Annotated in this window: 57 protein-coding genes and 1 tRNA gene (1 of these 58 only partly in view); 30 read left to right on the top strand and 28 right to left on the bottom strand. The window is 65.0% G+C overall.

What is annotated here, in order from left to right; translation table 11 throughout:
• From hflK to IEV62_RS15555, 4 genes are all read left to right on the top strand, one after another.
• A protein-coding gene (gene hflK, locus IEV62_RS15570) for a protease modulator HflK (RefSeq protein ID WP_188449099.1) crosses the window boundary here: on the top strand, window positions 1-779 show its 3' portion. The gene continues 376 nt to the left of window position 1, outside the view; 779 of the gene's 1,155 nt are visible here — the last part of the coding sequence; the start codon falls outside the window, past its left edge; the stop codon is at window positions 777-779.
• Window positions 780-787: 8 nt separating this feature from the next.
• Window positions 788-1,639, top strand: coding sequence for a protease modulator HflC (gene hflC / locus IEV62_RS15565; RefSeq protein WP_373868603.1), 852 nt, complete (start codon window positions 788-790; stop codon window positions 1,637-1,639).
• A 111-nt stretch (window positions 1,640-1,750) separates the two neighbouring features.
• The gene (locus IEV62_RS15560) at window positions 1,751-3,301 is read left to right on the top strand and encodes a Do family serine endopeptidase (protein ID WP_188449097.1); all 1,551 of its coding nucleotides are present in this window, start codon (window positions 1,751-1,753) and stop codon (window positions 3,299-3,301) included.
• A gap of 101 nt (window positions 3,302-3,402) precedes the next feature.
• On the top strand, window positions 3,403-5,070 hold the full coding sequence (locus IEV62_RS15555; protein WP_188449096.1) for a helicase HerA-like domain-containing protein: 1,668 nt from the start codon (window positions 3,403-3,405) through the stop codon (window positions 5,068-5,070).
• Window positions 5,071-5,232: 162 nt separating this feature from the next.
• Here the strand turns inward: IEV62_RS15555 and IEV62_RS15550 are convergent, their stop codons facing one another.
• The 7 genes from IEV62_RS15550 to IEV62_RS15520 all read right to left on the bottom strand — a co-directional run bounded on the left by IEV62_RS15550 (window position 5,233) and on the right by IEV62_RS15520 (window position 12,918).
• Window positions 5,233-6,435 (bottom strand): CaiB/BaiF CoA transferase family protein, encoded by a 1,203-nt coding sequence (locus IEV62_RS15550; RefSeq protein WP_188449095.1) that lies wholly within the window; start codon window positions 6,433-6,435, stop codon window positions 5,233-5,235.
• A 1-nt stretch (window position 6,436) separates the two neighbouring features.
• The gene (locus IEV62_RS15545) at window positions 6,437-8,353 is read right to left on the bottom strand and encodes an acetyl/propionyl/methylcrotonyl-CoA carboxylase subunit alpha (RefSeq protein WP_188449094.1); all 1,917 of its coding nucleotides are present in this window, start codon (window positions 8,351-8,353) and stop codon (window positions 6,437-6,439) included.
• A 41-nt stretch (window positions 8,354-8,394) separates the two neighbouring features.
• Window positions 8,395-8,976: a lysophospholipid acyltransferase family protein gene (locus tag IEV62_RS15540; RefSeq protein ID WP_229733257.1), complete on the bottom strand. Its 582-nt coding sequence runs from the start codon at window positions 8,974-8,976 to the stop codon at window positions 8,395-8,397.
• Between the two features lie 68 nt (window positions 8,977-9,044).
• Window positions 9,045-9,515: a nuclear transport factor 2 family protein gene (locus tag IEV62_RS15535; RefSeq protein ID WP_188449092.1), complete on the bottom strand. Its 471-nt coding sequence runs from the start codon at window positions 9,513-9,515 to the stop codon at window positions 9,045-9,047.
• A complete protein-coding gene (locus IEV62_RS15530) occupies window positions 9,506-9,940 on the bottom strand; it encodes an endonuclease domain-containing protein (RefSeq protein ID WP_188449090.1) in 435 nt (144 codons plus the stop codon). Before IEV62_RS15530 ends, IEV62_RS15535 begins: the two co-directional genes overlap by 10 nt.
• Window positions 9,941-10,109: 169 nt before the next feature.
• On the bottom strand, window positions 10,110-11,711 hold the full coding sequence (locus tag IEV62_RS15525) for a carboxyl transferase domain-containing protein (RefSeq protein WP_188449088.1): 1,602 nt from the start codon (window positions 11,709-11,711) through the stop codon (window positions 10,110-10,112).
• Between the two features lie 40 nt (window positions 11,712-11,751).
• Entirely contained in the window at window positions 11,752-12,918 is a 1,167-nt protein-coding gene (locus tag IEV62_RS15520) for an acyl-CoA dehydrogenase family protein (RefSeq protein ID WP_188449086.1), read from the bottom strand.
• A gap of 124 nt (window positions 12,919-13,042) precedes the next feature.
• Here IEV62_RS15520 and IEV62_RS15515 point away from each other — a divergent pair.
• Window positions 13,043-13,116: transfer RNA gene (locus IEV62_RS15515), tRNA-Gly, on the top strand.
• 111 nt (window positions 13,117-13,227) lie between these two features.
• On the opposite strand, the gene IEV62_RS15510 is transcribed toward IEV62_RS15515, so the two are convergent.
• Window positions 13,228-13,572: a putative periplasmic lipoprotein gene (locus IEV62_RS15510; RefSeq protein WP_188449084.1), complete on the bottom strand. Its 345-nt coding sequence runs from the start codon at window positions 13,570-13,572 to the stop codon at window positions 13,228-13,230.
• A gap of 17 nt (window positions 13,573-13,589) precedes the next feature.
• Window positions 13,590-14,345 carry a competence/damage-inducible protein A gene (locus IEV62_RS15505; RefSeq protein WP_188449081.1) on the bottom strand — a complete coding sequence of 252 codons (756 nt, stop codon included), beginning with the start codon at window positions 14,343-14,345 and terminating at the stop codon, window positions 13,590-13,592.
• Window positions 14,346-14,408: 63 nt separating this feature from the next.
• On the opposite strand from IEV62_RS15505, the gene map reads away from it, so the two are divergent.
• The 6 genes from map to IEV62_RS15475 all read left to right on the top strand — a co-directional run bounded on the left by map (window position 14,409) and on the right by IEV62_RS15475 (window position 21,159).
• Window positions 14,409-15,233: a type I methionyl aminopeptidase gene (map, locus tag IEV62_RS15500; RefSeq protein WP_188449079.1), complete on the top strand. Its 825-nt coding sequence runs from the start codon at window positions 14,409-14,411 to the stop codon at window positions 15,231-15,233.
• A gap of 286 nt (window positions 15,234-15,519) precedes the next feature.
• Window positions 15,520-15,858, top strand: coding sequence for a P-II family nitrogen regulator (locus tag IEV62_RS15495; RefSeq protein ID WP_188449077.1), 339 nt, complete (start codon window positions 15,520-15,522; stop codon window positions 15,856-15,858).
• A gap of 109 nt (window positions 15,859-15,967) precedes the next feature.
• Window positions 15,968-17,389: a type I glutamate--ammonia ligase gene (glnA, locus tag IEV62_RS15490; RefSeq protein ID WP_188449075.1), complete on the top strand. Its 1,422-nt coding sequence runs from the start codon at window positions 15,968-15,970 to the stop codon at window positions 17,387-17,389.
• A 260-nt stretch (window positions 17,390-17,649) separates the two neighbouring features.
• Entirely contained in the window at window positions 17,650-18,762 is a 1,113-nt protein-coding gene (locus IEV62_RS15485) for a helix-turn-helix domain-containing protein (protein WP_229733255.1), read from the top strand.
• Window positions 18,763-18,821: 59 nt separating this feature from the next.
• Entirely contained in the window at window positions 18,822-20,285 is a 1,464-nt protein-coding gene (locus IEV62_RS15480; RefSeq protein WP_188449073.1) for a S41 family peptidase, read from the top strand.
• A gap of 103 nt (window positions 20,286-20,388) precedes the next feature.
• Window positions 20,389-21,159: an SPFH domain-containing protein gene (locus tag IEV62_RS15475; RefSeq protein ID WP_188449071.1), complete on the top strand. Its 771-nt coding sequence runs from the start codon at window positions 20,389-20,391 to the stop codon at window positions 21,157-21,159.
• 114 nt (window positions 21,160-21,273) lie between these two features.
• Here IEV62_RS15475 and IEV62_RS15470 read toward each other — a convergent pair whose 3' ends face one another.
• Window positions 21,274-22,155, bottom strand: coding sequence for a DMT family transporter (locus IEV62_RS15470; protein ID WP_188449069.1), 882 nt, complete (start codon window positions 22,153-22,155; stop codon window positions 21,274-21,276).
• A gap of 218 nt (window positions 22,156-22,373) precedes the next feature.
• Window positions 22,374-23,348 carry a quinone oxidoreductase family protein gene (locus tag IEV62_RS15465; protein WP_188449067.1) on the bottom strand — a complete coding sequence of 325 codons (975 nt, stop codon included), beginning with the start codon at window positions 23,346-23,348 and terminating at the stop codon, window positions 22,374-22,376.
• A 120-nt stretch (window positions 23,349-23,468) separates the two neighbouring features.
• Between IEV62_RS15465 and IEV62_RS15460 the strand changes: the two genes are divergently transcribed.
• From IEV62_RS15460 to IEV62_RS15445, 4 genes are read left to right on the top strand one after another with little or no spacing between them, the layout of a single operon-like run.
• On the top strand, window positions 23,469-24,893 hold the full coding sequence (locus IEV62_RS15460) for an aldehyde dehydrogenase family protein (protein WP_188449065.1): 1,425 nt from the start codon (window positions 23,469-23,471) through the stop codon (window positions 24,891-24,893).
• A 2-nt stretch (window positions 24,894-24,895) separates the two neighbouring features.
• Complete coding sequence (locus IEV62_RS15455; protein ID WP_188449063.1) at window positions 24,896-25,735, top strand: ATP-grasp domain-containing protein; 840 nt, start codon at window positions 24,896-24,898, stop codon at window positions 25,733-25,735.
• A gap of 29 nt (window positions 25,736-25,764) precedes the next feature.
• Complete coding sequence (locus tag IEV62_RS15450) at window positions 25,765-26,040, top strand: hypothetical protein (RefSeq protein ID WP_188449062.1); 276 nt, start codon at window positions 25,765-25,767, stop codon at window positions 26,038-26,040.
• Window positions 26,040-26,441, top strand: a complete 402-nt coding sequence (locus tag IEV62_RS15445) for a PIN domain-containing protein (RefSeq protein ID WP_229733259.1) — start codon at window positions 26,040-26,042, stop codon at window positions 26,439-26,441. Before IEV62_RS15450 ends, IEV62_RS15445 begins: the two co-directional genes overlap by 1 nt.
• On the opposite strand, the gene IEV62_RS15440 is transcribed toward IEV62_RS15445, so the two are convergent.
• Genes IEV62_RS15440 through IEV62_RS15430 form a run of 3 tightly spaced genes read right to left on the bottom strand, consistent with a single transcriptional unit; the run spans window position 26,435 to window position 32,824 of the window.
• Window positions 26,435-30,583, bottom strand: a complete 4,149-nt coding sequence (locus tag IEV62_RS15440; protein ID WP_188449058.1) for a translocation/assembly module TamB domain-containing protein — start codon at window positions 30,581-30,583, stop codon at window positions 26,435-26,437. The genes IEV62_RS15445 and IEV62_RS15440 overlap by 7 nt on opposite strands.
• On the bottom strand, window positions 30,580-32,568 hold the full coding sequence (locus IEV62_RS15435; RefSeq protein ID WP_188449056.1) for an autotransporter assembly complex protein TamA: 1,989 nt from the start codon (window positions 32,566-32,568) through the stop codon (window positions 30,580-30,582). The genes IEV62_RS15440 and IEV62_RS15435 overlap by 4 nt, the downstream gene beginning before the upstream one ends.
• 43 nt (window positions 32,569-32,611) lie before the next feature.
• On the bottom strand, window positions 32,612-32,824 hold the full coding sequence (locus IEV62_RS15430) for a hypothetical protein (RefSeq protein ID WP_188449054.1): 213 nt from the start codon (window positions 32,822-32,824) through the stop codon (window positions 32,612-32,614).
• Between the two features lie 185 nt (window positions 32,825-33,009).
• Here IEV62_RS15430 and IEV62_RS15425 point away from each other — a divergent pair, with 185 nt between their 5' ends.
• Complete coding sequence (locus tag IEV62_RS15425) at window positions 33,010-33,192, top strand: hypothetical protein (RefSeq protein ID WP_188449052.1); 183 nt, start codon at window positions 33,010-33,012, stop codon at window positions 33,190-33,192.
• A 63-nt stretch (window positions 33,193-33,255) separates the two neighbouring features.
• Here IEV62_RS15425 and IEV62_RS15420 read toward each other — a convergent pair whose 3' ends face one another.
• Window positions 33,256-35,016: a methyl-accepting chemotaxis protein gene (locus tag IEV62_RS15420; protein WP_229733253.1), complete on the bottom strand. Its 1,761-nt coding sequence runs from the start codon at window positions 35,014-35,016 to the stop codon at window positions 33,256-33,258.
• A gap of 203 nt (window positions 35,017-35,219) precedes the next feature.
• The gene (locus IEV62_RS15415; RefSeq protein WP_308511229.1) at window positions 35,220-35,855 is read right to left on the bottom strand and encodes a S24 family peptidase; all 636 of its coding nucleotides are present in this window, start codon (window positions 35,853-35,855) and stop codon (window positions 35,220-35,222) included.
• 73 nt (window positions 35,856-35,928) lie between these two features.
• Here IEV62_RS15415 and IEV62_RS15410 point away from each other — a divergent pair, with 73 nt between their 5' ends.
• The 5 genes from IEV62_RS15410 (at window position 35,929) to IEV62_RS15390 (ending at window position 38,161) form a co-directional block, all read left to right on the top strand.
• Entirely contained in the window at window positions 35,929-36,126 is a 198-nt protein-coding gene (locus IEV62_RS15410) for a hypothetical protein (RefSeq protein WP_188449050.1), read from the top strand.
• The gene (locus IEV62_RS15405; RefSeq protein WP_188449048.1) at window positions 36,123-36,434 is read left to right on the top strand and encodes a hypothetical protein; all 312 of its coding nucleotides are present in this window, start codon (window positions 36,123-36,125) and stop codon (window positions 36,432-36,434) included. Before IEV62_RS15410 ends, IEV62_RS15405 begins: the two co-directional genes overlap by 4 nt.
• A 77-nt stretch (window positions 36,435-36,511) precedes the next feature.
• Window positions 36,512-36,994: a UPF0262 family protein gene (locus tag IEV62_RS15400; RefSeq protein ID WP_188449046.1), complete on the top strand. Its 483-nt coding sequence runs from the start codon at window positions 36,512-36,514 to the stop codon at window positions 36,992-36,994.
• A 16-nt stretch (window positions 36,995-37,010) separates the two neighbouring features.
• Window positions 37,011-37,700, top strand: coding sequence for a GH25 family lysozyme (locus IEV62_RS15395; RefSeq protein WP_188449044.1), 690 nt, complete (start codon window positions 37,011-37,013; stop codon window positions 37,698-37,700).
• Entirely contained in the window at window positions 37,697-38,161 is a 465-nt protein-coding gene (locus IEV62_RS15390) for a cytidine deaminase (protein ID WP_188449042.1), read from the top strand. The genes IEV62_RS15395 and IEV62_RS15390 overlap by 4 nt, the downstream gene beginning before the upstream one ends.
• A 12-nt stretch (window positions 38,162-38,173) precedes the next feature.
• Here the strand turns inward: IEV62_RS15390 and IEV62_RS15385 are convergent, their stop codons facing one another.
• Window positions 38,174-38,827: a hypothetical protein gene (locus IEV62_RS15385; RefSeq protein WP_188449040.1), complete on the bottom strand. Its 654-nt coding sequence runs from the start codon at window positions 38,825-38,827 to the stop codon at window positions 38,174-38,176.
• A 116-nt stretch (window positions 38,828-38,943) separates the two neighbouring features.
• Here IEV62_RS15385 and dcd point away from each other — a divergent pair, with 116 nt between their 5' ends.
• Window positions 38,944-39,498, top strand: a complete 555-nt coding sequence (gene dcd, locus IEV62_RS15380; protein WP_188449038.1) for a dCTP deaminase — start codon at window positions 38,944-38,946, stop codon at window positions 39,496-39,498.
• A 42-nt stretch (window positions 39,499-39,540) separates the two neighbouring features.
• On the opposite strand, the gene IEV62_RS15375 is transcribed toward dcd, so the two are convergent.
• From IEV62_RS15375 to IEV62_RS15355, 5 genes are all read right to left on the bottom strand, one after another.
• A complete protein-coding gene (locus tag IEV62_RS15375) occupies window positions 39,541-39,903 on the bottom strand; it encodes a tetratricopeptide repeat protein (protein ID WP_188449036.1) in 363 nt (120 codons plus the stop codon).
• Between the two features lie 181 nt (window positions 39,904-40,084).
• Window positions 40,085-40,513 carry an ExbD/TolR family protein gene (locus IEV62_RS15370; RefSeq protein WP_188449035.1) on the bottom strand — a complete coding sequence of 143 codons (429 nt, stop codon included), beginning with the start codon at window positions 40,511-40,513 and terminating at the stop codon, window positions 40,085-40,087.
• Between the two features lie 30 nt (window positions 40,514-40,543).
• Entirely contained in the window at window positions 40,544-41,023 is a 480-nt protein-coding gene (locus tag IEV62_RS15365) for an ExbD/TolR family protein (RefSeq protein ID WP_188449034.1), read from the bottom strand.
• 95 nt (window positions 41,024-41,118) lie between these two features.
• Window positions 41,119-41,898, bottom strand: a complete 780-nt coding sequence (locus tag IEV62_RS15360) for a MotA/TolQ/ExbB proton channel family protein (protein WP_188449033.1) — start codon at window positions 41,896-41,898, stop codon at window positions 41,119-41,121.
• A gap of 62 nt (window positions 41,899-41,960) precedes the next feature.
• Window positions 41,961-42,626, bottom strand: coding sequence for a TonB family protein (locus IEV62_RS15355; RefSeq protein WP_188449032.1), 666 nt, complete (start codon window positions 42,624-42,626; stop codon window positions 41,961-41,963).
• Between the two features lie 224 nt (window positions 42,627-42,850).
• Between IEV62_RS15355 and IEV62_RS15350 the strand changes: the two genes are divergently transcribed.
• Window positions 42,851-43,702, top strand: coding sequence for a hypothetical protein (locus IEV62_RS15350; RefSeq protein WP_229733251.1), 852 nt, complete (start codon window positions 42,851-42,853; stop codon window positions 43,700-43,702).
• A 7-nt stretch (window positions 43,703-43,709) separates the two neighbouring features.
• Here IEV62_RS15350 and IEV62_RS15345 read toward each other — a convergent pair whose 3' ends face one another.
• The 3 genes from IEV62_RS15345 to IEV62_RS15335 are packed head-to-tail and all read right to left on the bottom strand — an operon-like array spanning window position 43,710 to window position 45,105.
• Window positions 43,710-44,045, bottom strand: a complete 336-nt coding sequence (locus tag IEV62_RS15345) for a Rossmann fold domain-containing protein (protein WP_188449031.1) — start codon at window positions 44,043-44,045, stop codon at window positions 43,710-43,712.
• Window positions 44,042-44,413 carry a dihydroneopterin aldolase gene (locus IEV62_RS15340; RefSeq protein ID WP_188449030.1) on the bottom strand — a complete coding sequence of 124 codons (372 nt, stop codon included), beginning with the start codon at window positions 44,411-44,413 and terminating at the stop codon, window positions 44,042-44,044. Before IEV62_RS15340 ends, IEV62_RS15345 begins: the two co-directional genes overlap by 4 nt.
• A 59-nt stretch (window positions 44,414-44,472) precedes the next feature.
• Window positions 44,473-45,105 carry a glutathione S-transferase family protein gene (locus IEV62_RS15335; RefSeq protein ID WP_188449029.1) on the bottom strand — a complete coding sequence of 211 codons (633 nt, stop codon included), beginning with the start codon at window positions 45,103-45,105 and terminating at the stop codon, window positions 44,473-44,475.
• A 110-nt stretch (window positions 45,106-45,215) separates the two neighbouring features.
• Here IEV62_RS15335 and IEV62_RS15330 point away from each other — a divergent pair, with 110 nt between their 5' ends.
• Genes IEV62_RS15330 through IEV62_RS15315 form a run of 4 tightly spaced genes read left to right on the top strand, consistent with a single transcriptional unit; the run spans window position 45,216 to window position 48,144 of the window.
• Window positions 45,216-45,728: a GNAT family N-acetyltransferase gene (locus tag IEV62_RS15330; protein ID WP_188449117.1), complete on the top strand. Its 513-nt coding sequence runs from the start codon at window positions 45,216-45,218 to the stop codon at window positions 45,726-45,728.
• Window positions 45,729-45,764: 36 nt separating this feature from the next.
• Window positions 45,765-46,346, top strand: a complete 582-nt coding sequence (locus IEV62_RS15325) for a DUF1285 domain-containing protein (RefSeq protein WP_188449027.1) — start codon at window positions 45,765-45,767, stop codon at window positions 46,344-46,346.
• Window positions 46,343-46,942 carry a CoA pyrophosphatase gene (locus IEV62_RS15320; RefSeq protein ID WP_188449025.1) on the top strand — a complete coding sequence of 200 codons (600 nt, stop codon included), beginning with the start codon at window positions 46,343-46,345 and terminating at the stop codon, window positions 46,940-46,942. Before IEV62_RS15325 ends, IEV62_RS15320 begins: the two co-directional genes overlap by 4 nt.
• On the top strand, window positions 46,930-48,144 hold the full coding sequence (locus IEV62_RS15315) for a CCA tRNA nucleotidyltransferase (protein WP_188449023.1): 1,215 nt from the start codon (window positions 46,930-46,932) through the stop codon (window positions 48,142-48,144). The genes IEV62_RS15320 and IEV62_RS15315 overlap by 13 nt, the downstream gene beginning before the upstream one ends.
• Here IEV62_RS15315 and IEV62_RS15310 read toward each other — a convergent pair.
• The 3 genes from IEV62_RS15310 to gcvA all read right to left on the bottom strand — a co-directional run bounded on the left by IEV62_RS15310 (window position 48,114) and on the right by gcvA (window position 53,147).
• On the bottom strand, window positions 48,114-49,853 hold the full coding sequence (locus IEV62_RS15310; RefSeq protein WP_188449021.1) for a putative bifunctional diguanylate cyclase/phosphodiesterase: 1,740 nt from the start codon (window positions 49,851-49,853) through the stop codon (window positions 48,114-48,116). The genes IEV62_RS15315 and IEV62_RS15310 overlap by 31 nt on opposite strands.
• 96 nt (window positions 49,854-49,949) lie before the next feature.
• A complete protein-coding gene (gene parC / locus IEV62_RS15305) occupies window positions 49,950-52,196 on the bottom strand; it encodes a DNA topoisomerase IV subunit A (RefSeq protein WP_188449019.1) in 2,247 nt (748 codons plus the stop codon).
• 33 nt (window positions 52,197-52,229) lie between these two features.
• Window positions 52,230-53,147 (bottom strand): transcriptional regulator GcvA, encoded by a 918-nt coding sequence (gene gcvA, locus IEV62_RS15300; RefSeq protein WP_229733249.1) that lies wholly within the window; start codon window positions 53,145-53,147, stop codon window positions 52,230-52,232.
• Between the two features lie 115 nt (window positions 53,148-53,262).
• On the opposite strand from gcvA, the gene IEV62_RS15295 reads away from it, so the two are divergent.
• The 3 genes from IEV62_RS15295 (at window position 53,263) to kynU (ending at window position 55,947) form a co-directional block, all read left to right on the top strand.
• Entirely contained in the window at window positions 53,263-53,616 is a 354-nt protein-coding gene (locus tag IEV62_RS15295) for a UrcA family protein (protein ID WP_188449018.1), read from the top strand.
• Window positions 53,617-53,675: 59 nt separating this feature from the next.
• Window positions 53,676-54,602: an alpha/beta hydrolase gene (locus IEV62_RS15290; RefSeq protein ID WP_229733247.1), complete on the top strand. Its 927-nt coding sequence runs from the start codon at window positions 53,676-53,678 to the stop codon at window positions 54,600-54,602.
• Between the two features lie 130 nt (window positions 54,603-54,732).
• Window positions 54,733-55,947, top strand: coding sequence for a kynureninase (gene kynU, locus IEV62_RS15285; RefSeq protein WP_188449016.1), 1,215 nt, complete (start codon window positions 54,733-54,735; stop codon window positions 55,945-55,947).
• Window positions 55,948-56,046: the final 99 nt, after the last annotated feature.

Genomic DNA, 56,046 nt, shown 5'->3' with positions numbered 1-56,046 from the left:
CGACGCTCGGCCGCTATTCGGGCACGCTCGAACCCGGCATTCGTTTCACCTTGCCCGCGCCCTTCGTCGACGTGGCGAAGGTCGATGTCGCGGCGATCAACACCGATAGCTTCCCCGACGAAAACGGCACCGAATCGCCCAACGACAAATTGATGCTGACCAGCGACCAGAATATCGTCGATCTCGATTATTCTGTGCGCTGGCAGATTTCGAACCCGCAGGACTTCGCGTTCCAAATCGACCAGCCGCGGGAGACGCTGCGCGCAACTGCACAAAGCGCGATGCGTGCGGTGGTCGCGACCGCGACGCTCGACGATGCGATCGGGTCCGGCCGGAACGCGATGGAGGCGCAAGTTCAGCAATCGATGCAGGACATTCTCGATCGCTATAATGCCGGCATCCGCATCCAGGGCGTGGCGATCAAGGGGGCGCAGGCGCCGGCGCAAGTCGCCGATGCCTTCAAGGAAGTCTCCGCCGCGCAGCAAAAGGCACAGGGCGATATCAGCAAGGCGCGTGGATATGCCCAGCAGGTTCTGGCCAAGGCCCAGGGCGAGGCAGCGGCGTTCGACGTGATCTACGCGCAATATAAGCTCGCACCCGAGGTGACGCGCCGCCGCATGTATTATGACACGATGGAACAGGTGCTGTCCAAGTCGGACAAGACCATCATCGAATCGCCGGGCGTCGTCCCGTATCTCCCGCTGCCGCGCGTGGCGCGTAGCGGCCCGGATGCGACCCCCGTCGCCCCCGCCATTCAGGCCCAAGGAGCAGCCCAGTGAACGGCACTATGTTCCGCAATCCGATTGCGATTGGCATCGCTGCGCTTCTCCTGCTGATACTTGCTTCGATGACTTTTGCGATCGTGCCAGAAACGCGTCAGGCGGTTGTCCTGCGCTTGCAGACACCCATTCGGACGATCAACGAATATAAGCCCGACGAGGTATTCGGCAGCACCGGCGCCGGTCTCACCTGGCGTATTCCCTTCCTCGATCGCCTGATCTGGGTCGACAAGCGGATCCTCGCCGTTGAGCTCGATAATCAGCAAGTGCTCTCGACCGAGCAGAACCGGCTCGAAGTCGATGCCTATGCGCGCTTCCGCATCGTCGATCCGCTGAAGGCGGTGATCTCGACCGGCAGCACATCGGCCACCGAGGAGCGCGTACGCAATCAGCTCCAGCCGCTGTTCAGCTCGGCGCTGCGCAACGAACTCAGCAAGCGTCCGTTCGCGGCCTTGCTCAGTCCCGAGCGCACGCAAGTCATGGGGAATATCCGCGTTGGTCTGCAGCGGCTCGCCTCGCAATATGGTGTGCAAATCGTCGATGTGCGGATCAAACATGCCGATTTGCCGAGCGGCACGCCGTTCGACAGCGCGCTCACCCGGATGCGCACCGCACGCCAGCAACAGGCGTTGACGATCCAGGCACAGGGCCAGCAGACCGCACAGATCATCGCCGCCCAAGCCGATGCGAAGGCCGCGCAAATCTATGCCGATGCGTTCAACAAGGACGCCGCCTTTTACGATTTCTATCGTGCGATGCAGTCCTACCGCGTCACCTTCGGGGCCGATGCCAAAGGACAAACCTCGCTGGTGCTGTCCCCGGACAATTCGTACCTGAAGGAATTCCAAGGGCGGCGTTGATCCGTCGCCTTTTAAACGCTGACGAACCGTTCATATTCAAACACCGTTCAGCAACCATGCGTATCAACGACCGGGTTGCTGCCAGTTGGTAGACGAGAGGAAACGATCCACGTGCGCTACGCCTACGCCATTACCGCCGCCCTGCTCCTGAGCGGCACTGCCGCTGCCATTGCCCTTCCAACGGTTGGGGGTGCGCAGACCGCGCAGAACGAACCCGCCGTGATGGCCGCGACCGCGCCCAAACCCGGCGCGCCGATGAGCTTTGCCGATCTCGTGGCAAAATTGCAGCCCGCGGTCGTCAATATTTCGACCAACCAGCGCATTACGCAGCAAGCGCAGCCCAATCCGTTCGCCGGAACGCCGTTTGAAGGCATGTTCGGCCAGCAACAGGGCCAGGGCGGCAATGGCGCGCCGATCACGCGCGAGGCGACCTCGCTCGGTTCGGGCTTCATCATCTCGCCCGACGGCTATGTCGTCACCAACAATCACGTCGTCGCGCCAGCGGCCGGGGTGAAGGGCGCGACAGTCGATTCGATCACCGTCACGCTGGTCGACCGCAAGGAATATGTCGCCAAGTTGATCGGGCGCGATCCGACCTCCGACCTTGCCTTGCTCAAGATCGATGCGAAGAATCTGCCGTTCGTGAAGTTCGGCGATTCGGATGCCGCGCGCGTCGGTGATTGGGTGCTGGCGATCGGCAATCCGTTCGGGCTCGGCGGCACCGTGACGGCAGGGATCGTTTCCTCGCTCCACCGCGTCACCGGTGGCGGCGCCTATGACCGCTTCATCCAGACCGATGCGGCGATCAACCAGGGCAATTCGGGCGGCCCGATGTTCGATCTTTCGGGCAACGTCATCGGCATCAATTCGCAAATCCTGGGCAGCCAAGGCGGCGGCAATATCGGGATCGGCTTCGCGATCCCGGCGGTCGATGCAAAGCCGGTGATCGACAAATTGATGAAGGGGACGGCAATCGCGCGCGGCTATCTCGGCGTTGGCCCGCAGCCATTGAGCGACGATCTCGCCGCATCGTTCGGCTTGCCCAAAAACCAGGGTGAACTGGTCCGCAGCATCGAGCCTGGCCAACCCGCCGACAAGGCCGGCTTGAAGGTCGGCGACATCGTGCTGCGCGTCGGTGGCAAGACGGTCAGCCCCGATACCTCGCTCAGCTATCTCGTCGCCAACGTGACGCCGGGAACTCGGGTGCCGCTCGATATCGTGCGGCAAGGCAAGACGCTGACAATTCAGGCGACGATCGGCACGCGCCCGCCCGAGGATCAGCTTGCCGCCAAGGCCAGCGGGACCGACGATAATGCCTTTGGGGACGAAGAGGGCGATACGCCTTCGCTCGGCCAGCCAGCAAGCAACGACCTCGGTTTGACGGTCCAGACATTGACTCCGCAGATTGCGCGCAACCTGAACGTAGATTCCTCAGTACAGGGCGTGGTGGTCGCCAGCGTCGATCCGTCAACCGATGCCGGTTCGAAGGGCCTGAAGCGCGGGGACGTCATCGTCTCGGCGAACGGGATACCCGTTGCGACGTCGGCGGCGCTTGGTAGCGTGGCCGCACAAGCCAAGGCTGTTGGCCGCGCTCAGGTCGCGCTGCAGATAGTCCGGGGCCGCGCGCCGGCCTATTTCATCGGCATCAAGCTCAAGAAGTAAGCGCATCCCCCCTCCCCCGCGCCCGCGTGGGGGAGGGATTTTTCGGTTCCTCCGCCCGCCGTTTCGGGCGATAGATTGCGCAGCGATCTTCCGGGGGCGACATGACCGACACGACGAGCATCTTCATCGGCGCAGGCCCCGGCGGCGCGAATCCGCAGCGGCTCGAACTCAAGCGCGCCAACCGCCACGGCCTGATCGCGGGCGCGACCGGCACCGGCAAGACCGTCACCGTCCAGGGCATCATCGAAGGCTTTTCGGCAGCGGGCGTGCCGTGCTTCGTCGCCGACGTGAAGGGTGATCTTTCCGGCCTCGCCATGGCCGGCTCCCCCACCGCGAAAAATCATGAGATCTTCGCCGCCCGCGCGCGCGAAGTCGGCGACGAGGCGTGGGCCTATGCCGATACGCCGGTGCAATTCTGGGATCTGTACGGTGAGCAGGGCCACCCGATCCGCACCACCATTTCAGAAATGGGCCCGCTGCTGCTGTCGCGGCTGATGGACCTCAACGACGTGCAGGAAGGCGTGCTGACGATCGCCTTCCACGTCGCCGACAAGGACGGGCTGCTGCTGCTCGACCTCGACGATCTGCAGGCGATGCTGGTCAGCTGTGGCGAGCGCGCCGATGAGTTGACCACCACCTATGGCAACGTCTCGAAGCAATCGATCGGCACGATCCAGCGTTCGCTGCTGCAGCTCCGCAGCCAGGGCGGCGAGCATTTCTTCGGCGAACCCGCGCTCGACATGGACGATTTCATCGGCGTGGACGACAAGGGCCGCGGCATCGTCAACGTGCTCGCCGCCGATAAATTGATGGCCTCGCCAAAGCTTTACGCGACGTTTCTGCTGTGGCTGATGAGCGAATTGTTCGAACACCTCCCCGAAATTGGCGACCCGGACAAGCCCAAACTCTGCTTCTTCTTCGACGAAGCGCATTTGCTGTTCGACAATGCCCCCAAAGCGTTGCTCGAGAAAATCGAACAGGTCGTGCGGCTGATCCGCTCGAACGGCGTCGGCATCTATTTCATCACGCAGAACCCGATCGACATTCCCGATACCGTCGCGGGGCAGCTCGGCAACCGTGTGCAACACGCTTTGCGCGCCTTCACCCCGCGCGATCAGGCGGCGGTCAAAGCGGCGGCGACGACGTTCCGCGCCAATCCCGGCGTGAATGTCGAGACCGCGATCACCGAATTGAAGGTCGGTGAGGCGCTGGTGTCGCTGCTGCTCCCCGACGGATCGCCCTCCCCGGTCGAACGCACGCTGATCGCGCCGCCTTGCTCGCGCGTCGGCCCGGTGACGCCGGTCGAGCGCGGGGTGATGATCTCGACCGATCCGATCGGCAGCAAATACGACACGCTGATCGACCGACAATCGGCCGAAGAGATTCTCGCCGGTAAGGCGCAGGAGGCCAGCGCCGCTGCTGCCGAAGCCGCCGCCAAGACCGAAGCCGACAAGGCCGCCGCCGCGCAAGCCAAGGCCGACGCGGTTGCCGCCAAGGAAGCCGAACGCCAGCGTGTCGCCAATCAGCGCGAGGCCGACCGTCAGGCCAAACTCGCCGAGCGCCAAGCCGCCGCCGAGGCGAAGGCGGCTGCGAACAGCCCGTGGAACCGCGCGATCACTTCGGCGACGCGCTCGGCGTCCTCGGCGGTCGGGCGTCAGGTGGCGAACGAAGTGTCGAAAGCGGTGTTCGGATCATCGCGCGGCGCGGGGGCCGGGATCATCGGCGGGCTGATGCGCGGGGTGCTTGGGGGGTTATTCAAGGGGCGGTGATGGTTCGAAAGCGTTACCCCTTGTAGGCTCCACCCCGGCGAAGGCCGGGGTCCAGTTGCGAAACTGAAGTAAGAGAGCGCGGCCCTCCGTTACCTCTACTTGCGCAACTGGGCCCCGGCCTTCGCCGGGGTGGAGCAAAGGGGTGGAGTGCGGAGGTAGAGGTTAGGAAATCACGCCTGCCGCCGCGAGCGCATCAAGCTCATCGCGCGATAACCCCAACGCCTCGCTTAGCGCCGCTCGCGTATCCACCCCGGCCCTTGGCGGCGCAATCCGATACCCCGCCGGCGTAACCGACAATTTGGCCGGAAACCCCACCACGCGCATCGCCGTGCCATCCGGGCGCGCCAGATCCTGCACCGTCTCGCGATACGCAACATGCGCGTCCGCCAAAATCGCCGGAACCCCCTGCACCTTGCCCGCGGGCAGCTTCGCCGCCTCCATCGCCGCGATCAGATCATCCGCGCGCCACGTCGCCACCGCAGGCGCGATGTGCGTATGAAGCGCCGCCCGGTTCGCACTCCGCAACGCAACGCTGGCAAAACGCGCCTCCGCCGCCACCTCGGCCAACCCGAGGATCGCCATAAAATCGCGGAACTGCCGATCATTACCCAGAGCCACGACGATCCCGCCATCCGCACAGGCATAATCGCGATACGGCACAATGTTGGGGTGATCGTTGCCCAGCCGCTTGGGCACCGCGCCGCCGTTCAGATAGTTCGACGCCTGGTTCGACATCATCGCCAACTGCGTATCGAGCAAAGCGCAATCGATATGCTGCCCCTCGCCCGTAGCGTCGCGGTGGCGCAAAGCAGCGAGGATTGCGACGGTCGCATAGGTGCCGGTGAACAGATCGACGATCGGCACGCCGGCCTTCATCGGCGCGCCATCCGCGTCGCCGGTGACGCTCATCAACCCGCCCATCGCCTGGATCAGGAAGTCGTAGCCGCCCTTTTGCGCGTACGGCCCGTCCTGCCCGAACCCGGTGATCGAGCAATAGACGAGCCGCGGGTTGATCGCCGCGAGGCTCGCATAATCGAGCCCATATTTGGCGAGGCCGCCGACGCGGAAATTCTCGACCACGACATCGCTCTGCGCGGCGAGGCGGCGGATCAGATCGGCCCCGGCGGGCTGCGCGAGATCGATCGCGAGCGAGCGCTTGTTGCGATTGGCGCACAGGAAATAGGCCGAATCGCCTGAATCATCGGCCAAAACCGGCGGACCCCAGCGGCGCGTATCGTCGCCCTGCCCCGGCTGCTCGATCTTGAGCACCTCGGCCCCCAAATCCCCCAGCATCTGCGTCGCCCACGGCCCGGCGAGCACGCGCGACAGATCGAGCACCTTGATGCCGGATAACGCGCCCGTCATCCTAAGCCGCGTCCGCCGCCGTCAGCCGCACCAACACCGCGCCCTCACTGACTTGCCCGCCATCGACGGCGGTCAGTTCGGCGACCGTCCCGTCGAAGGGAGCTGTCAGCGAATGCTCCATCTTCATCGCCTCAAGCGTGACGAGCTTCTGGCCCTTGGTGACGACGTCGCCTGCGGCGACTTCGACCGCGATGATCCGGCCAGGCATAGGGGAGAGGATCGCACCGTCGGCGGCGGCGCCATGGGCAAGACCGCCGTCGGAACGGTCCCATCTTATCTCAAAGATGTCGCCCTCGACCTGCACGAACTGCGACCCATCGATCTGAAGGTCAGCAAACCCATGTTCGAATCGGCTGCCCGGAGGTGTGGGATCGTATTCAAATGCGACCGACTGCCCATCGACTTGCATCCGCTGTCTTGCGGTATCGTTCCTGTTCACGCGGAAGCCAGTCAGGCCGGTGACCAACCGATTGAAGTCCGACGAATCGCGCAGCAGCCACGCCGACGCATCGCTTAGGGTTCGCGCCGAAAGAGACGGCCTTTGTGTCAGGGTCGCGAAGTTGCGTTCAATCAGACCGGTGTCGAGTTTGGCGTCTTGCACGTCCTGAGATTGCAGGAGTCGAACCAAGAAGCCCTTGTTTGTCTTTACGGGCCACACGCGGGCGATTTCGAGATGCGATGCCAGCGCGCGCAGCGCGCCGCCGCGATCTTCATCGTGGACGATGACCTTAGCGATCATCGGGTCGTAGAAGGGCGAGACTTCGCTTCCTTCTTCAACGCCGGTATCGACCCGCGCACTGTCGTCGTAAAGGTCGAGAGATACGAGCCGCCCGATGCTTGGCAAGAATCCCGTCGTAGGATCCTCCGCATACAACCGAGCCTCCATCGCCCAGCCGTTGATACTCAGCTCCTCCTGCCGCTTCGGCAGCACCTCCCCGCTCGCCACGCGGAGTTGCCATTCGACCAGATCGACGCCGGTGATCTCCTCGGTCACCGGATGCTCGACTTGCAGCCGGGTGTTCATTTCCATGAACCAGATTCGGTCGGCGCGGAGGCCCTCGCTCGCGTCGGCGATGAATTCGATCGTGCCCGCGCCGACATAATCGACCGCTTTGGCCGCCTTCACCGCCGCCGCACAGATCGCCTCGCGGGTCGCGGCGTCCATGCCCGGCGCGGGGGCTTCCTCGATCACTTTCTGGTGGCGGCGCTGGAGCGAGCAGTCGCGTTCGAACAGATGGACGACATTGCCGTGCGTGTCGCCGAACACCTGCACCTCGATGTGGCGCGGGCTCAGAATGTATTTCTCGATCAGCACTTGCGTGTTGCCGAACGAGGATGCCGCCTCGCGCTGGCACGACACGAGCGCGTCGGCGAAATCGGAGGGATCGTCGACCCGCCGCATCCCCTTGCCGCCGCCGCCCGCGACCGCCTTGATCAGCACGGGATAGCCGACCGCCGCCGCCTCCGCCGCCAGCCGTTCGGGCGATTGGTCGCTTCCAAGATAGCCCGGCGTCACCGGCACACCCGCCGCGATCATGCGTTCCTTCGCGGCATCCTTCAGCCCCATAGCGCGGATGCTGTCGGGGTTGGGGCCGACCCAGATGATCCCCGCGTCGATCACGCTTTGCGCAAAGTCGGCATTCTCGCTGAGGAAACCGTAGCCCGGATGAATCGCCTCTGCGCCCGTCGCCTTGGCCGCCGCGATGATCCTCTCGCCCACCAGATAGCTCTCGCGCGCGGGCGACGGCCCGATATGCACTGCCTCGTCCGCCTGCCGCACGTGCAGCGCCTTGGCATCGGCATCGGAATAGACCGCGACCGTGCGAATCCCCATCGCGCGCGCGGTACGGATGATGCGGCACGCGATCTCGCCACGGTTGGCAATCAGCAGGGATGTGATCGGCTTGGGGTCAGTCATCGCACCTGCCTAACGGGAAACGGGATCGGCGCAATCGGCCATCATTGCTTGCCCGCCGTCATCACCGACAGATCGGTGATCGCGCGTTCGGGGTGGCGGGGCCGCACGTTGCGATATGCCTCGAACACCAGTTTCATATCGGCAGCGTAATCGCCCGTCGGCATGATCGCGCGGCCAAGCCCACCGGTCTTCTTGTCATAATCCATCATGCCGCAGACGATCGGCACCCCCGCCGCGACCGCGATGTGATAGAATCCAGTGCGCCATTGCTTGACCGCGCCGCGCGTCCCCTCGGGCGCGATCGTCAGCATGAATTCCTTGCGCCGCGCGAATTCGGCGACCATCGCCTCGACATAATTCCTGCCGCCCGACTGATCGACGCAGACGCCGCCCATGTCGGTCATGAAGCGCGTCAGCGGCCAGCGGAACAGACTGCGCTTGGCCATGAAATGCGCTTTGATGCCCAGCCCGTCGATCACGCCGAGATAATTGACGAAATCCCAGTTCGACGTGTGCGGCACCGCGATGATGACACAGCGCCGGTCGGCGGGGGCCGCGCCAACGACCGTCCATCCGCGCACGCGGAAATACCAGGTCAGCACGCGGCGGAGGAGGCGCGACATGAGCGCGGGTGGTGGGTCCTGATACATAGCGCCTCTCCCGGCGGTTGTCCGGCGTTGCGGCAGGTCTATCAGGATTCACACGCGGTGGTGCGGCTGGAATAAGTAACGCCCGCGATCTTCCACGCGCCGTCTTCGCGGATCAGGTCGAAATGGTCATAGCCGCAATTGGCGATCTTGCCACCAACGCGCACCGTGAACGGTGCCCACACCATCGCGACGTCGCCGTCGATCTCGATCGCTGGATTGCTGATCCGCTCGCTGAACCCGCCGCCCGGCGTCAGCTTGGTCGCGAAATCGGCGAAGGTGACCCGGCGCACGAGGGTCTTGCCATCGGGTCCCGCAGCGACCGCGATCGCGCGACCTGCCGGATCAACGTGACGCAACATCGCCTGGCCATCCCCCGCCTCGAACGCGGCGAAGACGGCGTTGATCGGCGCGAGGACGGCGGCTTCCTCGCTCGCGGGCGGGGGGAGGCCGGTGCCCTTGGGCATCGGCTGCATCGGGATGATTTGGGCGAGGAGGGCGAGGATCAGGGGCATGGTCGGCCTTTCAATTCCTCCCCCGCAGGGGGAGGGGGACCATTTGCCTCTTCCGGCAAATGGTGGAGGGGCAGCCGCGCGCGGACGGCTTCGATGATATGGATGACGACGGCGTCTAGGTTGCGCAAAGCGTCACTCGCCGGAATGCGCAAAGTCGCGATCCCATACAAGGCCAACTGCGCATCGCGGCGCTGATCGAACGCGGGCTGGTCACCTCGCGCATGAACCTCGCCGTCGATCTCGATCGCCAGCTTCACCTCAGCGCAGAAAAAATCGAGGACATAGAAGCCTGCGGGGTGTTGCTTGCGGAATTTCAATCCGCCCGGCCGCTGGCGGAGCACACGCCAGAGGATGATTTCGGGCAGCGACATCTCGCGCCGCTGCTTGCGCGCGCGACGGACGGTTTCGCCCGGGGCGGTCAGCATCTTCTTATTCCTCCCCGGAACGGGGAGGGGGACCATTTTGCCTCTTCCGGCAAAATGGTGGAGGGGCAGTTATGGAGCGAAACGCTTGTGGCTGCCCCTCCACCGTTCGCTGAATGCTCACGGTCCCCCTCCCCGTTCCGGGGAGGAATAAAAAGGACGGCCCCCTCCCTCACATCCGGAAAACCCCGAAGCTCGGCCGCTCCGCAATCGGCGCATTCAGCGTCGCCGCGAAGGCCAGCCCGAGCACGTCGCGCGTTTGCGCTGGATCAATGATCCCGTCGTCCCACAACCGCGCCGTCGCGTACCATGGGTTGCCTTCGTCCTCATATTTCTGGCGGATCGGGGCCTTGAAGGCTTCGGCCTGCGCCTCGCTCCAGCTATCCGCATCGCGGTGGACGGTCGCGAGCACCGACGCAGCCTGCTCCCCGCCCATCACCGAGATGCGGCTGTTCGGCCAGGAGAACAAAAAGCGCGGCGAATAAGCCCGTCCGCACATCCCGTAATTGCCCGCCCCGAAGCTTCCGCCGATCAGCACCGTGATCTTTGGCACGCTAGCCGTCGCCACCGCCGTCACCAGCTTCGCGCCATGCTTGGCGATCCCCTCCGCCTCATAGCGGCCACCGACCATGAAGCCCGAGATGTTCTGCAGGAACAACAAAGGAATCCGCCGCTGGCAGGCGAGTTCGATGAAATGCGCACCCTTCTGCGCGGATTCGCTGAACAGCACGCCGTTATTGGCGAGGATCGCCACCGGCATCCCCCAGATGTGCGCGAAGCCGCACACCAGGCTCGTCCCATACAGCGCCTTAAACTCGTGAAACTCCGACCCGTCGACCAGCCGCGCGAAAATCTCATGCACGTCATACGGCGCACGCACGTCGCTCGGCACCACACCATACAGCTCCTCGGCGTCGAATTTCGGCGGGCGCGGGTCTTTCAAATTGACCGACGCCTGCACCTGCGGCTGCAAGGTCGAGACGATATCGCGCACGATCGTCAGCGCGTGTTCGTCATTTTCGGCGACATGATCGACTACGCCCGATTTGCGGCCGTGCGTGTCGGCCCCGCCGAGTTCCTCGGCCGAGATCACCTCGCCGGTCGCGGCCTTCACCAACGGCGGGCCGGCGAGGAAGATCGTCCCCTGCCCGCGCACGATGATCGTCTCGTCGGACATGGCGGGCACATACGCCCCGCCAGCGGTGCAAGACCCCATCACGCAGGCGATTTGCGGAATGCCCTTGGCGCTCATGTTGGCCTGGTTGAAGAAGATCCGCCCGAAATGATCGCGGTCAGGGAAGACCTCGGCCTGATGCGGCAAATTCGCGCCACCAGAGTCGACTAGGTAGATGCACGGCAGGTGATTGGCCTCGGCAATCTCCTGCGCGCGCAGGTGCTTTTTGACCGTCAGCGGATAATAGGTCCCGCCTTTCACCGTCGCATCGTTGCACACGATCATGCACTGGCGACCCGAAACGCGCCCGATCCCCGTGATCACGCCCGCACCGGGGATTTCGTCGTCGTAGAGGCCGTTGGCCACGAGTTGGCCGATTTCGAGGAACGGTGAGCCGGGGTCGAGCAAGCGTTCGACGCGGTCCCGTGGCAGGAGTTTGCCGCGCGCGGTATGGCGCTCGCGGCTCTTCTCATTCCCGCCAAGCGCAGCCTGCGCGACATCGGCGCTCAATCGCTCGACCAGCGCGCGGTTGTGCGAGGCGTTGGCGCGGAAGGTGTCGCTTTCGGGGGACAGCGCGGTGGTGAGCGTGGGCGCGGTCAAAATTCCCTCTCCCTTTGGGAGAGGGAGGGAGCGGCGCCCATCACTGCGCCACCTTGTCGCTGGCGCCGATCAATTCCCGCCCGATCAGCATCCGCCGAATCTCGTTGGTCCCCGCGCCGATGTCGAGCAACTTGGCGTCGCGATAAAACCGCTCGACCGGCCAATCCTTGGTATAGCCCGCCCCGCCCAGCGCCTGCACCGCTTCGTTCGCCACGCGCACGGCATTCTCGCTCGCGAGCAAAATCGCGCCGGCCGCATCAAAGCGCGTCGTCTTGCCCGCATCGCAGCTCCGCGCGACCGCATAAACATAGGCCCGCGCCGAATTGAGCGCGACATACATGTCGGCGATCTTGCCCTGCATCAGCTGGAACGCGCCGATCGGCTTGCCGAATTGCTGGCGCTCGCGGACGTAGGGGACGACGACATCGAGGCACGCCTGCATAATGCCGAGCTGAATGCCCGCCAGCACGGTGCGCTCATAATCGAGCCCCGACATCAGCACGCCGACCCCGCCATTAACCGGCCCCATGACGTTTTCCTCAGGCACTTCGCAATCGGTGAACACCAGTTCCGCCGTTGGCGACCCGCGCATCCCCATCTTGTCGATCTTCTGCCCGATCGCAAAGCCCGGCATATCCTTCTCGATCAGGAAAGTGGTAATCCCGCCGCTGCCGGTGCCGGTCTTGGCATAGACCACCAGCGTATCGGCATAGGCCGCATTGGTGATCCAGAATTTGGTGCCGTTGAGGACGTAGCCGCCCTGCACCTTGTCCGCCTTCAGCTTCATGCCGACGACATCCGACCCCGCACCCGCTTCGGACATGGCGAGGCTGCCGACATGCTCGCCCGAAATCAGCTTGGGGAGATATTTGGCTTTCTGCTCAGGGGACGCCCAACGCGCGATCTGGTTGACGCAGAGATTCGAATGCGCGCCATAACTGAGGCCGACCGAGGCGCTCGCCCGCGACACTTCCTCGCACGCGATGACATGTTCGAGATAACCAAGACCCAGCCCGCCATCATCCTCCGGCACGGTCACGCCGTGCAACCCGAGCGCGCCCATCTCCGGCCAAAGACTTTGCGGAAACCAATCCTCGGCATCGATCTTGGCCGCGATCGGCGCGATTCGGTCGGTCGCGAACCGCTGCGTCGTATCGCGGATCATGTCGGCGGTTTCGCCCAACGCAAAGTCCATCTCGGCGATCATTCTACTCTCCAACGCGCCCTTGGCTCGGGCCTTTGCAGTGGAATAGCGCGTGTCACGGCAAAGCGTAAGAGCGCGATCGGCCACATTGACGACCCCGCCCGGAATGTGGCAAGCGCCCCAAATCGCGGGTGTAGCTCAATGGTAGAGCTTTTGCTTCCCAAGCAAGTGACGAGGGTTCGATTCCCTTCACCCGCTCCACTTCGCCGCCGAGATGCAGCGAAGCTGCATCAAGAAAAGCGGCGAAGCGGCCGGCCTCGCCATAGCGAGGACCGACGACGCGGCTTTGCCGCGGCGCTACCCCTACCCCCGCTAAAATCGCTTCTTCGGCTGCGGTACGCCGCTCACCCAGAAAATCCCACCGGGCTGGAGCTGGATGACATAGCGCCCCTGATCCTCGCATTCGGCGTCCCAGATCGCTTTGCCCACGGTCGGTGTGCGCTTCTTCATCTGCACGATCTTCTGGCAGGTGAAATTGCCATCCTGAATCGCGCGGAACATCGTCATCTGCTGCAACGCCGGCGAGAGCGCGTCGATCTTCGCCTCCATCGGGTTGGGCGTAGCATCGGCTTTGGGCGGCGGACCGCTGACGATCGAGCTACCGTCGCACGCCCCCAGCAACAGCACGGCGATTGCGGCAATCAAGGTGCGTGTCATCGGTTTGCTCCTGCGGTTCAAATCCCACCCGCTACGACCGGGCGGCCAACCTCTTCCAACGCCGCGGTAAGATCGGTGATGCATGTATCGGCGAGCGCCGCATCGGTCGCGCGCACGACGAAGTTCGCGCCGACGCGGCCTTCGCGAAAGAAGGGATAGCTGCCGATCGAGACGCCGTCATGGTTCTTTTCGGCCGATCGCAGCAAATCAGCGACCTCGCTTTCCGCCACCCAGCAGCCGATCGTGCGCGACAGCACCGGCAGCCCGCCCTCAAGCGTGCCGGTCAGCGCATCGAGCATGCCTGCGGTGATGTGCGGCACACCTGCCATGATAAAGATATTGCCGACATGGATCCCCGGCGCGCCCGACATGCGATTCTCGATCAGGTCGGCGCCTTCGGGCACGCGCGCCATGCGCTTGCGCGGCTCGTTCAGGCCACCGCGCGACGCGTAATAGGCATCGAGCATCGCGAGCGCCTGCGGGTGGAACACCACTGGCACGCCCAGCGCTTCGGCAATCGCATTGACGGTGATATCGTCATGCGTCGGGCCGATCCCGCCCGTGGTGAACAGATAATCATTGCGCGCGCGCAGCGTGTTGACCGCCTCGACAATCGCCTCGGTCTTGTCCGCCACGACGCGGACCTCGGCGAGCCGGATCCCCTGAACGTTGAGCCAGGTCGCGATTTGCGCGATATTCTTGTCCTGCGTTCGGCCCGACAGGATTTCGTCGCCGATCACCGCGAGCGCGGCCGTCCAGATGCGTGTGGTCATTCCCCCCACATAGACCCGCCGCGCCCCCTCGCAAACTGCAAACCGCTGCGCTATATCGCTTTGATGACCGACTATGTGACCGTTACCGCCGACGCGCCTTCGGGCCGGACCGGCGCGATCAAGCTTCATGGGCGCGCGGCGTTCGACGGGATGCTCGCTGCGGGGCAATTGGCGGCGCAAACGCTCGACATGGTCGTGCCGCACATGGTGCCCGGTGTAACCACCGGCGAGATCGACGATCTCGTGCGCCGCTTCATTGCGGATCGCGGCGGCATCCCCGCGACGCTCGGCTATCGCGGCTATACGCATTCGAGCTGCATCTCGATCAACCATGTCGTCTGCCACGGCATCCCCAGCGACAAGACACTGAAGAGTGGCGATATCGTCAATGTCGACGTGACGCCGATCCTCGACGGCTGGCACGGCGACAGCAGCCGGATGTACCTGATCGGCGACGTACCGATCAAGGCGAAGCGGCTGGTCGAGGTGACCTATGAATGCCTGATGCTCGGCATCGAGGCGGCTAAGCCCGGCAATCATCTCGGCGATGTCGGCCACGCGATTCAGCGTCATGCCGAACGGCACCGCTACGGCGTGGTGCGCGATTTCTGCGGGCATGGCCTCGGCCAGCTGTTCCACGATGCGCCCGAAGTCGTCCATGTCGGCAAACCCGGCACCGGCCCCGAACTCAAGCCCGGCATGATTTTCACGATCGAACCGATGATCAACACCGGCCGCCCCGACGTAAAACTGCTCGACGATGGCTGGACGGCGGTAACGCGCGACCGCTCGCTGTCGGCGCAGTTCGAACATTCGATCGGCATCACTGAAACCGGATGCGAGATTTTCACGCTCAGCCCCGGCGGGTTCGACAAGCCGCCTTATTGATCGCGCCGCCCAAGGATTTAGCGGACGCTAAATCCGCGTGCCCGCGGCGCGATCGGCCGGCGCGGCCAGCAGCCGCGACCGACGGCGCGGCTTTGCCGCGACGCTTCGCGCGCAATGCCGCGCTTCAACGCATAGCCCTGCCCTAAAATGGGGCAGCAAGTCGTCCAGTGCGCGCCGCTTAGGCATCTCGCGACCGCGCGAGCACGCCACATCGCCGCTTTCGCGCCCCTCGCGCGGCTGGCACGGTTGTTGTAAGGTGCAGCGACATCAAGGGAGTTCCGCACGCGTGAAAAAGATCGAGGCGATCATCAAGCCGTTCAAGCTCGATGAAGTGAAGGAAGCGCTGCACGAAGTCGGGGTAAGCGGGATCACCGTCACCGAAGCGAAGGGATTCGGCCGCCAGAAGGGCCATACCGAATTGTATCGCGGGGCCGAATACGTCGTCGATTTCCTGCCCAAGGTAAAATTGGAGGTCGTGGTCGAAGATTCGATGGCAGCCCGCGTGGTCGAGGCGATCGCCGCCGCCGCACAGACCGGCCGCATCGGCGACGGTAAGATCTTCGTCATTCCGGTCGAGACCGCCTTGCGCATCCGCACCGGCGAGCGCGACGAGGATGCAATTTAAGCCACGAGAATTGACGCGCTGCAACATTGTGTGACAGCGTACCGATCCGGGTGACACAGAATTCCCGATTCCGTCGGGTAAATGATCGATAGCGAAAGGCGTGGGGACTATGGCTGACAAACCGAATTCGGTGAGCGACGTGCTCAAGATGATCAAGGATCAAGAGATTGAGTGGGTCGATCTGCGTTTCACCGATCCCAAGGGCAAATGGCAGCATCTGACGATGGTCGCCGGTGTCGTCGGCGAAGATGAACTGACCGACGGATTTATGTTCGACGGCTCCTCGATCGAGGGCTGGAAGGCGATCAACGAATCCGACATGATTCTGATGCCCGATCTCGACGCGGTGTGGACCGATCCGTTCTCGGCCACGCCGATGCTGATCCTGGTGTGCGACATCGTCGAACCGTCGACCGGCGAACTCTATGCGCGCGATCCGCGCTCGACCGCCAAGCGCGCCGAGGCGTATCTCAAGACCACCGGCATCGGCGACACGATCTATATCGGGCCGGAAGCCGAATTCTTTATGTTCGACAACGTCCAGTTCGAAAACAGCTATGCGACGAGCTATTACAAGATCGACGATATCGAGCTGCCGACCAACACCGGCACCAGCTATGACGGCGGCAATATGGGCCACCGTCCGCGCGCCAAGGGCGGCTATTTCCCGGTCGCGCCGGTCGATTCGGCAACCGACATCCGCGCCGAGATGGTCTCGACCATGCTCGAAATGGGCTTGCCGTGCGACAAGCATCACCACGAAGTCGCCGCAGCGCAGCACGAGCTCGGCCTGACCTTCGGCACGATGACGGTCACCGCCGATCGCATGCAGATCTACAAGTACGTCTGCCACAATGTCGCGCAGGCGTACGGCAAGACCGTCACCTTCATGCCCAAGCCGATCAAGGAAGATAACGGCTCGGGGATGCACACCCATCTGTCGATCTGGGACAAGGGCACGCCGCTCTTTGCCGGCAACGGCTATGCCGGTCTGTCGGACATGTGCCTGTATTTCATCGGCGGCATCATCAAGCATGCCAAGGCGGTCAACGCCTTCACCAACCCGACGACCAACAGCTACAAGCGGCTGGTTCCGGGCTATGAAGCGCCAGTGCTGCTCGCGTATTCGGCACGCAACCGCTCGGCGTCGTGCCGCATTCCGTACGGCACCGGCCCCAAGGCAAAGCGCGTCGAAGTGCGCTTCCCCGACGCGATGGCCAATCCGTATCTCTGCTACGCGGCGCTGTTCATGGCGGGCCTCGACGGCATCCAGAACCGCATCCACCCGGGTGAGGCGATGGACAAGAACCTCTACGATCTGCCGCCTGCAGAACTGGCCCAAGTCCCGACGGTGTGCGGTTCGTTGCGCGAGGCGCTCGAGTGCCTAGCGGCGGATCACGACTTCCTGCTCAAGGGCGACGTGTTCTCGAAGGACCAGATCGAGTCGTATATCGAGCTGAAGATGCACGACGTGGCACGGTGGGAAATGACGCCGAGCCCGGTGGAGTTTGATATGTACTACAGCTACTGAGGAGCATCAGGTCGCCCGTCCCCCGGACGGGCTGAAGCCAGCCTGGGGCTGGCTTCACCTGATGCTCGAGCCGGCGGCCGGTGGGGACAAGGCGAAGCCAAAGTCCCCACAGGAGCTGTCGGCCGGCCTCGCTACAGCGAGGACCGACGACGTGGCTTTGCCACGGCGATGATACAAAAGAGGGCGTCCGGAGCAATCCGGACGCCCTTTTCGCGAGCCCACCCCTCGACACACCACCCCGGAACCCGCCAGATGCGCCGATGGTGGAAGGACTGACTTTCGGCTGGCGCACCGCCATTCTGGTCGTGGCAGTGGCGCAGATCGTTGCGATCGCAATCGGCCTGTTGCGCACCGCGCAAAATCGCGTCGCGAACCGGCTGCTGGCGGTGTTGCTGTTTGTGCTGGCCGGGATCGTGACGCCATGGATGATCGGCTTTGCCGGCTTCTACGATCGCTGGCGCTGGCTCACCTTCGTCCCCGTTTCGATCACGCTCGCAGTCGCGCCGTTGCTGTACGGCTATGTCCACGCGCTGGTGACGGGCGCCGAGCCACCGCGGATGCGATGGCACCTCGCCCCGGCTACTGCCCAATTGCTCTTCCTCGCCGCAAGCTTTTGCCTGCCGCTGGAGACAAAGGACGCGTGGTCGGACAGGATCTCGCCGGGCTATGACCGGATCGTCGGTGCGGGCACGATCCTTGGCCTCCTCGCTTATGGCCTCGCCGATCGTCGGATGCTGCGCGCCTATCGCACTGCGCTCGCCGGACAGCGCAGCGATGACCACCGCTTCGCGGGGCGCTGGCTCGGCCGCGCGATCGCAGCGACGCTCGTGCTGCTGCCGGTGTGGGCGGGGTACACGGTGTGGGATGGTGTGGCGCCGCTCGGCTATACCGGGCTGATGGGGCTTTATGTCGCGATCGCCGCTTTCGCGCTGTATCTCGCGGTCGAGGGGTGGCGGCATGCTGCGCTGCCCTTTCCGACGCTCGACACGCTGAGCGTGGCCGATCCGCCGCCCGAGCCGACTCGCGACTGGCGCGCACAAGGCGAGGCCTGGGCGGCGACAGTGCGCGCGGCAGGATGGCAGAGCGATGACGCATTGACGATCGCCGGGCTGGCGCGGCTTCTCGGTACCAACACCGGCTATCTTTCGCGCGCGCTGAACGAGGGACTCGGGATGAACTTTTCGACCTTCGTGAACCGGCTACGCTGCGAATCGGTCGCCGCCGCGCTGCGCGACGGGGCCAAGGGCGATCTGCTCGACCTCGCGCTCGAGGCCGGGTTCAGTTCGAAGGCGAGCTTCAATCGCGCCTTTCGCGACGCCTTTGGCGTGGCACCCTCGGCCTATCGGCGCCAGCACGGCGCAAAAGCGGAATAGCTGGTGCGATACGCGATCTTGAGGCGCGTCGCGACCAATCGGCTGGCATCGCTCGGATCATGAACAGACGCCAGATGATCGCCGCGCTCGGCGCAACCGCCCTTATCCCCACCCTCGCCCGCGCGGCGACGTCGCCCGCCGATCTGCGCGGCGACATCGCGATTCTGCGCGAGGCGCTGACGCTGCATCCGGGGCTCTACCGCTATGCCAGCCCGGCCGAGGTCGAGGCCCGGATCGCCGCGCTCGAAACCGCCTTCGCCGCGACGGCCACGCTAGACGAACAATATCTGGTGCTGTCGCGTTTCCTGGCGACAATCCGCTGCGGCCACAGCTACGCCAATTTCTTCAATCAGCGCAAAGCCGTCACGAGCGCGTTGTTCGACCGGCCGACGCGACTGCCCTTTTCCTTCCGCTGGATCGACGGGCGGATGATCGTGACGCGCGACGCGAGCGGCACCGGTGCGCTTCTGCCCGGCAGCGAAGTGCGCACCATCAACGGCGTCGCGGCGCGCGATCTCCTCGCGCGGTTGATGCCCTATGCACGCGCCGATGGCCATAACGACGCCAAGCGCGTGTCGCTACTCGAGGTCCATGGCGACGACAGCATCGAGTATTTCGATGTGTTCCACGGCCTGTTGTTCGGCGCGCCCAGGGATGGCGCGCACCGCCTCGACATCCGCACGCCCGATCGCCGCGAACGAAACGTCACGGTTCCGGCGATCGCGCTTGCGGCCCGGCGCGCGGCCATGAGCCCGGCGGCGCTAAGCGATGAAGCCCCGACCTGGACTTGGACGATGCGAGCCGATGGCATTGCACTGCTGACAATGCCCGGCTGGGCGGTGTATGATGCGAAATGGAATTGGCGCGACTGGCTCGACGTGCGGCTCGCATCGCTATCGGGCGCGACAGGGCTCGTAATCGATCTGCGCGGCAACGAGGGCGGGGTCAATTGCGGCGACCACATCCTCGCCCGCCTCACGACGCGCGATATCGAGCATGAGGGCTATGTTCAGAAGCTGCGCTTTCGCCGCACCCCGGCGACGCTCGACCGCTATCTCGATACTTGGGACGACAGCTTCCGTACGCTCGGCGTCGGCGGCGCGGACTTGCCGGACGGGTTCATCGCGCGCCCGGGTGCTGCGGCCGTGACTCGGATCGCGGCGGTCGGACCACGGATCACCTGCCCCGTCGCGGCGCTGATCGGGCCGGTCAACAGTTCGGCGACCTTCCAGTTCGCCGCCGTGGCAAAGCGCACCGGGCTAGTCCGCACCTTCGGCAGCCCGACCGGCGGCAATCGGCGCGGGATCAACGGTGGCTGCTTCTTCTTCGTGCGCCTGCCCGCGAGCGGGCTGGAATTCGATGTGCCGCTGGTCGGCGAATTCCCGACCGTGCCGCAGCCCGATGCGGGACTGCTGCCCGATGTCGCGGTCGCGGCAAGCGCGGATGACATCGCGCATGGTCGCGATCCGGTACTGGAGCGTGCCGCCGCCTGGGCGCGCAGCATGCATCATATGCAGGCATGATTGCGTCCGTCTGACGATGGTTTCACCCCCGAAACGGCGTAAATTCCCCGCGCGGTAACGGCCGCGCCACGCCGCATGATCGCGGCATCTCAACGGGGTTTTCATGCTCACCTTCACCCTAATCCCCATCGCGGCACTCGCCGCGATCGCCCTCCTGCTCGCGCTCAAATCCTTCGGCATCAACCAAGAGTACGAACGCGGCGTCGTGTTCCGGCTAGGTCGCCTCCAGGCCACCAAAGGCCCCGGCTGGTTCTGGCTGATCCCGCTGATCGAGCGCGTCGTGAAGGTCGATATCCGCACCATCACCTATGCGCTCGATACGCAGGAGACGGTCACGCGCGATGGCGTCGCGGTGCGCGTCAACGCGGTGCTGTGGTTCCGCGCGTTCGATGCGGCCGGGGTCGTCACCACCGTCGCGAACTGGCAATCGGCGATCGTCCAGGCGGCGGAGACCGCGATGCGCGACGCGATCGGCCAGAGCGATCTCGACCAGATGCTCAAGGACCGCACCGCGATCAACAAGCGGCTCTACGAGATCCTGTCGTCGACTTGCATCCGCTGGGGTGTCGAGTTCGACGCGGTCGAGATCAAGGACCTCGACATTCCGGCGCAAATGCAGCGCGCCATCGCGCGCGAGGCCGAGGCGATCCGCGAAAAGCGCGCGCGCATCATCAAGGCCGAGGGCGAGCAGGAGGCGGCGCTGAAACTGACCGATGCCGCCCGCATCATCGGCGAAGTCCCCGGCGCGCTCGAACTGCGGCGCTTGCAGACGCTTACCGAAATCGGCGTCGAGCATAATTCGACGATCATCGCGATGTTCCCGACCGAGATTTTGGAGGCGGCCAAGCGGATCGGGCTGGCGCCCGCCGCCTAACCCACACCGTGCTCCCGCGCAGGCAGGAGCCCAGGGTTGCGGGCGATGCGCTCTGTTACTCTGGGTTCCCGCCTTCGCGGGAACACGGTTACCGGGGAGACCCCATAGTCCCGCTCACCCCCGCTCCTGCGCTTCGACGATCGGCGCGCGGCTCGGGCGCACCGCGACGATCAGCACGCCGAGCAGCGCCAGCGCCGCCCCGGCGATCATCCTGAGGTCGAGCCGGTCGCCGGTGATCAACACGCCGAGCCCGATCGTCGTCAGCGGCGTCATCAGCGTCAACGGCGCGAGCAGCGTCGCCTCGTACCGCGCGATCAGCCAATAATAGAGCGTGTGCGCGCACACCGACACGATCAGCGCGGAGAAGAGCAGCGCTGCGACAAACGGCCACCCCGCCGCCACCGACGTCGACCATTGGCCCTGTTCGAACAGCACCGACGCGAGCCCGAGCGGCACGACCGCGGTCAGCCCGACCCACGCCTGAAAGCGCAGCGGCGCGATATGACCCATCTGTTTCATCAAAATCGCACCGAGCGAGCCGGCAAACGTCGCGCCCAGCACCAGCAACAACCCCGCCGACACCGCAAAGCCGGGCCGCCACACCACCAGCACAACGCCCGCCAGTGTCAGCGTGATGCCGAGCCCGCGCCGCCAATGGATCCGCTCGCCCAGGATCAGGATCGACAGCAAGGTGGTGATCGGCACGCCCGCCTGCAGCACCACCGCCGCGCTTGATGGCGATGCCGTCTGCAACCCCAGAAACAGCAAGGCGAAATTGCCGCCGCCCATCAACGCGCCGACCAGACCGATCCGCCACGCCGGCCGCGGCATCGGCCACAGCCACGGCAGCGTCACCGCCAGCACGATCGCAAAGCGCGTGGCGGCAAAGAACAACGGCGGAATGTGCCACGTGCCGACCACGACCTTGCTCAGCACATTGCTGAAGCCCCAGGTCAGGCACACGAACACGAGCAGGAGGAAATCACGAAAGCGCATCACGGCGTCTGTGCGGGACAGGGGGCTGCTTGGCTAGGGCTGAGTTGGCGTCTGCGATACGACCAAGCGGCACATTACAACGCCGTCACCCCGGCCCTGTGCCGGGGTCCACCGCGATGCCCAGGTCCACATATTGAAACGAAGGCTGACCCTCGCGGCCAAGTGGCCCCACGGCACAAGGCCGGGGTGACGAAGATGAGAGCTCGTCCCCGCTGCCCTCACACCGTCAGCACCGTCGCCCCACGCGTCTCCCCCGCCTCGAGCGCGCGATGCGCCTCGGCCACATCCGCCAGCGCATACGTCTGCCCAATCTCGGGCACGATCGCCCCCTTGCGCAGCATGTCGAACAGCCGCGCAGTTCCGCCCCGGCGTTCGTCGGGCGTCGCATAATAATGGAACAGCGTCGGGCGCGTGACGAACAGCGAACCCTTCGTCGCCAGCACGCCGAGATCGACCCCCGTTACGCGTCCCCCGGCATTGCCATAGCTTACGATAAGACCGCGAGGGGCGGCACTCGCCAGCGAAATGTCCCATGTCGCGAGGCCAATGCCGTCGAAAATCACCGGCACGCCCGCACCCCCGGTAATCTCCAGCACGCGCGCCGCGACATCCTCGGTCTTGTGGAGGATCACATGATCCGCCCCCGCCGCCTTGGCCTGCGCGGCTTTCTCGGCGCTGCCGACCGTCCCGATCACCGTCGCACCGATTGCCTTCAACCAGCCGACCAGCAAATGCCCGACCCCACCCGCCGCCGCATGGACCAAAACGGTCTGCCCCGCCTGCACATGCGCGCAGCGTTCGACCAGAAATTCGGTGGTGCAGCCCTTGAGCAGCAACGCGGCCGCCGTCGGATCATCGACGTCATCGGGCAACGGCAGCAACGCCGCCGCGCCGACGTTGCGCGCCGTCGCATAAGCTCCCAGCGCCGGACCGAACGTCCCGACCCGGTCGCCCACCGCGAAGCCGCTGACACCCTCGCCCACCGCCTCGATCACGCCGACCGCCTCGGTACCCAAGCCACTCGGCATTTTAAGCGGATAGACGCCGCTACGGTGATACACATCGATGAAGTTCAGTCCGACCGCGGTGTTGCGCATCCGTACCTCGCCCGCGCCGGGATCGGGCAGGTCCACATCGACCCAGGCGATCACCTCCGGCCCGCCGGTCCGCTCCATCACAACTGCGCGTGCCATCGTCTCGTCTCCCTGACCTGTCGCCACACCCTAGCCATCATGCGTTTCGGGTTGCAACCGATCCTGCCGCGCGCCATCTAGCGGGCCACGTACCGAAACTTCGAAACCAGGAGAGCCGCCATGAAAAGCTACCTCAAGCAGTATATCGATGGCGCCTGGGTAGAGAGCGATGGCGGCACGCGCCACGCGGTGATCGATCCCTCGACCGAACAGCCGGTGAGCGAAATCACACTCGGCTCTGCTGCCGATGTCGACAAGGCTGTCGCCGCTGCGCGCAAGGCGTTCGACAGCTATTCGCAGATCAGCGTCGCGGATCGCGTCGCGTTGCTCGAACGCATCATCGAAGAATATAAGCTGCGCATGCCCGATCTGGCGGCAGCGACAAGCGAGGAAATGGGTGCGCCGATTGGCTTTGCCACCGCCGCGCAAGTCCCCGCCGGGCTCGGCCATTTCATCGGCACGCTCGCCGCGCTGAAGGCGTTCAGCTTCGAGGAAAAGGTCGGCAAGGCGCGCGTCGTGCATGAGCCGCTTGGCGTCGTCGCGATGATCACGCCGTGGAACTGGCCGCTCAACCAGATCTGCGCAAAGGTCGCGCCGGCGCTGGCAGTCGGCGATACGATGGTGCTGAAGCCGTCCGAAGAGGCCCCCGGCTGTGCCGTGATCCTCGCCGAAATTCTCGACAAAGCGGGTGTTCCCGCCGGCGTGTTCAACCTCGTCAATGGCGACGGCCCCGGCGTCGGCGCGGCGCTGTCGCGCCACAAGGATGTCGACATGGTGAGCTTCACCGGATCGACTCGCGCCGGAATCGCGGTTGCGCAAGCCGCTGCGGTAACGGTCAAGCGCGTGCATCAGGAGCTTGGCGGTAAGGCACCCAACGTCGTGCTGGAAGGTGCCGATCTCGCCGCCGTCCTCCCGCCGACGATCCACGGCGTGCTGGCAAACAGCGGCCAAAGCTGCATCGCCCCGACGCGCCTGCTGGTCCACACCAGCCAGGTCGCCGATGCCACGCAAGTGGTGAAGAGCATTTTTGAAGCGACCACGGTCGATGCCGCCAGCGTGATGGGCGCGCATATCGGCCCGGTCGTCAACAAGGCGCAGTTCGACAAGATCCAGGGCTTGATCCAGTCGGCAATCGACGAAGGCGCGACTTTGGTCACCGGCGGGACCGGCCGGCCCGACGGCCGCAATGCCGGGTACTTCATCAAGCCGACCTTGCTCGCCGACGTGACACCGGAAATGCGGATCTACCGTGAGGAGACCTTCGGCCCGGTCGCGACGATCACCAGCTACAGCGATGGCGAACAAGCGATCCAAATGGCGAACGACACCGAATATGGCTTGTCCGCGACGATCTCGGGCGATCCGGCGGCGGCGGCGAAGGTCGCGCCACGGCTGCGCGCGGGCATGGTCACGATCAATGGCTGGGCAAGCGGCGGTGGCGCACCGTTCGGCGGCTATAAGCAATCGGGCAATGGCCGCGAGGGTGGCAAATACGGCCTCGCCGATTTCATGGAAGTGAAAGCGATCATCGGCGAGCCTGCCTGAACGTGGGCGCCCGCGTCGATCTGCTGATGCCCGTGGCGGGCAGCCATTACGACGCGGTCGCCACCGATCTCGCCCAGCCATTCCGCGCCGCCTTTGCGGCGGCCGGGATGACGCTCACCCCGCGTCCGTGGGATTTGGGGCCGGGCGACGGCGCTGCGACGCTCGCGCTGTTTGCCTGGGGCTATCATTTCGACGTCGCGCGCTGGGATGCGATGCTGGCGGCCTGGCCCGCCGACCGCCCGCTGCTTAACCCGCCCGCTTTGCTCGGCTGGAATACGCGCAAGACCTATCTGCTTGAGCTGGCGGCAGCGGGCGTCCCGATCGTCCCGAGCCGCTTCGGCCGCGCCGATGTCGCGAGCGTCGCGGCGGCGTTCGACGCGTTCGGCTGCGACGAATTGGTAGTAAAGCCGCAAATCTCGGCGGGCAGCCACCAGACCGTGCGCGTGCGCCGCGGCGAAGCGGTCGCCCCGCTCGACGATGCGATCCTGCAACCCTTCCTCTCGGCAATCGCCGAGGAAGGCGAACTGTCGCTTTTCGCGATCGGCGGGCGCTTCAGCCACGCCGCGCGGAAAGTCGCGACCGGCGGCGACTTCCGCATCCAACCGCAATTCGGCGGACGCTTCACCCGCTACGAACCCGATGCGGAGGCGATAGCTGTGTTCGACACGACCCTCGCCGCGTTACCCCACGCCCCGCTCTACGCCCGCATCGACCTCCTGCGCCGCGCCGACGGCCAGCTAGCGCTGATCGAAGTCGAGGCGATCGAACCCGATTTGTACGTCGAGCTCGAGCCGGCGGTCCCCGCGCGGCTGGCGGCGGCGTTGCTGGATGCCCTGCGCTAAGGTATGTATCGATCCACACGGAGGCCGACATGGGCGTGATCGAAAGCAGGACGTTCAAGAGCAGAACGTTCAAAAGCGGCGACAGCGTCGTCGTTACCCTGCCCGAAATCCTGGGAATCGCCGCAGATGTGGATGTAACGATTCAGCACGACGGCACTACCTTCACGATCATGCCAGCGCCCGATCCGGACGAAGAAAAGCGCAAGGTCGAGGCCTTTGTTGCGGAGATGCGGGCGCTGGGTCCGCCTTTGCCGCGCCAGCCACGTGAGCCAATCGAATTTCCCGACAGGCCCGGCCTGTATTGATGCATCTGATCGACACGAATGTAGCGATCTATCTGCGTGATCTCGACGATGAAATTCTTGATCGCGTTCGATCGCTACCCACGATGCCGAAAATGTCGCTGCTCTCATGGGTTGAACTGGAAAGTGGCGTCGCGGCGCAGCCCGAACTGGCCGATCAGCGCCGCATAAGACTGGATCGTCTGCTCGCCCGCTTTACGATCATCGACCTAGATCCGCCAATCGTCGACGCGTACCGAACCATCATTGCCGCAACGGGCTTCTCGCGCCGACGCATCATCGACCGCCTCATCGCCGCCACCGCGATCGTCCATGGCCTGACCCTCATCACGATCAACGGCTCCGACTTCGCGGGCATCCCCAACCTCAAACTCGAAATCTGGCCAGCGCCCAGCGCTCAATAATCCTTCGACACGCGCAAGTTCGCGCTTTGCCGCCCGAGCGTCGAGATGCTGGAGAGCACCGACAGCCAGCGCGTCACCTGAAACTCGACTTGCGTCGCGGAATAGCCCGCACCGTCGGTGACGATCTCGGCATAGAAGCGCCGCGTGATATATTTGCCCGCCGCGATCGACGTCCCCTGCCCCGTCGTCGGATCGGCCGAGACGATGCGCAACCGATCGAGCCCGGCCACGCGCCGTACCGCGTTGATCGGATCGAGCCCGCCTTTGCCGTTCTGCAACGCCGCCACTGCCGAGGCGAGTTGCAGCGCCTCGGGCGCCGACAATTTGGTGATCGAGGTGCCGAACAGCAGGCGTGACAGCAATTCGTCCTGCGGCAGGGCAGGCACGCTGGCGAAGGCGATTTCGGGCTTGAGCGCCGGGCCGGTCACGTTGATCGACGCGTTCAATCCGGTGGCATTGGCATTGGCGACGATGTCGAGCGCCGGATTGGCGGGCACCTCGCCGGAAAAGAGAATTTTGCCGCGTTCCAGCGCGAAGGTCCGCCCCGCGAAATCATAATTGCCGCGGACCAGATCGGCACGACCGGTGATCGCCGGGTTATCGGGTGCGCCACCGATCGTCAGGTCGGCCGACCATTCACTGCGCAGGCCGAGCCCGGTGACCAGCACTTGATTGGCCGCGCGCGCCTTGATTGCCAGCGTCCACGGCACGCGTGGCGTATCGTCTTCCTCATCGCCGCCGGGGACGTTGATCTCGCGGATGTTGAGCTGCGGCACCGCGCTCGCCGCACTTGCCTGGCCAAGGCGGTAGCGGCTCTTGTCGAGCCGCAGATCACCCGAGATCGTCCCGCCCGCGCCGTCCGAGCGGAAGCGCAAGGGGCCGGTAACGGTCGCACCGATATCGTCGCGCGCGATCATCACCGCGCGCTCGGCCTGCACCGTCAGGTCGAGCCCGATTCCGTTGGTGGCGGCGAAATCGAAGCTGCCCGTGCCGGTAACGCGCCCACCCTTGCCGGCGTCGGCGGCAAAGCGGTCGAGCGTCAGGCGCGACCCAGCAAATTGCCCGCCGGCCTGGACGTTGGTGAGGACCGTGCCCGTCACCGGGCTTTCGATCTTGGCGCCATTGGCTTGCACGACGCCCTTGATCTGCGGATTGGCGACCGTGCCCCCGACATCCGCGCCGATTGCGACCGGGCCGGTCAAATCGAACAATTCGACCCCGGTCAGCCGCCACAGCGTATCGGCCGGGCCGTCATAGCGCAGTTGCGCGAAGACTCCGGCATTTTGCACGCGCGTGGCAAGGTCGCCACCGCCGGGCAAGCTGAGCAACATTTGCGCGCGCCCGACGGTTTTGCCCCCGGTCGCGGCAATCGCACGCGCGGCGATCCGGTCGGCAGAGAGCAGCCCCGAAATCCCGACATCGACCGGGCGCGACGACAGGATTAGCCCCGATCGCGTCAGCCCGCGCACCGTCATGTCAATCTTGCCGCTCGGTGCCGCCCCGCCGCCTTGCGTATAAGACACCGTGCCCGAGGCACTTCCGCCCAGCCCGAGTCCCGGATAACCGATATCGAGAATCGACAGCGGCATCCGCGCGAGTGTCGCGTCGATCGCGCTCGACTTACCGGTAAAACGCCCCGACAGCTTGGCATCTCCACCGGCGAAGCTGAGGTCGGTCGCGGCCAGCCGCCAGCCGTCGCCGTCGCGGCTAAACACCGCCGGGGTGTTGAGCTTCAACGGTCGGCGGTCGAGCGTCCCCTGCGCCGAAACGACGTAGCGGTCGGGCGTTACCTGGACGACCGACTGGATATCGAACGCCCGCCCGCGCGATCCCGCAATCGACGCGGTGATGCTGCCAGTGCCACCGCGTAAGCCCGCGCGCGCCGCGAAGCGCCCGATGATCAGCGACCCGCGCCGCAGCCCTGCACCGGTCAGATTTGCTTCGACCGACGTCCCCGCGGGATCGAGCAGCGTGACCAGATCGAGATGCGCACGCCGCACCGTCACCGCCTCGGTCAGCTTGGCCGCGGTTGCATCGAGATGCGCCTCGATCCGCTGATTTTCACCGACCGGGCGGAACAGCAATTCGCCGCCTAGGCCACCGCCCGCGACGCCGAGCCGTCCGTCGAACCCGCCGCTCACAATCGCCAGCGCACCCTTGGCATGGGTGCCGCTCACCGAGAGATCGGCGATCGCGATCGTCCCGCCGCCACCCGTGGGCAGCAGGATCGCGCCATTGCCGGTGAAATCCCCGAGCCGCGATCCGCCACGCGCGGTAAAGGCAAAGCCCTCCGCCGTCGGATCGAGATGCGCGACGACATCGCTTAGCCCCATCGTCTCGTTCGGCCGCTTGAACACCAGATCGAGCGTCGGACGATCGATCTTGCCGTCGAGCTTTAAGGTCAGCGGGCCGTACGTCGCTTGCTGCCCGACGCCCTCGAAATGGAAGGTCCCGTCGCGCCGCCGGATACCGTTGCCGGTGATACGGAGTTGCGGTGCGGTGAGCACCAGATTGTTGAGGTGGAGGACCCCGTCAGGCGTGCGCTCAAGCCCGGTCACCAATCGTGGCAACCCGCCTGCGAGTGAACGGAAGAATGCGTTGTCGAGCGTCAGCATCTGCGCGGTGCCTTGCCCGACCACACGCGTGCCGCGGCCACCCGGACCCGGCACCACCTTCAACATCGTTTTGACCTCGACCAGGCCAAGCCCAGGGATCAGATATCGCCCTAATCCACCATTTATTCCAATGTCATAGCGGCCATCGGTCAGATCAACCAACAGGTTGATCCGCCCGTTCAATTTGTCCGACGACAGTTTCAAATCGTCGCCCGTGATGAGTTTCGCCGTCACGCGCAGCACGCCGTCGAGCGTCAAATTGCGCAGGATGCCGCCCGCGACATCGCCAACGCCCGTCACGCGCGCGGCAGTGAAGCGGATCGGCACGAGGATCGGCGCCTTGGAAAAACGCCCGCGTCCGGCTGCGCGCACATCCTCAAAGCCGGTCTGATCAAAGGCGAAGCGCTGCGCGGTCAGGCGATAGTCAAACGCGGCCGTGGCAAAGGTCCCGTCGAGGATCGCGCGCAAGTCGATCGCGCGCCCGGTCATGTTGGGGAACAGCGCCGATGGCTGCAGCAGTGTCGCGTGAAGCCGTACGGTACGATACGCACTCTCGGCCAGATCGAGCGTGCCGTCGGCGGTGACTGCGAGTGCCGCGGATCGCAGCGACAGCGTTCCCGTCAATCGCCGCTCGACCAGCGTGCCGCCGCCCTGCACGAGCACGCGCGGCCCAGTCAGCCGCTCAAGCTTGCCGTGCACCAGCGGCGACGGCGTCAGCACCCCCGACAGCGCATAGCGGCCCGCCTGATTGGAGACCGAGAGGTCAGCCAGCCGCACGCTCCCGACATCGGCGACCGCCGCGCCACGCCACGCCGCCCATGTCCCCTTGCCGGACACGTCGAGCGCGATCGGCTTGGCAAAGCCCGACAGTTTGGCCAGCACGCCGGTCGCGCTGCCCCGCGCCTGTGCCATCAGATCGAGCCGATTGCGATCGGGCTCAGCGTCAAGATGGACGCGGACCCTGTCGCTCCCCGCCACCACCGCCGCAAGATCGACCAATGCGCGGCCTGCGTGGATATCGGCGCGCGCCTGCACCCGCCCGACGCGTTGCACCCCTGTCACGGCCGGCCCCACGATCAGCCGATCAATCGCCAGCGACCCGATCCGGATATCGAACCCCGGCAGGATCGGGCTTTTCTGGCCCGACGCAACCACTGCGGGCAGGCGCACCAACGTCGCGCGCGGCACGTACAGGCTGGTAATGTCGAGCCGGTTGACGAAGTAGCGCAGCGGCGCCCAGTCGAGCTCGGCGCGCGGTGCTAAGAAGACCAGCCCCTTGGCATCGCGTATGCGCACATCGACCAGCACCGCCCGACCGTAGATCGACCCGTCGATCCGCCCGATGCTGTAGCGCAAGCCATTGGACGGCTTCATCCCGGCGATGCTGTCGGTCAGCAGCCGATGGCCGATGCTCGTGTCGATCAGCCCGAGCGCGGCGAGCAGCAGCAGCACCGGCCCCGCCACGACCGCGAACACGATCCGCCCCCAGCGGCGACGCTTGACCGGCGCGGGAGTCTCCGCGCTCAAAACGCTTGCCCCAGCGAGACATAGACCGCGACGCGCGGATCGCCCTTTTGCGGGTTCAGCGGCGTACCAACATCGATGCGGATCGGCCCGAAATTGGAATAATAGCGCACGCCAACCCCGGCCCCGAAGCGCAGATTGTTGAAGCTTGGCAACGTCCCCGTCGAGATATTGCCGCCATCGAGGAACGGCACCAAGCCGAAATTGCCGAACGCCTTCACGCGCGCCTCGATCGAGAATTCGGCCAGACTGCGCCCACCGATCGGCACGTTATTGGGGTCGCGCGGGCCGATCCCCTGATAGCTATAGCCGCGCACCGATGCGCCGCCACCGGCATAGAAACGCCGCGAGGGTGCCACCGCATCGCGCGGCGCCCCGGCAATCGTCCCGAGCCGCACCCGCCCGGCCAGCACCGTCCCGCGCGCCACCGTGCGATACCCGCTCGCGTCGACTTGCACGCGCGCGTAGGCAAACGCACTGCCCTCCAGCGACACTTCAGGCGACAAGCGCCCGCTCAACCGAAAGCCGCGCGTCGGATCGAGCAGATCGTCCGATCCGTCATAGCTGAGCGTCGTCGGCAGCGCGCCGATGAAGTAGATCCGCCGCCGCGGCGCCCCGGTCGTGACGATCACGTCGCGTTCTTCCGACGCCAGCACTTCGCCGCCAAGCGACCAGGTCCATTCCTTCTGGAAAAAGATGTTGGTTTGCCGCTCCAGGCTCCCCGCCAGCGCGAAGGTCCGCGCCTGATAAGCATCGCGCGTAAGATTCGAAGCAGTCAGCGATCCCGTAAGGATCCGGTCGCGCCCGTTGAAATTGTTGCGGCGGAAGATCACGCTCGCCAATTGTTCGCGCGTGCCGAGCACGCCGCGCACCGTCAGCGCGCCCTCGGGCGGGAACAGGTTGCGGTGGGTCCAGCTGACTTCGGCGCGCGCGCCCTCGCCCGTGCCGTAGCCGAGTTGCCCCGCGATCGTATGCGGCGGCGCGGGTTCGAGCCCGACCGCGATATCGACCGTCCCAGGTTCCTTCCCCTCGACCGGCTCGACCTTGACGGTCGAGACCAAACCGGTCTGGATCAGCGCGCGCCGCAGATCGACCAGCGCCGAGGCATCATACGGCGCGTCGGGTACGAAGCGCGCGATATCCTGCACATGCCGCGCGTCGAACAGTTTGGTGCCGGAGGTCATCGTCACCAGTCCGAAGCGCCGCACGCCCCCCGGAACCACCGCCATGTCGAGCGTGGCGGTGCGCGCCCCGCGATCGACCACGATTTGCGGATCGCCAATCACCGCGAACGGGAAGCCGCCATCGGCGATGGTATTGCGCAAGCTCGTCTCGCCCGCTGCCACCGCATCCGAATTGACCGCATCGCCCGCCGCGACGCCGAAGGATGTACGCAAAGCCTCGGCCTTTTCCCCGGCCGCCTCAATCCCGGCGACGGTAACGCCCTGAAATGTGTAAAGGACGCCCGGATCGGCATCGAGCACGACCAGCGGCCGCGTCGCATTGGGCTCGATCCGCGTCGCGACCCGCGCATCGTAATAGCCCTCCGATCGCAGCAACGTCGTCAGCAAGGTCGCATCCTCGCGCGCGCGGCGGTCGAGCTGCGCGGCGTTGGCGGTCTCCTTGGCGTTGGCCTTCAGCGTGGAGAGCTGCGCGAAGCGATCCTTGAGCAAAGTGCTCGCCACCGCATCGATCCCGTCGACGCGATAGTCGTAGCGGGTGTCGCCGGTCAGTGCGGCCTGCGCTTGCGGATCGACGGGTTCCTCGGGCAATTTCGACAGATCAGGCCAGGCGACGCCAAACCCCGGCAGCTCGGCGAGTGGCGATTGCGGGTCGAGTTGGCCCAATATGGAAGGTGCCGCGGCAGGGATCGCTACGGGCGGAGCAGCCGGGCGCACTTGCGCTACGGCACCGGTCGCGGCGCATCCTGCATAGAAAATTCCGGCGGCGACAATGAACACGCCCCGCCGCTCGACCGACAACGCCATGCCCCGCTCTAGGGTGCAGGCGCGTGCCCGGCAATGGGCGCGATCAGTGAACCGTGCCGACCGCGCGCTCGACCGAAAGCAGGATGATCAGCCGCTCGATTTGCCGCCAGCGACAGAAATGCAGGTAATTGCCAAGATCGCGGCTGCGGTCCGCCCGCGACGCCGCTTCCAGCCCGGCTTCGTCGCCGAACATCGTGATCAAATCGGTGGCGTCGGTCAGTTCGGCGCGGTCGGCGAGATACGGCATATACGACATTGAAACTCCGCGAGAAAACTGGCCCGAGCGCGGGCGGCGCGGAGCATCCCATCACGCTTCGTGCCATACAGCGCGGAATCGCGCCGCGCGGCGGGTTACAACGGTTAACGTCGCGCTGCGCGCTGGCCCGCTGCTCCCGCCATGGGACGCTGGCGTCCTGCGGCGGGACATGGCAGAACGCGTGAATGGCACGCACCTCACCCCCCCGCTATCCGCTCGCCGGCGGCGCGCTCATTGCAATCGGCTCGATTGTCGGCACCGGGATCGGGCTGTTCACTGCGATCGGCCCGACGCGCGGGTTTTTGATCGGGCTGGGCACAGGGGTCGCCATTTCGTGCGCGATGTGGGTGATGGATCTGCGGAAATAGGGCGACGGTTCGGCTGGCGCCGATGTCGGGCATTGGCCACGCGCGGTCGTTTTCGACGTCGGCTTATCCATATTCGGCGATCCGCGCGTGCAGCGCACGGCGCGCGGGTATGGCCTCCTCCGTCTGGAACATCCCGGTCTGCTCGGAGAGCGAGGTCACTTCGGTCGTGAGATTGCGCGCAGCCGCCGACGTTTCCTCCACCATCGCCGCATTCTGCTGGGTCGATTGGTCCATCGCGCTGATCGCGGCGGTGATCTGACTGATCGTCGAGGATTGCGCGACGGCGTCGTCGGCCATCGTGCCAAGCAGTTTGTGAACCTCGGCGACATCGCCGGAAATATTGGCGAGCGCGCCGTCGACTTTTTGCACGGCCCGTACTGCGGTGACGATATCGGTCTGCGTCAGGGTCAGTTGGTGGCGTGCGCGCTTGGCTTCTTCCTCGGCGCGCATCGCCAGCGCCGAAACGAGATCGGCGACGACGGCGAAGCCGCGTCCCGCATCGCCCGCACGTCCCGCCTCGACCGCGGCATTCATGGCCAGCACGCGCGTCTGAAAGGCGATCTTGTCGAGTCCTTCGATCACACTGTCGATGCCCTTGGCGCTATCCGATACACGGCCCATTGCCGCGACCGCTTCGTCTGCCGTGGCGCGACCACCGCCGACCGTGGCGATGGCCTGATCGGCGCGCGTTACCGTCTGACTCGTCGACAAAGCGGTTGCCCGCAGCCTGATGTCAATCTGCGCCAGCGCGGCGCTGGTTTCCTCCAGGCTCGCCGCATTGCCCTCGGTCCGCCGGGCAAGATCTTCCGACGCTTGCGCAATCTCATAGGAGCCGGTGCGGATATTTGCGGCGCCTTCGGTGATGCTGCGTATCAACGCGCTCAGCTTATGGAGGGCCTCGTTGAAACTCGATCGCAGCGCGGCATAGCCAAGCGGAAACTCGGCATGGATAAAGCTGGTCAAATTGCCTTCTCGAAGCGCGATCAGCCCATCGCCCAGCGCTGTGGTGACGAGCTGCTGTTCAACGCCGCTACGCGCGTCACGCTCGGCGCGTTCGACCGCTGCCATGCGAAACTTTTCGATCGCCTTCGCCATATGGCCCAGTTCGTCGCTCCGCGTGAGGTGCGGGACAGTAGCGTTGCCGCCGCCCGCCAAGATCGTCGTGGCGCCGGCGATTTCGGCGAGCGGCTGAACGACGCGGCGCATCAGACCGAGATAGGCTGCCACGACCGATGCGATGACGATCACGCCAATCGTTGCGAGTAAACCGATCGCCCATGCCAACTGCCAATCGCTCCGCGCTTTCAACGACGCCGCGTGGGTCGCGGCCAGCGCAACGGTCTTCTCCACCATTGCGCGCTGTACCGTGTAATCTGCGCTCAGCCGCGCATAGCTATCCTTCATGCCCCGGATATCGTTGGCCTTGGCAGCGGGTAAAAAGCGCTCGTTCAGCTCGGCCCAAAAACGCTGGGCCGGGACATGCGCACCCTCCGCAATCGACTGTCGCAACGCAGGCTCGAGGTTTGAGCTCGCCCAATAGACGTGGCGGGCTTCATACTCCTGCTGCAAGTCGGCCAGCCGCTTGGCGCGCTGCGGATATTGTCGCGGCTCGCGCAACAAGGCGGTCGCTTCCAGGAACGGCTCGATCACATATTCCGGCGGCGGTAGGATATCTGCCACCAAATCCGAGGCCAATTGCAACTCGGTTTGCACCGGTCCGCCAATGCGGATCAAGTTGATCTGCGATGCCGCGAGTACGCCGCCCAGGCAGAGGATGGCGAGCAACAGCCCGGCCAACAACCCGACCATTTTTTTGATGACCAAAAAAGACTCCACCGTCATGGAGGCGGGACATCGCCTTGATGATTTCCCTTGGGCGATAAGGGCAATGCCAGGTGTTATAGGCGTCGTGGAACGGGCAAATGTGGGCACAGCCAAAATACATTACGGTTCCGTTCTAAAGATGTACGAAGTTCAACATGCTAAAGATGTAGGCAGCATGGTGCGGCCCCGATCTTCGTCCTCCGTCACCGCAAAACCCGCGCCAGCCACACCACGCGCCCGATAATTTCGGCGCCGTCGGCCACAAACGCCGGATAGGCTGGATTGTCGCTCGCCACGCGCACCCCTCCGCCCGCGCGTGACACTCGCTTCACCAACAACACCCCGTCCACCCGCAAGACGAAGACCGCGGGGTTCGCCGTCACGCGCACGTCGCGCTCGTCGACCACGATCTGGTCGCCATCGGCAATCGTCGGCTCCATCGAATCGCCGCGTGCGCGCAGCATCGCGGCCTTGGCCGGGTCTAGCCCGAGCGTATCGATCAGGCGCGGGTCGAGCAGCATTGGCGCAGCGCTTGGATCGTCGCCGCTGAGCGCCCCCGGCCCCGCCGAAGCCTCGACATCGATTCGCCGGATCGAGGTCATGCGCGGCGTCGGCGGCCCGCCAAGCGCTGCGCCATCGACCCGGAAATACGCCGCGAGCAACACCCGGTCGCGCTCGGCCAGCACGCGCGGGGTGCCACGCTTCACATATTGCTGAAGGTACGCTTCGTTGCGCCGAAGCATCCGCGACAGCGCGGCATAGCTGACGCCATCGGCGTCGATCAGCGCGGCCAAGCGCGCGCGAGGATCGGTCCCGTCCATATCCGACACGATAGCCATAGGAAATTTCCTAGACAAGTTGGAAAATGGAACAGATCATGAACATACGACGCGAATCGAAGGAGTGAAGGGCATGTCGGTGTTGGTGGAAATCGATCGCTATCTGAAGGCTACCGCTATGCCGCGGACCAAGTTTGGCCGTCTGGCGGTGCGCGATCCGCGGCTGGTCGATGATTTGCGGCGCGGACGCGAACCGGGGCCGCGGATGGTGCGGCGGATCGAGGCGTTCCTTGCCGCGCACGACACCGCGCCGCCGGAGCAGCGGCGATGAGTCGCGGGCCCGATGCCGGAACGCTGGTCGCCCGCGCGATCGAGCACGATGCACGCCGCGCCGGGTGTGCGATGGTGCTGGCGCTCGCCGAATCGTCGCGCTGGGCGAGCGCCACCTTCGTCGGCGCACGCCATGGCCTGGCGCTCGACGGCCCGGACGATGCCGCCTTCGCGCACTGGCTTGCGGGCCTCCCCGAAGCCGACTTGCCGATTCGCGGGCATGTCATTGCCGATCTTGCGATCGTGTCGGTCGCCCGCGCCGCTGGGCGCGCGACGGCCAGCCTGGAGGCGCTGACCGTCGAGACGTGACAAACTCGCCAATCGCCTAACCTTTGCGACTTTACGGATGGATTGTCCCCCGCGCCCGCGCCCGCTACGGCAGGGCGATGTCCGATCCACGCATCATTGCCGTGACCCTCGACGAACGCACGATTCTCTGGCGCTCGGCCGATATCGAACAGGAACGGCGGATCGCGATCTTCGATCTGATCGAGGGCAATCATTTCGCGCCGCAAAAGGCGTATCCCGATGGCTATGCCGGCCCCTACAAGATCGAACTCGCGGTCGAGGAAGGGCGGCTCGGCATCGCGATCCACCGTGCGGACGACACTCATCTCGAAACCTATGTCCTCGGCATGGGGCGCTTCCGCCGCCCGATCAAAGACTATTTCGCGATTTGCGACAGCTATTATCAAGCGATTCGCAGTGCGACACCCGACCATATCGAGACGGTCGACATGGCCCGACGCGGGATCCACAACGAAGCCGCAGAGCTGCTGAAGGAACGGCTGGAGGGCAAGATCGAGATCGATTTCGACACCGCCCGCCGGCTGTTTACGTTGATCTGTGTCCTGCACATCAAAGCGTGATGTTGGGCGTGACGCGGTGAATCTTCGGTTGTGGAACAGACGGATCGGGCTGGCTGGCGCGCTGCTCGTGGTGCTCGGGCTTACCGGCATCGTGGCGGTGACGCTGGCGTTCAGTTGGCGTCCGTCGGATCGTTTCCCGTTCCAGGGGGTCGACGTGTCCGATGCGAACGGCGCGGTCGACTGGTGGGGCGTGCACAAGGGTAGCGCCGACTTTGCCTATGTTCGCGCCACCAGCGGCGCCGATGCGCGCGATCGGCGGTTCGAGGCCAATTGGGCCGGCGTGTATGAAACCGGCATGCGCCGCGGCGCGATCCACATCTATTCGCTCTGCCGCTTGGCCGCCGACCAAGCCAACAATTTCAACACCACCGTCCCGCGCGACCGCGACGCGCTGCCCGCCGCGGTGGAGATCGATTTCGCCGCCGATTGCGCCTCGCGACCCGTACGACGGGTCGTGCTCGACGAACTGCGCCGCTATCACACGATGGTCGAGGCGCATACCGGCAAGCCCGTACTGCTCAAAATCAGCAAGCCGTTCGAGGCAGCGTATGGCGTGACGGCAGCGGTCGCGCGCCCGGTATGGGCGGTGCAGGATTTTTTCCCGCCGGATTATCCGGCAAGACCGTGGCGAATGTGGCAAGCGAACAGCATGCGGCGAATCGACGGGATCGAAGGGCCGGTCCATTGGAATGTGGTGGCACCATGAACGATATTGAAACCGGCTCGACCCTGATCGCGGCGGCGCGCACGGCGGCGCTCAACGCGCACGCGCCCTATTCGCGCTTCGCGGTCGGCGCGGCGGTATTGCTGAGCGACGGGCGGATCGTGACCGCCGCCAATTTCGAAAATGCGAGCTACGGCCTGTCGCTCTGCGCCGAGACGGTGGCCTTGGCGACGGTCAGCAGTGCGGGCGATTTGCGCAACGTCGTGGCGATCGGCGTGATCGGCGGGGCGATGGACGATGCCGGCCGGCCCACCGGACGCACCCCGGTCGGCCCATGCGGGCGCTGCCGCCAGGTGATCAACGAAGCCGCGCAAATGGGCGGGCGCGACGTGACCGTCTATTGTGGGGCGGCCGAGGGCGATGCGATCGACCGCTATGCGCTGTCGGAATTGCTGCCGCATGCCTTCGGCCCGGCCGATCTGGGGTTGGGCGCGATACGATAGGCGCTGCCGCTGCTAACGCACCTGCCCGAACAGCGCATCGACCGATCCGCCATTGGCGGCGAGCGCCGCCGCGACGCGTTTGCGCCCGTCATAATATACGAGCGCCGGAATCGTCTCGTGGCGCGCCTTCAGCGCCGCCGCATCGGCGTCGGACAGGCTGCCACCGCCCGCAACGAGATCGCAATAGCCCTCGCGCAGCCAGGTCGGATAGGCCCAGTCGGAAAGCACGCCGTAGCGCGTCCGGATCAGTCCATGCGTGCGCTCGTGCGCGATCACGCCGGACAGCGAACGCGAGCCTGCTACCGGCGCACCGTTGAACACAAGATCGCGCGCTGCATCGCTGCGATTGACGATGATCACTTCGGAGAACGGTCGCGAAATTGCCATCGCACCGCTCGATTGTGTCGCCAGGACATGCCAGCGCCAGCCGCCATCGGTCAGAAAGATCCGGCGGCCATAGCCGCCGCTATAAATAGCGCTCTTGTGGAGCAGCACATCCGATCGCGCGACCAAGCGCGGGATCGCCGCCTTGATCGGCTGTTCCGCATAGACCTCGGTATCACCCACGCGCTCGTGATAGGGGAAGGCCAGCAGTTCGGGCGCGATCGCGCTGCTGATCAGCACTGCCGCAGCAAGGCCGAACGCCCCGGTTGCCCACCGTCTCACCAGAGCTCGCCCCATATTTTGCTCCCTGCTCTTACTCGTTCCGCAATCGGCGCAACGTGCCCCTTGCCCAATCGCCGCGCAACGGCAAAAAGCCGTCGGCATAGGGAGCCTTACACATGTCCATCCTGTCCGACCGCTGGATCCGCGAGCAGGCGCTCGCCACCGGCATGATCGAGCCGTTCGTCGATGGCCAGAAGCGCGACGGCTGCATCAGCTACGGCCTGTCGTCCTACGGCTATGACGCGCGCGTATCGGATGAGTTCAAGGTGTTCACCAACATCGACAGCGTCATCGTCGACCCCAAGGATTTCGCGTCGAACAGCTTCGTTGATCGCAAGACGGATTGCTGCATCATCCCGCCGAATAGTTTCGCGCTGGCGCGGACCGTCGAATATTTCCGCGTTCCCCGCGACGTGCTGGTCATTTGCCTCGGCAAATCGACCTATGCGCGGTGCGGGATCATCGTCAACGTGACCCCGCTCGAACCCGGCTGGGAGGGGCACGTCACGCTGGAATTTTCGAACACGACGCCATTGCCCGCGAAGATCTACGCCAATGAAGGCGCGTGCCAGTTCCTGTTCCTGCAGGGCAATGAGCCGTGCGAAGTCAGCTATGCCGACAGGGCGGGCAAATATATGGGGCAACGTGGCGTAACGCTGCCGCGGCTCTAGGCGGAGCGGTCTGCCGCGCGTTTGGCGCGCGGCGTCCGGTCTTTAGCGTGCGGTGAGCTGTGGAGCATCCATGCTGCCAAGTGCAGCACGTGCCAGCGTATGCGCGGTCTGTGGCGCCGCCGTATTGGGCAAGTCCATCATGTCATCGGGCCGGGCCAGCACGGCGCGGTACAACGCGCGAGCCTCGCTCACGCGGCCGGTGTGACGATAGACCGAGGCGAGGTTGAGCAGCAAATCGGGGTCGCCGGGGAACATCTTGGCCTGATCGCGGATGATCCGCTCGGCCGCGACATAATCCCCCTTCATGATCTGGACCGCGCCGTTGCCCTGATCGGCGATGGCTGCAGTGGCGCTGAACAGCGCGGCGGTGGCCAAGGCGATGGGACCAAGATGGGCGAACTTCATAAACCCTCCATATCTTCCATGACGGAATCGTTTCATATTTGTGACATTGTTATGTCACTTATATGAAATGGAGGCAAGGCCTCTTGGAGTTAGGGATTTCCCTTATGCGCGGCGGACGAACCGCAAAAAAAAGGGCGGCCCCGAAGGACCGCCCTGATGGCTAGAACAATCGTGCGAACGATCAGAAATCGTTGCGGAACTGCTCGTTGCCGATGAAACCCAGCTTCGTCACTTCGGACCGCTTGATGATCACGAGAACCTTATCGACTTTCTCATAGCGCGCCGCCGGGTCAGGCTGGAAGTGCAGCTCCGGCTCAGGGTTCAACGCTTTGGTCGCGACGAGGTATTGCTGGAGCGTCGCTTCATCGGTCGCCGCTCCATTCCAGAGAATGACGCCGTCGGGCTGAATGACGATCTTGTTCTTTTGCGGATCGATCGGCGGCTTGACCTGGTTCGGGTCATTGATCGGCAGATCGACCTTCACCGCATGCGTCTGGATCGGGATGGTGATGATGAACATGATGAGGAGCACAAGCATGACGTCGATCAACGGCGTCGTGTTCATGTCCATCATTGGCTCGTCATCACCGCGACCGGCGCTGATTGCCATATCAATTACTCCTTGGTGCTAGTGCACGCATTAAGATGCTGCGTCCGGGGCTGGCGGCTGCGAAATGAAGCCTACTTTGGCGAAACCGGCCGATTGCATCGTATAGATCGCACCACCGATGCAGCGATACGGCGTATCGACATCGCCGCGGATGTGCGCCTCGGGCAGATCGTCGGTGGTCAATTTGTCCGCGCCACCCGCCTTGTCGACAATCTCCTTGAGCTTGTCGGTCGAACGCTTGAGCAGCTCCTCATGCGTCACCCGCGTCTCGCCCCAGAACACCAGGCAATTGCCACCCGCATCTTTCGTGATCGAAAGCGAGACGTTCTCTGGCTTGGTTTCCGTCGGCATATAGCGAACGTCGGGCAATTTCACTTTCACCGTCTGCACGATCGCCGGGATCGTGATGAGGAAGATGATGAGCAACACCAGCATAACGTCCACGAGGGGCGTCGTATTGATGTCGGACATTGGGGCGTCGTCGCCGCTGCCGCCTGCACTAATCGCCATGAAAGGCCATCCTATTCGTGTCGTTCATGCCGCCCGGTCGATCCGGGCGGCGAGGGAAGCGGGGCCGTCTGTACGACGACCCCGTTCATAGGCTCTTAGATACGCGTCTGCGCGCCAGCGGTCGTCGTTGCAGCGGGCTTCGCAGCAGCAGGCTTCGCAGCGGCGGTCTTGCCGGCAACGACCGGGCGAACGGCACCGTCCGAAGCGAGATAGCCGAGCACGTCGTTCGAAAACGCCGCGAGACGCTCTGCGATCGCCTTGTTGCGGCGCTGCAGGAAGTTGAAGGCGAGCACGGCCGGAACCGCGACGACCAGACCAACTGCCGTCATGATCAGTGCCTCACCGACCGGACCGGCGACCTTGTCGAGAGCCGCATCGCCCGACTGCGCGATCTTAATCAGAGCGCGAAGAATGCCGACGACGGTGCCGAACAAGCCGATGAACGGTGCGGTCGCGCCGACGGTTGCGAGGAAGGCCAGACCGCCACCCAGCTGCGAGTTGATCGCCGCTTCCGAACGCGCGAGCGAGCCATGGACCCAATCATGTGCTTCGACCGGATCGGTCAGACGCGCATGCTGCTCCTGAGCATAGATGCCGTCATCGACGATCTGCTTATAAGCCGAGTTCTTCTCGAGCTTTGCCGCCCCCTCGCGCAGCGAATTTGCCGACCAGAAGGTCGCCCGGACGCGCTGGCCCTGGCTGATGATCTTCTGCTGCTCAAACAGCTTGGTGAACAAGATGTACAGCGAGCCGAACAGCATGATGCCAAGGATGCTGGCGGTCGTGATGGTGAGCGCGCCACCCTGAGCAAGGGAATTGAAAACGCCGAATTGGTCGGCGGCGCTGGCACCGGCGGCGAGAATATGTGTCGACATCAGAGGTGGTTCCTTCTCGAAAAAAATGAGCAGCCCGCCGGGGAGCCGCATCAACGGTGGGTTTACTCAGGCAGTCTCCAGGAAACGCCGCGGGAGATGCCAAATTGTTTGATCGGTTTACCCGCAGCATCGAGTGCAGGGGTATAACGGCCGCGCCGCGTAGCAGCAGCGCAGGCCGCCCGGTCGAGCGACGAATTTCCGCTCGACGAAACGATCTGGCAATTTTCCACGCGTCCGGTCAGCCCGATGTCCCACTTGATGCGGGTCGTGCCTTGCGCTTCTGCAGCCAACGCATCCGACGGATAATCGTCGTTGGTGAACCAGTCGTTCGGATTGCCCCGTGGTGCTGCTGCCTTGCTGATCGTCGGCGGAGCGGGAACGAAGACTGGCGCCGGTGGCCCGGCGAGCGGGGCGGGTGGCGACGGTGGCGGTATCTGTGTCTGCGTAATCACCTGCTGGGGCGGCGATTGCACGCGCACGATGGGCGGCGGCGACACGACCGGCGGGGTCTGCAACTGCGGCTGCTCTGGCGGCGGCGGCGGCGGAGTCTCCGGCGGCGGGGGTGGCGGCTCGACCACGTCGAACGTGTTGAGCTTCTCGGTCAGTTTCTTCACGTAGGAGAAGGTCAGACCGTTAACGAATCCATAGGCTAGCGCCGCAACGACGATCGAAACGATCACGATCGAGACGATGCGGCTACCTCCTGTATTGCGATCAGCATAAGCCATTCAGAAACGAAACTCCTCTATTCCGGCACGACGGCTTTAGGCCGATCCGTAACGTCCAATCGTAATCCGGCCTGTCACTGGGCGACTATATATCTCGGACAGGTGGCACCTCTATCGCGCTCAAAACCGCGACGCAAACGCTTTGTCTCACGCAACAAACGTACAACCACTGCGTGGCAGAATTATTTCTGTTTAAAATCGGCACGGACGAGTAACGGTTGGCAATGGTTCACGTTCCCAAAACCGCACTGGCGGTCCTCCTCGCCGTCATGCCAGCGAGCGCCCTTAGTGGCCAGCAACGCCTTCCAATACCACCAGAATCTGCGCTGCCGACGCCGCCCTATGCCGATTATGCCGATCTGGTCGTCGCCGCCCCAGTGATAATCGATGGGACGGTGCGGAGCGAGTTGCGGCTGAAGCCAATCGACGCGCCCGGCCTCCAGCCCGGCGAGGCGCGGCTTTATATCGAGGCCGACGTCATCGCACTGATTCGCGGTCCCGGCGCGGTTGCCACGCGGGTCGGTTATACGATCGACGTTCCACTCAATGCGCAGGGACGGCCACCGCGCTATCGCAAGTCGCGCGTACTGCTGTTTGCGCGGGGTGTCGCGGGCAATATCGGCCAGGTGCAACTCGTCCGCCGCGACGCGCAGCGCGGCTGGACCCCGGGCGGCGAGGCGCTCACCCGCCGGATCGTGCGCGAAACGCTCGCGCCCGATGCGCCACCGACCGTGACCGGGATCGGCAGTGCCTTCCACACGCCGGGAACGATTCCAGGCGAGGGCGCGACGCAGATTTTCCTGTCGACTGCCGATGGTCGCCCGATTTCGCTCGGCATCGTGCGGCGGAGCGACCAGCCGCCCCATTGGTCGGTCGCGCTGGGCGAAGTGGTCGGTGAAGGCAACCCGCCACCGCCACGCGATACGCTGTTATGGTATCGATTGGCCTGCACCCTGCCCCCGGCCTTGCCCGACACTGTGCTGACATCCACCGGCCCGGACGCCGAGATCGCGCGGCAGGATTATGCGCTGGTGGTGCAAACGCTCGGCACGTGCGACCGCGGCGGGCGACCGTAGCGCCTCGTTACCGCGGCGTAACCTGCACGATTTGGCCCGTCGTCGATTCGGCGGATGCCAGGAAAAGTGCTGCGGCCACGACGTCATCGACTTCAGCACCTGTGCGCACATCAAGCGCGACAATCCGCACATGCGGCGCGCAATCGACCGCCAGGACGCCGACGGCGGCCAGCAGCATGCTTCTGTCCAAAATCGGAACGGTCGGTGCGAGCACCACCAGCACCAGCGCATGATCAACCGCCGCGGCACCGATCAGCGGCAGATCGGCAACATCGTCAACGAGGATCACCGCCGTCCCGTCGCCCGGCGTTTCTGCCAGCGCGCCCGTCAGCGCATCCTTCAACGGCGGTTCCGCACCAGTGTGATGCCGATCGCTTCACCCGCCTCGGCGATCGCCAGCTTAACGATCGTGACCTCAACGCGCGTCACGCGCATGTCCTGCAAGAACAGCGTCTCGCAAATGTGATCGGCGACCGCCTCGACCAGCTTGAAATGCACGCCCGCCGGCAAGGCGGTGGTCGCGGCGTGTTTCAAGTCGAGATAATTCTTCGATTCAGCAAGCGGCGTGTCGGGGTCGAATCGCGCCGGCACAGCGAGATCGACCGTCAGCGAAATCCGCAGCGGCTGCGGCAGATGCGTCTCTTCCGAATAAATGCCGGTCAGCACCAGCACTTCGAGGTCGTGTACGTTCAGAGTCAATCGGTCGGTCAAGGCAAGCCTTCCATCGGTATGGGCGCGCGCCATAGCAGATGTGGCCGGAAGGGGAACCGTCAGGCCGTCGAACTCGTCCGCGCCGCCGCGGCGTCGTACCAGCGCAAAAGGTTGGCCTGCCCCGCTGGCACCGCCAGCTTGGCCGCCTTGGCAAAATCAAGCGTGACGAGCGCGGAGATGTCGGCGAAACTGTAGGCATCGGTTGCGATCCAGGTGCGTCCGGCCAAATGCTTGTCGAGCGCAGCGGTGAACGCACCCCATAAAATCGCACCGCGCTCGGCCAGTTCGGGGATTTGCGGGACGGCTGGCCATTTGCCCGCGACACCACGATCGCGAAAGGCATCGCGCTGATTGCGCAGGACGTACACGACGGCGGCATAGCCTTCCTGCTCGATCCGACGCGTCCAGGATTCGATCCGCGCGATATCCAGCGCCGTTTCCCCGAACAGCGGCGAGGGCGGATGCAACGCCTCGAAATAGCGACAGATCGCCGACGATTCGCAGATGACCTCGCCCGAATCGAGCTCGAGCGCGGGCACTGCGCCGCGCGGGTTGACCCGCAAATAGGCGTCGCCCAATTGCTCGTCGCTGCGCAGATCGACCATCACCCGCTCGATTTCGACCCCCTTTTCGGCAAGGTAGACCCGGACTCTGCGCGGGCTTGGAGCCCAGACGGCGTCATAGAGTTTCATGGCAACGTCCCATTCGGCTTGCGTTCACTAAGGCACAGGGTAAAGCGCGGCGCCCCACCGGTCTATGGGGCCGGTCGATGGGGCCGGTCCACGGCGTAAAGGAACACCGCGTGATCGAATTCGTGCCGATTGCCGCTATTGCCCCCGCCACGGTCGAGCAGGTGCTCGACCGTGCGTTCGGGGTCGATCGGCATCTGCGCACCGCGTATCGGATTCGCGCGGGGATGGTGCCGATCCCCAACCTTAGCTTTGCGGGCGTGGCGGATGGGGCGTTGGTCGGGACGATCCAATGCTGGCCGATTCGCTTCGAGGGGGATGATGGGTCCGACGTGCCGCTGGTGCAGCTCGGGCCCGTCGCGGTCGAGCCCGCCCGGCAGCAAGGCGGCATCGGACGTGCGCTCACCGCGCACGCCTTGGCCGCGGCCGTGGCGGCTGGGTTGGCCGATGCCCTTACCCTGATCGGCGATCCGGAATATTATGGGCGCTTCTTCGGCTTCGACGCGTCGCGCACCGCAGCGTGGCGTGTCCCCGGTCCGGTCGAACGCCACCGCTTGCTCGCACGCGGCACGGGCGTGCCGGGTGGCGCGGGCATGCTCGGGCCGAGAATTGCCGCGCTCGCCTGACTTTACCTCCCCTGTCGCCTGCCCTACCGCGAGCGGATGCCGATGGAGCCAATCCCCGATCTCGCCGCTTTGTCGCTCGCCGACATTGCGCGCCTTGCGCAAGAACGCAAATTGCCGCCGATCGAGCGCTGGAACCCCACGCATTGCGGCGATAGCGAAATGCGCATCGCGCGCGACGGGACCTGGTACCACCAAGGTTCGCCGATCGGGCGCGAGGCGATGGTGCGGCTGTTCGCGACGATCCTGCGGCGCGAGCCCGACGGATCCTATGTCCTCGTCACGCCGGTCGAGAAGCTGGATATCGTGGTCGAGGATGTCCCCTTCGTCGCGGTCGAGCTGAAAGCGAGCGCCACGGGCCGCGACAGCGTGCTGACCTTCCGGCTCAACACCGGCGATCTCGTCACCGCAGATGCCGCGCATCCGCTACGGTTCGAAGCGCGGGACGATGGTCCGCGCCCCTATCTCCACGTGCGCGGCGGGCTCGATGCGGTGGTTGGGCGCGCGGTCTATTACGAGCTGGCGCAGCGCGCGATCGATGGCGACGATATGCCCCCGGGCGTGTGGAGCGCAGGCCAGTTCTTCGTGATCGAGCCAACATCCACGGATGCCGCCGCATGACGCTGGTCGAACGGCTGCGCCATGCGCTCGCGACAGCGCATGATGGCGACACGGTGTTGCTCACCGGCGACCATGCCGATCTCGACGCGATCGTCACCCCGCTGGTGCAGGCGGCGGTGTTGATCCCGGTCACCGAGCGTGCCGAACCCGGGGTCATTCTGACGCGGCGCACCGATACGCTGTCGCGCCATGCCGGACAGGTCGCGTTTCCCGGCGGGCGGATCGATCCGGGCGATGCGAGCCCCTCCGCCGCTGCTCTGCGCGAGGCGGAGGAGGAAATCGCCCTGCCGCGCGATCGCGTGACGCTGGTCGGCGAGGCCGATCGCTATCGTACCGTCACCGGATTCGAAGTGACGCCGGTGATTGGTGTTGTCCCGCCTGATCTGGTGTTTACGCGTGCCGCTGCCGAAGTGGCCGAAGTCTTCGAAGTGCCGCTCGGCTTCCTGCTCGATTCGGGCAACCATATGGAAGCAAGCGTCGAATGGCAGGGCCGCAACCGGCATTATTACGAGATCATGTGGGGCGAGCATCGCATTTGGGGCGCCACGGCGGCGATGATCGTCAATCTCTCGCGGCGGCTGCGATGGAGCAGCTGATCCTGCCCGAGGCCGCGTGGCAGACGCGGCCCGGTCTGCGCGAAGTGTGCGACGTACTCGGCGCGCAGCGCGGCGAAGCGCGCTTCGTTGGCGGCGCGGTGCGCGATACATTGCTCGGCATCGATGTGTCCGACGTCGATCTGGCAACGCGGCACACGCCCGAGGATGTGCTCGATCGCTTGCGCGCGGCGCGGATCAAGGCGGTGCCGACCGGCATCGCGCACGGCACGATCACCGCGGTGCTGGGGGACGGCCATCCGGTCGAGATCACCACGCTGCGCAGCGACGTCGCGACCGACGGACGCCACGCAACGGTCGCCTTCACCGACGATTGGCGCGAGGATGCGGCACGGCGCGATTTCACGATGAACGCACTCTATGCCGATCCGGTCACCCGCGAAATCTTCGACTATTTCGATGGCCGCACCGATCTTGCGGCCGGCCGCGTGCGCTTCATCGGCGATCCGTTGCAGCGCATCGCCGAGGATCATTTGCGCATCCTGCGCTTCTTCCGCTTCCATGCGCGCTTCGGCGATGTGCCCGATGCGGAAGGGCTGGAAGCCTGTGCCGCGCGCGCGAACAATCTGATGGCGCTCTCGCGCGAACGGATTGCGGCGGAACTGCTTAAACTGCTGGTCGCCCCCGGCGCTGTGGCGACGCTGACGCTGATGGTCGAGCACGGCATTCTGCTGCCGGTGCTGCCCGAAATCGTGCCCGCCGGAATCGGAACCTTCGCGCGCGTTGCGGCGGGTGAGGCGGCGGCAGGGGTCGACTCCGATCCGATCCGCCGCCTTGCCGCGATCCTGCCGTGCGATGCGGCCATCGGCGAGGATGTCGCGGCGCGGCTGAAGCTGTCCACGCTCCAGCGCAAGCGCATCGTTTCGGCGCTGACCCCCGGCGTACCCCAACCTGAGGTGCTGGCATATCGACTCGGCACCGAGCGCGCGCTCGACCGATGGCTGCTCGCCCATCCCGACGATGCCGAAAATGCGCGCTTAATCCGCGATTGGGCCGCCCCGATTTTCCCGCTCAGCGGCGGTGCGATCGTCGCACGCGGGGTCGATAAGGGGCCGGACGTCGCGCGGTTGCTAAGAATGGTCGAGGATCGCTGGATCGCCGACGGTTTTCCCGATGCCGAACGCGCCGGCGGACTTGCCGACGAAGCGGTGGCTCAGTTCAAACGTTCCGCCAACATCGCATAGGCCGCGTCGGCTTCGAGCGGGCGGGCGTAAAGATACCCCTGGCCATAAGTGCAGCCGAGCGCCGCAAGCGTCTGCGCGAGTTCGTTGGTCTCGATCCCCTCAGCGGTGGTCTGCATGCCGAGCGCCTGAGCGAGCGACAGAATTGCGCGGACGATCGCGATCTTGTCGCGGTCTGACAGCATTCCCGTCACGAAGCTGCGGTCGATCTTGAGCACGTCGATCGGCAGCTTCTGCAGATAAGCGAGGTTGGAGTAACCGGTCCCGAAATCGTCCATCGCGATGGTCGTGCCGAGGTCTTTCAGCGCGTGCATGATCCCGGCAATGCGGTCGGGATCGGTGACGAGCGCGCTTTCGGTCAATTCGAGCGTGAAGCGCGATCCATCGAGGCCATGGGCGGCCAGCGCCGATTGCACCACTGGCGCGATTGCGTCGCGTTGCAGCTGGATGGCGGAGAGGTTGACCGCCAGCTTGGCACCGCAATCGCCACCGAGCCGCGCATCCCATTCAGCGAGCGTTGCCGCCGCCTCCTGGATCGCCCAGCGCCCGAGCGGGACGATCAGCCCCGATTCCTCGGCGACGGGGATGAAATCATTGGGTGAATGTTCGGTGCCATCCTCGCCGCGCCACCGCGCCAGCGATTCGAATGCAACCAATTGCCCGGTCGCAAGATCGACGATCGGTTGATAGGTCAATCGCATCTGCCCGCGTTCGATCGCGCGGCGCAAGGCGGTTTCCATGCCGAACTGTTCGCGCGCAATGTCGAACGCCTGGGTCTGATACGCCTCGGTCTTGCCGGTGCCCTTCGAGCGTTTGACCGCGAATTGCGCGTGCCGAATCAGCTCCTCGCTATCGTCGATCTCGGGCGCGCCGAAGGCGATACCGATCGAGCAGGCGACGCGAATTTCGAAATCGGAAAGGCGGAACGGCGTCGCCAGTGCGGCCTGGATGCGTCTGGCGACATTCTCGGCATCGCCCACCCCATCTTCGAGTGTCAGCAGGATGCCGAACTCGTCCCCCCCGGTCCGCGCGAGCACGTCCTGCGCGCGCAGCGCGCCCTTCAAACGCCGCGCGACGGTAATGAGCAACTCGTCCCCGGTCATCGATCCGAGACACGCGTTGACGCGGCTGAACCGGTCGAGATCGATCACCAGCACTGCATAGCGCGCGCGCAGTTCGGGATCGGCGAGCAGGGTCTCCAGGCGATCGCTGAATCCCGCGCGGTTGGGCAGGCCGGTCAAGCTGTCGGTCAGCATCTCGCGACGCAGATTATGCTCGGTGCGCAGTTCGGCGGTCTGATCGACCAGCACGAGCATACAGCGCCGCTCCGGATTGCGCGTCAATCGCGCGAGCGTGGCCTGAAAATGGCGACATTCGACTGCATCGCCATAGTCGACCTGAAACTCGGCGCGAAGCGAATCGCCCTGGATGAAGGCAATGATCCGGGCTTCGATCTGCGCGACAAGCGATCGGCGGCGCTCGCCGCCGCCCAAGCCGGCAATGTCATGCGCACGGTTGGCCGTGACGATCGCGACGAGCGGCTTTGCATCCGTCGCACTGCCGCTGTCCGTCAGCGCGACCAGCGCGGCAGGCACTGGCAACAAGTTGATCGCGCGCGATGCGATCATCACGGCGGCAGCGTGCGAATCAGCCCCGCTCAGCGCGTGCGCTGCGGTCGAGGAGGCCAAAGCAGGATGCGACTTGAGCGCCATTTCCTCTGCGATAGGCGCGATTCGTTAAAAACCCGCTCAACGCATCGTTTTCCCAGCGACTTGTGCCATTTGGTGCCGACAGCACCGAGCAGTTCGTCAAAAACGGTTGTCGCGCGGAAAGCCATTGGGCGGCATCCGCCCCGCTGCCCCGCGCGCTGCGCGCCACGGGCCAAGATCGGTCTCGGTTCGGGTCCGGCCGCTATCGCCCCCCATCGGCCAGCTCAGCCCCTGCGCGAACACGAAGGTCGTCGCGTCCGACAGGCCACCATCGCGGAACCGCATTAACTGCACCCCCTGCCCGCGCGACAGTTCGGCCAGCTCCGACAGCGGGAACACCAGCAAGCGCCGATTGTCGCCGATCGCGGCGACATAATCAGCCTCGTCTGCGACCGGGCGCACGATCTTGAGCTTCGCGCCGAGCTTGGGCGTGACGACGGTCTTGCCCTTGCGCGTCTCGGCCAGCACGTCGGCGCTGCGCACCAGAAAGCCGCGTCCGTCGCTGGCCGCGACGAGGAATTTCTCGGCGATGCTGGCGCGGAAAATCCCGACGATGCCACTATCGCCGTCGAGATCGATCATCAGCCGTACCGGCTCGCCAAATCCGCGCCCGCCCGGCAATTTGTCGGCACCCAGGGTGAAGAAGCGCCCGTTTTCGGCGGCGATCACGATCTTGTCGGTGGTCTGCGCGGTAAAATCGAACAGCGCGGCATCGCCATCCTTGAACTTCAGCGCCGCCAGTCCGACGGCATCGAGATGCCCCTTCATCGCGCGAATCCAGCCGCGTTGCGACAGGATCACGGTGATCGGTTCGCGCTCGATCATCGCATCGAGCGGGATGTCGCGCGCCGGGGCTGCCTCCGCCACCGTCGTGCGCCGTTTGCCGAGTTTGGTCTCGGGGCCGTAGCGCTCGCGTAGCTTCGCAAAGTCCTTCTTCAACCGCGTCCGCTGCCGCGCATCGCTGCCGAGCAGCGCGTCGAGCCCGGCGCGTTCGGCCTCCAGCCCCTCGCGCTCCTTGCGCAACTCCATCTCCTCGAGCCGCCTGAGCGAGCGCAAGCGCATATTGAGAATCGCTTCGGCCTGGCGATCGTTCAGCGCGAACTCAAGGATCATCACCGGCTTGGGCTCGTCCTCGGTGCGGATGATCTCGATCACGCGGTCGAGATTGAGATAGGCGACGATATAGCCATCGAGCAGCTCGATCCGGTCGGCGATCTTGGCGAGGCGATGCGCGGTGCGCCGCTGCAGCACGATGAACTGATGCGCGATCCATTCCGCCAGCGCCTGACGCAAGCTCATCACGCGCGGCGTGCGCTGCGCGTCGAGCACGTTGAGGTTGAGGCTGAAGCGCACCTCCAGATCGCTCATCCGGAACAAGCTTTCCATCAGCATGTCGGCGTCGACCGTACGGCTGCGCGGTTCGATCACGATGCGCACTTCGCTGTCCGATTCATCGCGAATATCGGCCAGAATCGGCAGTTTCTTGTCGTTAACGATGGCGGCGATCTGCTCGATCAACTTGCCCTTCTGGATACCATACGGAATTTCCGTGACGATCGCGTTCCACGTACCGCGGCCCAAATCCTCGATGTGCCAGCGCGCGCGTAAGCGGAAGCCGCCGCGTCCGGTGGCATAGGCCTCGGCAATTGCCACCGGACTGTCGACGACAAGCCCACCGGTCGGGAAATCGGGACCCTTGATATGCTCGAGCAGCGCGGCATCGCCGGCGTCGGGCTGGTCGATCAGCATGATCGCCGCGTCGAACAGTTCGGCCGCATTGTGCGGCGGGATGTTCGTGGCCATGCCGACCGCGATTCCCGCCGCACCATTTGCCAGCAGGTTGGGGAAGGCTCCGGGGAAGAGCTCGGGTTCCTGCTCTTCATTATTATAGGTCGGCTTGAAGCTGACGGCGTCTTCGTCGAGCCCCGCCATCAAATCCATTGCGACTTGCGTCAGCCGCGCCTCGGTATAGCGGAAGGCCGCGGCGTTATCGCCGTCGATATTGCCGAAATTCCCCTGCCCCTCGACCAAGGGATAGCGCACGGAAAAATCCTGCGCGAGGCGAACCATCGCGTCATAGACCGAGCTGTCGCCGTGCGGATGGTATTTGCCGATCACCTCACCGACGACGCGCGCCGATTTCTTGTACGGCGTGCTCGGGTCCATCCGCAGCTGCCGCATCGCCCACAGCAAGCGGCGGTGCACCGGCTTCATCCCGTCGCGCACATCGGGCAACGATCGCGCGGTGATCGTCGACAGCGCATAGACGAGATAGCGGTCGGATAGCGCGCTATCGAACGGCGCATCGACAATGGCGTTGAACGGATCGGTCAGGGCAGTCGGCATTCCGTGCGGTTAGCAGGCGGCGGGCGGGCGCGTCTATCCTCCCGCGCGCACACCGACCGGCTTCGGCAAGGCATTGCGCGCCACCTCCTCCACCAGCCAATCGCGAAATTGCCGAATCTTGGGCACGGTGCGCCGCCGCTCGGGATAGACCAGCCAACACCAGCTCCCGCGTTCGGAGACTTGATCGAACAGCCGGACAAGGCGACCTTGTGCGACATCGTGATGCCACAGGAACGGGGTCAGCAGCGCAACCCCCTGCCCCGCCATGGCGGCATGGCCCTCATTTGCCTCGGTATCGAGCCGGATCCCGGCGCGCGGCGCCTGTGCCGGCGCGGGGACGCCCGCCTCTTCCAGCCAGATCGTCCAGCGCCGCTTCTGCCGGTCGATCAGCGGCAGATCGATCAGATCATGCGGGGTCAGCGGGCCGTGTCGCGCCAGAAAATCCGGGCTGCACATCGGCGTGAAATCCATCGGGAACAGCCGGTGTGCGACAAGATCGGGCCACCCGCCTGCGCCCGATCGAATCGCGACATCGACTTCTTCCGAGGCGAAGGAGACCACCGCATCGGAGGTGTTCAGCCGTACCGCCATTGCCGGATGCTCCATCTGAAAGCCGCCCAGCCGCCACGCCAGCCAGCTGTTGGCGACGCTGTTGAAGGTGGAAATCGTCAGCACCGCGGCATCATCGGCGCGGACCGAGCCGAATGCCGCATCGATCGCATCGAACGCGCGCGTGATGTGCGGTGCCGCGCGGCTACCCGCCTCGGTCAGCACGATCCCGCGGCCCGAGCGCATGAACAACGGCGCGCCGAGTCGCTCCTCAAGCAGCTTCATCTGATAACTCACCGCCGCCTGCGTCATGCCGAGTTCTTCGGCGGCACGCGTGAAATTGCCGTGGCGCGCGGCGGCTTCGAACACCCGAACGGCGGCAAGGGGCGGGAGATTACGCACGCGCTTATATAAGCAAAGCTTGTGAATAATGCGAAACGATTTGTTGGCGAAACGACTTCGCCCGGCGCATTGCGGCAACGGCGCCAACCATTCCTCAGATGCAAGGATATGCCCCATGATAAAGGTACTGTTCGCCATCGCCGCGCTATCGGCGACCGCTCCGCTTGCCGCGTCCGAACGGGACACGCCGCAGGTGGCGCGTATTCACTATGCCGATCTCGACCTGACCGGCGAAGCCGGGAGAGCGGTGTTGGACCGGCGGATCAAAGTCGCCCTGCGCGACTTGTGTGACGAAGACCAGCAGCTTGGCCTCGCCAAACGGCTGGAGGAAATCCGCTGCCTGCGCGCCGCAACCGAGCAAGTCGCAGTGCAGCGCCGCCAGCTCCTTGCCAACGCCGAAACGCGGATCACCGCGCGCGAAACCGCGCGCGCCGACGGGGCACGCCAACCTACAAGCAGCGCTAATTAATTAACAAGCCTGACTTATAGATTTCAAACGATGGGCAAACGCCTGTTTGGCCAGCGGCGTTGATCGACTATGCAGGGACGATGTTTCGGTATGTCTCGATCGCGCTGCTGGCCTTGGCTGTCGGTATCCCTCCGTCCTCGGCCGCTGCGCCAGACGCTTTCACGCCGCTACGCTGGCCCGATTTGACCAAACGGGTACAGCCCAAACCGGACGCAACGATCGCCTACGGCCCGGATGCTCAGCAAAAGGTCGATGTCTGGCTACCCGCCAGCGCCGGCAAACACCCTATCGTGGTGATGGTGCATGGCGGATGCTGGACCACCAGCATCGCCGATCGCAGCCTGATGAACTGGATCGCCGATGATCTGCGGACGAGTGGGATCGCGGTTTGGAACATCGATTATCGCGGTGTCGATGTGCCCGGCGGCGGCTATCCGGGGACGTTCCTCGATACCGGTGCCGCAGCCGACGCGCTTAAGGCGCATGCGGCACAATACCATCTCGACACGAAGCGGATTGTCGCGGTCGGGCATTCGGCCGGGGGGCACCTCGCTTTGTGGCTGGCGGCGCGCCCGCGCATCGCGCGCAGCAGCCCGCTCCACGCCGCGCATCCGCTGAAAATCGCCCACGTCATCAGCCTCGGCGGTTTGCCCGATCTCGCGGCGACCGCCGCCAGCCCCGACAATGGCTGCGGCGTCGAGGTCGTGGCGCAACTCGTCGGCAAGCCCGGCGCGCGGCCGGATATCTATACCGATACGTCAGTCCCGCGCTTGCTGCCGCTCGGGGTGCCGCAGGATCTGGTCAACGGTGCTGAGGACAAGATCATCCCGCTGCGGCTCGGCAGCGGCTATGAAGCGCAAGCTAGGGCCAAGGGCGACCGCGTTGCGCTGCATGTGGTCGAGCGCACCGGCCATGTCGAACTGATCGCGCCGGAAAGCGCGGCCTGGGTCGCGACGAAACAGATTATTGTCAGGGCGTTGCGGTAATGTCGGCTTCTCCACCTTCGTCACCCCGGCCCTGTGCCGGGGTCCACCGTGCATCAGATGATCAGGCCGGGGAAAGCGCGGCCCGGTGGGCCCCGGCACAAGGCCGGGGTGACGGCGTGGGGCGTGGCGCATGACCCGCAACGAAGCCCGCGCCCGCGACGCCGCCGATCCGCTCCGCCCCTATCGCGACCGCTTCGCGCTCCCTGAGGGCGTGATCTATCTCGACGGCAATTCGCTCGGCCCGTTGCCCCGCGCCGCCGCGCCCGCGCTCAGCGATCTGGTCGAACGGCAATGGGGCGATCGGCTAATCCGCAGCTGGAACGAAGGCTGGATCGACGCGCCGCAGCGGATCGGCGGCAAGATCGCAGCGCTGATCGGCGCGCATGCGGACGAAGTAATCGTCGCCGATTCGACCTCGGTCAATTTGTTCAAGCTGCTGGTGGCCGCACTCCGCCACGATCCGGCGCGCCACACGATCGTCAGCGAAACCGGCAATTTCCCGACCGACCTCCACATTGCCGAAGGCGCAGTCGATTGCGTGCCCGGCGCACAACTCAACGCGGTGGCGCGCGACGAGCTGGACGGCGCGATCGACCAAGATACGGCCGTCACGCTGCTCACTCACGTCCATTACAAGACGGGTGAGCGCTACGATATGGCGCAGTGGACCGCTCGCGCACACGAATCCGGCGCATTGGCTCTGTGGGACCTAAGTCATAGCGTCGGCGCGGTTGCGGTCGATCTGAACGGCGCGGGGGCCGATCTCGCGGTCGGGTGCGGCTATAAGTACCTCAACGGCGGCCCGGGCGCGCCCGCCTTTCTGTTCGTTGCACGCGCCTTGCAGGATCGGCTCGCCAGCCCGCTCTCCGGCTGGATGGGCCACGCCGCCCCCTTCGCCTTTGCCGACGCATACGCCCCCGCCCCCGGCATGACGCGCTGGCTCGCCGGAACGCCGCCGATGCTGGCGATGGCCGGGCTGGAGGCTGGCGTCGATCTGTGGCTGGGCGTTGATCGCGACCACGTCGCAGCAAAAAGCGCGGCCTTGTTCGACCTGTTTGCGGCAATCGGCGCGCGGCTCGGTCTCGAATGCGTGTCCCCGGCAGACCCGGCGCAGCGCGGCAGTCATATCTCGTTCCGCCACCCGCACGCCTATGCGCTGTGTCAGGCGCTGATCGCGCGCGGCGTGATCGGCGATTTCCGCGATCCTGACATCCTGCGTTTTGGCCTGACGCCGCTCTATCTCGGTTATGAAGATGTTTGGCGCGCTGGCGAAATTCTCGGGGAGATTCTTGCGACCGCGGCCTATGCCGATCCGGCCTTCTCGAAACGGCACGCCGTCACCTAAGAGCCCGTCTTGAATCTCAAGCGTAACGAGCGAGGCGTCGGAGGATAACGAGGGCGGCGGCAGCGTAGAGGAAGGCTGTTGCGGAACGGATGGTGTTTT

This window comes from Sphingomonas psychrolutea (assembly GCF_014636175.1).
In the GTDB taxonomy this organism is placed as follows: domain Bacteria; phylum Pseudomonadota; class Alphaproteobacteria; order Sphingomonadales; family Sphingomonadaceae; genus Sphingomonas; species Sphingomonas psychrolutea.
This window is presented reverse-complemented; position numbering and strand designations above follow the sequence as displayed.

Coding starts and splice junctions, on each gene's coding strand:
- hflC (WP_373868603.1), top strand. CDS start 788: ATGTTCCGCAATCCGATTGCGATTGGCATCGCTGCGCTTCTCCTGCTG.
- IEV62_RS15555 (WP_188449096.1), top strand. CDS start 3,403: ATGACCGACACGACGAGCATCTTCATCGGCGCAGGCCCCGGCGGCGCG.
- IEV62_RS15550 (WP_188449095.1), bottom strand. CDS start 6,435: ATGACGGGCGCGTTATCCGGCATCAAGGTGCTCGATCTGTCGCGCGTG.
- IEV62_RS15545 (WP_188449094.1), bottom strand. CDS start 8,353: ATGACTGACCCCAAGCCGATCACATCCCTGCTGATTGCCAACCGTGGC.
- IEV62_RS15540 (WP_229733257.1), bottom strand. CDS start 8,976: ATGTCGCGCCTCCTCCGCCGCGTGCTGACCTGGTATTTCCGCGTGCGC.
- IEV62_RS15535 (WP_188449092.1), bottom strand. CDS start 9,515: ATGCCCCTGATCCTCGCCCTCCTCGCCCAAATCATCCCGATGCAGCCG.
- IEV62_RS15530 (WP_188449090.1), bottom strand. CDS start 9,940: ATGCTGACCGCCCCGGGCGAAACCGTCCGTCGCGCGCGCAAGCAGCGG.
- IEV62_RS15520 (WP_188449086.1), bottom strand. CDS start 12,918: ATGATCGCCGAGATGGACTTTGCGTTGGGCGAAACCGCCGACATGATC.
- IEV62_RS15510 (WP_188449084.1), bottom strand. CDS start 13,572: ATGACACGCACCTTGATTGCCGCAATCGCCGTGCTGTTGCTGGGGGCG.
- IEV62_RS15505 (WP_188449081.1), bottom strand. CDS start 14,345: ATGACCACACGCATCTGGACGGCCGCGCTCGCGGTGATCGGCGACGAA.
- map (WP_188449079.1), top strand. CDS start 14,409: ATGACCGACTATGTGACCGTTACCGCCGACGCGCCTTCGGGCCGGACC.
- glnA (WP_188449075.1), top strand. CDS start 15,968: ATGGCTGACAAACCGAATTCGGTGAGCGACGTGCTCAAGATGATCAAG.
- IEV62_RS15485 (WP_229733255.1), top strand. CDS start 17,650: ATGGTGGAAGGACTGACTTTCGGCTGGCGCACCGCCATTCTGGTCGTG.
- IEV62_RS15480 (WP_188449073.1), top strand. CDS start 18,822: ATGAACAGACGCCAGATGATCGCCGCGCTCGGCGCAACCGCCCTTATC.
- IEV62_RS15475 (WP_188449071.1), top strand. CDS start 20,389: ATGCTCACCTTCACCCTAATCCCCATCGCGGCACTCGCCGCGATCGCC.
- IEV62_RS15470 (WP_188449069.1), bottom strand. CDS start 22,155: ATGCGCTTTCGTGATTTCCTCCTGCTCGTGTTCGTGTGCCTGACCTGG.
- IEV62_RS15465 (WP_188449067.1), bottom strand. CDS start 23,348: ATGGCACGCGCAGTTGTGATGGAGCGGACCGGCGGGCCGGAGGTGATC.
- IEV62_RS15460 (WP_188449065.1), top strand. CDS start 23,469: ATGAAAAGCTACCTCAAGCAGTATATCGATGGCGCCTGGGTAGAGAGC.
- IEV62_RS15450 (WP_188449062.1), top strand. CDS start 25,765: ATGGGCGTGATCGAAAGCAGGACGTTCAAGAGCAGAACGTTCAAAAGC.
- IEV62_RS15445 (WP_229733259.1), top strand. CDS start 26,040: ATGCATCTGATCGACACGAATGTAGCGATCTATCTGCGTGATCTCGAC.
- IEV62_RS15435 (WP_188449056.1), bottom strand. CDS start 32,568: ATGGCGTTGTCGGTCGAGCGGCGGGGCGTGTTCATTGTCGCCGCCGGA.
- IEV62_RS15430 (WP_188449054.1), bottom strand. CDS start 32,824: ATGTCGTATATGCCGTATCTCGCCGACCGCGCCGAACTGACCGACGCC.
- IEV62_RS15425 (WP_188449052.1), top strand. CDS start 33,010: ATGGCACGCACCTCACCCCCCCGCTATCCGCTCGCCGGCGGCGCGCTC.
- IEV62_RS15415 (WP_308511229.1), bottom strand. CDS start 35,855: ATGGCTATCGTGTCGGATATGGACGGGACCGATCCTCGCGCGCGCTTG.
- IEV62_RS15410 (WP_188449050.1), top strand. CDS start 35,929: ATGTCGGTGTTGGTGGAAATCGATCGCTATCTGAAGGCTACCGCTATG.
- IEV62_RS15405 (WP_188449048.1), top strand. CDS start 36,123: ATGAGTCGCGGGCCCGATGCCGGAACGCTGGTCGCCCGCGCGATCGAG.
- IEV62_RS15400 (WP_188449046.1), top strand. CDS start 36,512: ATGTCCGATCCACGCATCATTGCCGTGACCCTCGACGAACGCACGATT.
- IEV62_RS15390 (WP_188449042.1), top strand. CDS start 37,697: ATGAACGATATTGAAACCGGCTCGACCCTGATCGCGGCGGCGCGCACG.
- dcd (WP_188449038.1), top strand. CDS start 38,944: ATGTCCATCCTGTCCGACCGCTGGATCCGCGAGCAGGCGCTCGCCACC.
- IEV62_RS15375 (WP_188449036.1), bottom strand. CDS start 39,903: ATGAAGTTCGCCCATCTTGGTCCCATCGCCTTGGCCACCGCCGCGCTG.
- IEV62_RS15370 (WP_188449035.1), bottom strand. CDS start 40,513: ATGGCAATCAGCGCCGGTCGCGGTGATGACGAGCCAATGATGGACATG.
- IEV62_RS15365 (WP_188449034.1), bottom strand. CDS start 41,023: ATGGCGATTAGTGCAGGCGGCAGCGGCGACGACGCCCCAATGTCCGAC.
- IEV62_RS15360 (WP_188449033.1), bottom strand. CDS start 41,898: ATGTCGACACATATTCTCGCCGCCGGTGCCAGCGCCGCCGACCAATTC.
- IEV62_RS15355 (WP_188449032.1), bottom strand. CDS start 42,626: ATGGCTTATGCTGATCGCAATACAGGAGGTAGCCGCATCGTCTCGATC.
- IEV62_RS15350 (WP_229733251.1), top strand. CDS start 42,851: ATGGTTCACGTTCCCAAAACCGCACTGGCGGTCCTCCTCGCCGTCATG.
- IEV62_RS15335 (WP_188449029.1), bottom strand. CDS start 45,105: ATGAAACTCTATGACGCCGTCTGGGCTCCAAGCCCGCGCAGAGTCCGG.
- IEV62_RS15325 (WP_188449027.1), top strand. CDS start 45,765: ATGCCGATGGAGCCAATCCCCGATCTCGCCGCTTTGTCGCTCGCCGAC.
- IEV62_RS15320 (WP_188449025.1), top strand. CDS start 46,343: ATGACGCTGGTCGAACGGCTGCGCCATGCGCTCGCGACAGCGCATGAT.
- IEV62_RS15315 (WP_188449023.1), top strand. CDS start 46,930: ATGGAGCAGCTGATCCTGCCCGAGGCCGCGTGGCAGACGCGGCCCGGT.
- IEV62_RS15310 (WP_188449021.1), bottom strand. CDS start 49,853: ATGGCGCTCAAGTCGCATCCTGCTTTGGCCTCCTCGACCGCAGCGCAC.
- parC (WP_188449019.1), bottom strand. CDS start 52,196: ATGCCGACTGCCCTGACCGATCCGTTCAACGCCATTGTCGATGCGCCG.
- IEV62_RS15295 (WP_188449018.1), top strand. CDS start 53,263: ATGATAAAGGTACTGTTCGCCATCGCCGCGCTATCGGCGACCGCTCCG.
- kynU (WP_188449016.1), top strand. CDS start 54,733: ATGACCCGCAACGAAGCCCGCGCCCGCGACGCCGCCGATCCGCTCCGC.